45 protein-coding genes and 1 tRNA gene (1 of these 46 only partly in view) are annotated in these 57671 nt (G+C 72.6%); 13 read left to right on the forward strand and 33 right to left on the reverse strand.

Features of this window, described 5'->3' with window-relative positions; genetic code table 11:
• Nucleotides 1–15 precede the first annotated feature (15 nt).
• The 7 genes from NYZ98_RS16950 to pgsA all read right to left on the reverse strand — a co-directional run bounded on the left by NYZ98_RS16950 (nt 16) and on the right by pgsA (nt 7270).
• Nucleotides 16–1512, reverse strand: coding sequence for an alkaline phosphatase D family protein (locus NYZ98_RS16950; protein ID WP_262843749.1), 1497 nt, complete (start codon nt 1510–1512; stop codon nt 16–18).
• 167 nt (nt 1513–1679) lie between these two features.
• On the reverse strand, nt 1680–2591 hold the full coding sequence (gene pdxS / locus NYZ98_RS16955) for a pyridoxal 5'-phosphate synthase lyase subunit PdxS (protein WP_316249575.1): 912 nt from the start codon (nt 2589–2591) through the stop codon (nt 1680–1682).
• A gap of 160 nt (nt 2592–2751) precedes the next feature.
• On the reverse strand, nt 2752–3765 hold the full coding sequence (locus NYZ98_RS16960) for a DUF3048 domain-containing protein (protein WP_262843750.1): 1014 nt from the start codon (nt 3763–3765) through the stop codon (nt 2752–2754).
• Nucleotides 3766–3979: 214 nt separating this feature from the next.
• The gene (locus tag NYZ98_RS16965) at nt 3980–4525 is read right to left on the reverse strand and encodes a LemA family protein (protein ID WP_262843751.1); all 546 of its coding nucleotides are present in this window, start codon (nt 4523–4525) and stop codon (nt 3980–3982) included.
• Nucleotides 4522–5700, reverse strand: a complete 1179-nt coding sequence (locus tag NYZ98_RS16970; RefSeq protein WP_262843752.1) for a glycosyltransferase family 4 protein — start codon at nt 5698–5700, stop codon at nt 4522–4524. The genes NYZ98_RS16965 and NYZ98_RS16970 overlap by 4 nt, the downstream gene beginning before the upstream one ends.
• 7 nt (nt 5701–5707) lie before the next feature.
• Complete coding sequence (locus tag NYZ98_RS16975) at nt 5708–6562, reverse strand: phosphatidylinositol mannoside acyltransferase (protein WP_380706318.1); 855 nt, start codon at nt 6560–6562, stop codon at nt 5708–5710.
• A gap of 108 nt (nt 6563–6670) precedes the next feature.
• Nucleotides 6671–7270: a phosphatidylinositol phosphate synthase gene (gene pgsA, locus NYZ98_RS16980; protein WP_262843754.1), complete on the reverse strand. Its 600-nt coding sequence runs from the start codon at nt 7268–7270 to the stop codon at nt 6671–6673.
• A 305-nt stretch (nt 7271–7575) separates the two neighbouring features.
• Between pgsA and NYZ98_RS16985 the strand changes: the two genes are divergently transcribed.
• From NYZ98_RS16985 to NYZ98_RS16995, 3 genes are all read left to right on the forward strand, one after another.
• Nucleotides 7576–9735, forward strand: a complete 2160-nt coding sequence (locus tag NYZ98_RS16985; RefSeq protein WP_262843755.1) for an elongation factor G-like protein EF-G2 — start codon at nt 7576–7578, stop codon at nt 9733–9735.
• A 264-nt stretch (nt 9736–9999) separates the two neighbouring features.
• Nucleotides 10000–11583, forward strand: coding sequence for a glycoside hydrolase family 10 protein (locus NYZ98_RS16990; protein WP_262843756.1), 1584 nt, complete (start codon nt 10000–10002; stop codon nt 11581–11583).
• 268 nt (nt 11584–11851) lie between these two features.
• Entirely contained in the window at nt 11852–13981 is a 2130-nt protein-coding gene (locus NYZ98_RS16995; protein ID WP_262843757.1) for a hypothetical protein, read from the forward strand.
• A 43-nt stretch (nt 13982–14024) separates the two neighbouring features.
• On the opposite strand, the gene NYZ98_RS17000 is transcribed toward NYZ98_RS16995, so the two are convergent.
• The gene (locus NYZ98_RS17000; RefSeq protein ID WP_262843758.1) at nt 14025–14573 is read right to left on the reverse strand and encodes an HIT family protein; all 549 of its coding nucleotides are present in this window, start codon (nt 14571–14573) and stop codon (nt 14025–14027) included.
• Between the two features lie 200 nt (nt 14574–14773).
• Here NYZ98_RS17000 and NYZ98_RS17005 point away from each other — a divergent pair, with 200 nt between their 5' ends.
• Nucleotides 14774–15358, forward strand: coding sequence for an Asp23/Gls24 family envelope stress response protein (locus NYZ98_RS17005; RefSeq protein WP_262843759.1), 585 nt, complete (start codon nt 14774–14776; stop codon nt 15356–15358).
• 191 nt (nt 15359–15549) lie between these two features.
• On the opposite strand, the gene thrS is transcribed toward NYZ98_RS17005, so the two are convergent.
• Nucleotides 15550–17517 carry a threonine--tRNA ligase gene (gene thrS / locus NYZ98_RS17010; RefSeq protein WP_262843760.1) on the reverse strand — a complete coding sequence of 656 codons (1968 nt, stop codon included), beginning with the start codon at nt 17515–17517 and terminating at the stop codon, nt 15550–15552.
• Between the two features lie 83 nt (nt 17518–17600).
• Nucleotides 17601–18215, reverse strand: a complete 615-nt coding sequence (locus NYZ98_RS17015) for a glycoside hydrolase family 25 protein (RefSeq protein WP_262843761.1) — start codon at nt 18213–18215, stop codon at nt 17601–17603.
• A 142-nt stretch (nt 18216–18357) separates the two neighbouring features.
• Between NYZ98_RS17015 and NYZ98_RS17020 the strand changes: the two genes are divergently transcribed.
• Both NYZ98_RS17020 and NYZ98_RS17025 read left to right on the forward strand, forming a co-directional pair.
• Nucleotides 18358–19962 (forward strand): bis-aminopropyl spermidine synthase family protein, encoded by a 1605-nt coding sequence (locus NYZ98_RS17020; protein WP_262843762.1) that lies wholly within the window; start codon nt 18358–18360, stop codon nt 19960–19962.
• A 140-nt stretch (nt 19963–20102) separates the two neighbouring features.
• Nucleotides 20103–20744 carry a response regulator gene (locus NYZ98_RS17025; RefSeq protein WP_262843763.1) on the forward strand — a complete coding sequence of 214 codons (642 nt, stop codon included), beginning with the start codon at nt 20103–20105 and terminating at the stop codon, nt 20742–20744.
• On the opposite strand, the gene NYZ98_RS17030 is transcribed toward NYZ98_RS17025, so the two are convergent.
• The 7 genes from NYZ98_RS17030 to NYZ98_RS17060 form a co-directional block, all read right to left on the reverse strand.
• Nucleotides 20722–22449: a sensor histidine kinase gene (locus NYZ98_RS17030; RefSeq protein WP_262843764.1), complete on the reverse strand. Its 1728-nt coding sequence runs from the start codon at nt 22447–22449 to the stop codon at nt 20722–20724. The genes NYZ98_RS17025 and NYZ98_RS17030 overlap by 23 nt on opposite strands.
• Before the next feature lie 111 nt (nt 22450–22560).
• The gene (locus NYZ98_RS17035) at nt 22561–23412 is read right to left on the reverse strand and encodes a universal stress protein (RefSeq protein WP_262843765.1); all 852 of its coding nucleotides are present in this window, start codon (nt 23410–23412) and stop codon (nt 22561–22563) included.
• Nucleotides 23400–24095, reverse strand: coding sequence for a CBS domain-containing protein (locus NYZ98_RS17040; RefSeq protein ID WP_262843766.1), 696 nt, complete (start codon nt 24093–24095; stop codon nt 23400–23402). The genes NYZ98_RS17035 and NYZ98_RS17040 overlap by 13 nt, the downstream gene beginning before the upstream one ends.
• Nucleotides 24096–24304: 209 nt before the next feature.
• Complete coding sequence (locus NYZ98_RS17045) at nt 24305–26317, reverse strand: outer membrane protein assembly factor BamB family protein (protein WP_262843767.1); 2013 nt, start codon at nt 26315–26317, stop codon at nt 24305–24307.
• Between the two features lie 76 nt (nt 26318–26393).
• Nucleotides 26394–27569, reverse strand: a complete 1176-nt coding sequence (locus tag NYZ98_RS17050; protein ID WP_262843768.1) for a zinc-dependent alcohol dehydrogenase — start codon at nt 27567–27569, stop codon at nt 26394–26396.
• Nucleotides 27566–28039: a hypothetical protein gene (locus NYZ98_RS17055; RefSeq protein WP_262843769.1), complete on the reverse strand. Its 474-nt coding sequence runs from the start codon at nt 28037–28039 to the stop codon at nt 27566–27568. The genes NYZ98_RS17050 and NYZ98_RS17055 overlap by 4 nt, the downstream gene beginning before the upstream one ends.
• 117 nt (nt 28040–28156) lie before the next feature.
• Nucleotides 28157–30766, reverse strand: coding sequence for a CHAT domain-containing protein (locus NYZ98_RS17060; protein ID WP_262843770.1), 2610 nt, complete (start codon nt 30764–30766; stop codon nt 28157–28159).
• Between the two features lie 147 nt (nt 30767–30913).
• On the opposite strand from NYZ98_RS17060, the gene NYZ98_RS17065 reads away from it, so the two are divergent.
• From NYZ98_RS17065 to NYZ98_RS17075, 3 genes are all read left to right on the forward strand, one after another.
• Nucleotides 30914–32524 carry a S8/S53 family peptidase gene (locus tag NYZ98_RS17065; RefSeq protein WP_262843771.1) on the forward strand — a complete coding sequence of 537 codons (1611 nt, stop codon included), beginning with the start codon at nt 30914–30916 and terminating at the stop codon, nt 32522–32524.
• Nucleotides 32525–32621: 97 nt separating this feature from the next.
• Nucleotides 32622–33197, forward strand: coding sequence for an RNA polymerase sigma factor (locus NYZ98_RS17070; protein WP_262843772.1), 576 nt, complete (start codon nt 32622–32624; stop codon nt 33195–33197).
• Nucleotides 33194–33769 (forward strand): hypothetical protein, encoded by a 576-nt coding sequence (locus NYZ98_RS17075; protein ID WP_262843773.1) that lies wholly within the window; start codon nt 33194–33196, stop codon nt 33767–33769. Before NYZ98_RS17070 ends, NYZ98_RS17075 begins: the two co-directional genes overlap by 4 nt.
• Before the next feature lie 983 nt (nt 33770–34752).
• Here the strand turns inward: NYZ98_RS17075 and NYZ98_RS17080 are convergent.
• Nucleotides 34753–35085 carry a histone-like nucleoid-structuring protein Lsr2 gene (locus NYZ98_RS17080; RefSeq protein ID WP_262843774.1) on the reverse strand — a complete coding sequence of 111 codons (333 nt, stop codon included), beginning with the start codon at nt 35083–35085 and terminating at the stop codon, nt 34753–34755.
• A gap of 347 nt (nt 35086–35432) precedes the next feature.
• Here NYZ98_RS17080 and NYZ98_RS17085 point away from each other — a divergent pair, with 347 nt between their 5' ends.
• A complete protein-coding gene (locus tag NYZ98_RS17085) occupies nt 35433–36296 on the forward strand; it encodes an NAD(+)/NADH kinase (protein ID WP_262843775.1) in 864 nt (287 codons plus the stop codon).
• Here NYZ98_RS17085 and NYZ98_RS17090 read toward each other — a convergent pair.
• The 11 genes from NYZ98_RS17090 to NYZ98_RS17140 all read right to left on the reverse strand — a co-directional run bounded on the left by NYZ98_RS17090 (nt 36293) and on the right by NYZ98_RS17140 (nt 51904).
• Nucleotides 36293–37627 (reverse strand): MFS transporter, encoded by a 1335-nt coding sequence (locus NYZ98_RS17090; protein WP_262843776.1) that lies wholly within the window; start codon nt 37625–37627, stop codon nt 36293–36295. The genes NYZ98_RS17085 and NYZ98_RS17090 overlap by 4 nt on opposite strands.
• A 239-nt stretch (nt 37628–37866) precedes the next feature.
• The gene (locus NYZ98_RS17095; RefSeq protein ID WP_262843777.1) at nt 37867–38835 is read right to left on the reverse strand and encodes an alpha/beta hydrolase; all 969 of its coding nucleotides are present in this window, start codon (nt 38833–38835) and stop codon (nt 37867–37869) included.
• A gap of 103 nt (nt 38836–38938) precedes the next feature.
• On the reverse strand, nt 38939–39616 hold the full coding sequence (locus NYZ98_RS17100; RefSeq protein ID WP_262843778.1) for a DUF3618 domain-containing protein: 678 nt from the start codon (nt 39614–39616) through the stop codon (nt 38939–38941).
• Complete coding sequence (locus tag NYZ98_RS17105; protein ID WP_262843779.1) at nt 39613–40038, reverse strand: phage holin family protein; 426 nt, start codon at nt 40036–40038, stop codon at nt 39613–39615. The genes NYZ98_RS17100 and NYZ98_RS17105 overlap by 4 nt, the downstream gene beginning before the upstream one ends.
• A 114-nt stretch (nt 40039–40152) precedes the next feature.
• On the reverse strand, nt 40153–40575 hold the full coding sequence (locus NYZ98_RS17110) for an SPW repeat protein (protein ID WP_262843780.1): 423 nt from the start codon (nt 40573–40575) through the stop codon (nt 40153–40155).
• A gap of 198 nt (nt 40576–40773) precedes the next feature.
• Nucleotides 40774–43722 (reverse strand): carbohydrate-binding protein, encoded by a 2949-nt coding sequence (locus NYZ98_RS17115; protein WP_262843781.1) that lies wholly within the window; start codon nt 43720–43722, stop codon nt 40774–40776.
• 37 nt (nt 43723–43759) lie between these two features.
• The gene (locus NYZ98_RS17120) at nt 43760–45514 is read right to left on the reverse strand and encodes a ThuA domain-containing protein (RefSeq protein ID WP_262843782.1); all 1755 of its coding nucleotides are present in this window, start codon (nt 45512–45514) and stop codon (nt 43760–43762) included.
• A gap of 564 nt (nt 45515–46078) precedes the next feature.
• Nucleotides 46079–48745 (reverse strand): alanine--tRNA ligase, encoded by a 2667-nt coding sequence (alaS, locus tag NYZ98_RS17125; protein ID WP_262843783.1) that lies wholly within the window; start codon nt 48743–48745, stop codon nt 46079–46081.
• Nucleotides 48746–49067: 322 nt separating this feature from the next.
• Nucleotides 49068–49427 (reverse strand): PRC-barrel domain containing protein, encoded by a 360-nt coding sequence (locus NYZ98_RS17130; RefSeq protein WP_262843784.1) that lies wholly within the window; start codon nt 49425–49427, stop codon nt 49068–49070.
• Between the two features lie 130 nt (nt 49428–49557).
• Nucleotides 49558–50901: a sensor histidine kinase gene (locus NYZ98_RS17135; protein ID WP_262843785.1), complete on the reverse strand. Its 1344-nt coding sequence runs from the start codon at nt 50899–50901 to the stop codon at nt 49558–49560.
• Between the two features lie 76 nt (nt 50902–50977).
• Nucleotides 50978–51904: a helix-turn-helix transcriptional regulator gene (locus NYZ98_RS17140; RefSeq protein WP_262843786.1), complete on the reverse strand. Its 927-nt coding sequence runs from the start codon at nt 51902–51904 to the stop codon at nt 50978–50980.
• A 190-nt stretch (nt 51905–52094) separates the two neighbouring features.
• Here NYZ98_RS17140 and NYZ98_RS17145 point away from each other — a divergent pair, with 190 nt between their 5' ends.
• Nucleotides 52095–52358: an SHOCT domain-containing protein gene (locus NYZ98_RS17145; protein WP_262843787.1), complete on the forward strand. Its 264-nt coding sequence runs from the start codon at nt 52095–52097 to the stop codon at nt 52356–52358.
• 468 nt (nt 52359–52826) lie between these two features.
• On the opposite strand, the gene NYZ98_RS17150 is transcribed toward NYZ98_RS17145, so the two are convergent.
• A tRNA-Val gene (locus NYZ98_RS17150) sits at nt 52827–52898 on the reverse strand.
• 447 nt (nt 52899–53345) lie between these two features.
• On the opposite strand from NYZ98_RS17150, the gene NYZ98_RS17155 reads away from it, so the two are divergent.
• Nucleotides 53346–53759, forward strand: a complete 414-nt coding sequence (locus NYZ98_RS17155; protein ID WP_262843788.1) for an SsgA family sporulation/cell division regulator — start codon at nt 53346–53348, stop codon at nt 53757–53759.
• Nucleotides 53760–53942: 183 nt separating this feature from the next.
• On the opposite strand, the gene NYZ98_RS17160 is transcribed toward NYZ98_RS17155, so the two are convergent.
• Nucleotides 53943–54566 (reverse strand): DUF305 domain-containing protein, encoded by a 624-nt coding sequence (locus tag NYZ98_RS17160; protein WP_262843789.1) that lies wholly within the window; start codon nt 54564–54566, stop codon nt 53943–53945.
• A 100-nt stretch (nt 54567–54666) separates the two neighbouring features.
• Here NYZ98_RS17160 and NYZ98_RS17165 point away from each other — a divergent pair, with 100 nt between their 5' ends.
• Entirely contained in the window at nt 54667–56082 is a 1416-nt protein-coding gene (locus tag NYZ98_RS17165) for an LVIVD repeat-containing protein (protein WP_262843790.1), read from the forward strand.
• A 104-nt stretch (nt 56083–56186) separates the two neighbouring features.
• On the opposite strand, the gene NYZ98_RS17170 is transcribed toward NYZ98_RS17165, so the two are convergent.
• The gene (locus NYZ98_RS17170; protein ID WP_262843791.1) at nt 56187–57017 is read right to left on the reverse strand and encodes an aminotransferase class IV; all 831 of its coding nucleotides are present in this window, start codon (nt 57015–57017) and stop codon (nt 56187–56189) included.
• A 61-nt stretch (nt 57018–57078) separates the two neighbouring features.
• Nucleotides 57079–57671 carry the 3' portion of a chorismate-binding protein gene (locus NYZ98_RS17175; RefSeq protein WP_262843799.1) on the reverse strand. 355 nt of this gene lie beyond the right edge of the window, so 593 of the gene's 948 nt are visible here — the last part of the coding sequence; the start codon falls outside the window, past its right edge — the gene reads right to left on this strand; its stop codon occupies nt 57079–57081.

Consider the following 57671-nt stretch of genomic DNA (forward strand, 5'->3'; position numbering starts at 1 on the left):
TGCGGACGGCGCCGGTCAGGTCTTGCGGAGCAGGCCGGGGAGGCGGTCGGCGACGACGAAGGTGGCCGCGGTCAGCACGGGGGCGCCCGGCGTGCTGACGTAGTGCAGGATCTTGAAGCTGGCGGTGAGCGAGGTGGGCTCCACCTTGATCATGAGGTAGCCGCGGCGCCTCAGGTGGAAGCGCAGGTGGGGGTTCTTGGCGATGAGGGAGTCCCTGGCCCGGTCGGCGTCGTGCCCGTTGCCGCCGCTGGAGACCGAGGTGACGGCGAACTCGGTGCCCACCAGGCGCGCGGAGGCGTCGTCGTAGTCCAGGGCGAGGTCGCCGGCCCAGTGGGAGTGCACGTCGCCGGTGAGCACGATGGTGTTGCGCACCCCCGCCTCGACCCAGCCGCGGGTGACCCTGGTCCGCGAGCCGGAGTAGCCGTCCCAGGCGTCCTGCCTGACGACGTTCTCGCCGGGGTGCTTGTCGCGGCGGCCGAAGAAGACCTGCTGGCCGATGATGTCCCACATCGCCTTGGACTCGCGGAACCCGGCCAGCAGCCACCGCTCCTGCTCGGCGCCGGTGATCGACCGGGCCGGGTCCAGGGACTCGGGGCACGCGGAGAAGCCGGCGCCGCAGGTCGCCTGGTCGCGGTACTGCCGGGTGTCCAGCAGGTGCAGGGTCGCGAGGCTCCCCCACCGCAGGCGCCGGAAGAGCCGGATGGCCGGGCCGTTGGGCACGGCGGTACGGCGCAGCGGCATGTGCTCGTAGTAGGCGCGGAACGCGGCCTCGCGCCGGGGGGCGGGCAGCAGGCCCATCCAGTTGTTGCGCACCTCATGGTCGTCCATGATCGGCACCCAGGGCGCGATCGCGTGGGCCGCCCGCAGGTCCGGGTCGGTCTTGTAGAGCGCGTGCCTGCGCCGGTAGCCGGTGAGCGTCGTGGCCTCGGGTCCTTCGTGCTCGCGCACGTTGCCGCCGGGGCACTGCCGCTCGCCCTTGCCGTACTCGTAGATGTAGTCGCCCAGGTGCAGGATCAGGTCGGGGCGTTCCTCGGCCATCCGGGTGTAGGCGGTGAAGTAGCCGTGCTGGTAGTTGGCGCACGAGGTCACGGCGAGGGTGAGCGCCCTGGCCAGGGTGCCGGGCGCGGGGGCGGTCAGCGCCCGCCCGATCGGCGAGACGTACGGGCCGGCCTTGAAGCGGTACCAGTACTCGCGGCCGGGGTCGAGGCCGGCGACCTCGGCGTGCACGCTGTGCGCCCAGTCGCGCACGGCCTCCTCGGTGCCCCGGCGCACGATCTTCGCGCAGGCGGCGTCGGTGGCGATCTCCCAGTAGACGGGCACGGGCGCGGGCGGCATGCCCCCGAAACCGTCCTCGGCGAGGGGCACGGGGGCCAGGCGGGTCCACATGACGAAGCCGTCGGGGGCGGGGTCCCCGCAGGCGACGCCCAGGGTGAAGGGGTCGCCGAAGGGGACACGCAGGGGTGGCACCCCCGATGCCAGCCCCATCACGAGGAACGATCGCCTGTCGAGCACAAGACGATCATCAACTATCCACAGCAAACACCGGGTATAAGGACACCCAGGTCAGAGGGGATATTTCCGGACGATCAGCACCAGGTCCTCCCGATACGCACGGATCGCGGCACCGGGCGGGCGTCCGGACGGCGCCGGGAACGGCACCCGTACGGCACCGCGCCGGGCTACCAGCCCCGGTTGGCCAGGCGCTCGGAGTCGGGCAGGGTGGCGACGTTGATGCCGACCATGGCCTCGCCCAGGCCGCGCGACACCTTGGCGATCACGTCGGGGTCGTCGTAGAAGGTGGTGGCCTTCACGATCGCGGCCGCGCGCTTGGCCGGGTCGCCGGACTTGAAGATGCCGGAGCCGACGAACACGCCCTCGGCGCCGAGCTGCATCATCATCGCGGCGTCGGCCGGGGTGGCGATGCCGCCGGCGGTGAACAGCACGACGGGCAGCTTCCCGGTCTTGGCGATCTCGGCGACCAGCTCGTAGGGGGCCTGCAGCTCCTTGGCGGCGGCGTACAGCTCGGCCTCGTCGAGGGAGGCCAGGCGCTTGATGTCGCCGCGGATCCGCCGCATGTGGCGGGTGGCCTCCACGACGTTGCCGGTGCCGGCCTCGCCCTTGGAGCGGATCATCGCGGCGCCTTCGGTGATGCGGCGCAGGGCCTCGCCGAGGTTGGTCGCCCCGCAGACGAAGGGCACCGTGAAGGCCCATTTGTCGATGTGGTTGGCCTCGTCGGCGGGGGTGAGCACCTCGGACTCGTCGACGTAGTCGACGCCGATGGCCTGGAGCACCTGCGCCTCGACGAGGTGGCCGATGCGGGCCTTGGCCATCACCGGGATCGACACGCCGGCGATGATCCCGTCGATCATGTCGGGGTCGCTCATGCGCGACACGCCGCCCTCGGCGCGGATGTCGGCGGGCACCCGCTCCAGGGCCATGACGGCGACCGCGCCGGCGTCCTCAGCGATCTTGGCCTGCTCGGGGGTGACGACGTCCATGATGACGCCGCCCTTGAGCATCTCGGCCATGCCGCGCTTCACTCGGGCGGTGCCGGTGACGGCGGTGTCGGTGATTTCGGGGGTGCTGGACACGGTCTTTCCTCACGGCGCGACGATGGGTTCGCGTCCCATGTTAGGCGCTGATCAGCATGCCCCGACGGTCCGGATCGTCACATGTTCCCGGGATCTTTGGACATGTTGTACCACCGGAACTCCGGACATGTCCCGCCATCGGCCTCGGAGCCGGGCCCGCTCAGGGCTGGACGGGCTTGGGAGCGGCGAGCACGATCCACACCTGGCCCCTGCTGAAGGTCATCGGCTCGCCGCCGGCGGTGGTGAACTTCGTCCCCGCCTTCTCCGACGGGCGCGACCACTTGGCCTGGTAGGCCCGCCCGTCGCGCAGGACGACGGCCTTGCCCGTGCCGGTGGTCTGGATCAGCGGGGTGTAGCTGCCGGTGAAGTCGTGGAACTCCGAGCGGGTGGTCTTGGCGTACTGGACCACGATGGTGGGGGCGCCGAGCTGGCCGCCCTCGGCCGCCATGTCCTTGGCGCCGTCCTGGGCGATGAGCCAGCGCTTCTGGTCGGCGGACCAGGTGAAGCTGAAACGGGCCGCCGGATATTTTACGTTAAAAGTCTTTTTAACCGTCCCACCTGCGGGAGCGTCCCCGAAGGTGAAACCGATGTCCTTGGCCTTGCTCGCCCTGGACGCCCCGCCCAGCAGTTTGCGGGTGTCGGCGAACAGGTTGTAGGGGGCGACCCGGCCCGGCTGGCGGAAATAGGCGCTCGGCCGCGCGCTGTCGGACACGTCGTACAGCGGCGCCTCCCTGACCAGCGGGACCATCTTGGACTGCACGCCCGAGTACGCCAGGGCGGGCCGGCCGAACATCGGCAGCAGGTGCAGGTCGGAGATGCGGGCGCTGCGCACCGGGCCCACCTTCTCGGGGATCTTGGAGGAGAAGACCGCCATCAGGCGGGTCAGCCCGCCCTCGACCTGCTCGACGAACACCAGGTCGGCGCTGCGCAGCCCGAGCTGCGGCTTGCCCGACGAGGTGTTCTCGATCTTCACGGCGAGCACCGGCTTGCGGCTCGCCACCGGCTGCCCGGTGAAGGGATGCTCGGGCGGCGCCGAGGGGGTCGCGGCGGCCGTGACGACCGGGTCCACCCCCTGGGCCGCCGGCGCGGCCCCGCCGGAGGACGAGCACGCCACGGCGGGCGCCAGAACGGCGGCTCCGGCAACGGCGATGCCAATGACCCGTTTTACCCGCACAGCTCGGCTCCTCCCGATTTATCCTGAAATCGTGATGAGCTTACCGATGGTTGGCCAGCGCTTTCTGCTGGTCCGGCCTAAGTTCCATGGATTCACAGCAACCCGGGAATAAACGCAGGTCAAGATCCCGCACCCGCGCGAGCATCCTCGTCCGGGCGCCCGGCCCACCGCCGGAGACCTCCCCGGAACCGCAGGAATCGGGCCGAACCACCCCTCAGGACTGCTGGGCGAAGGACGCGGGCTCGTCGTCGTCGATCTCGAAGTACGACGGCACCTCGGTGTGCCCCGCGAGCCGCAGCGTGCGGGCCAGCCAGCGGCGCTGGGCCTGCCGGGTCACCCCCACCGCGTTGTTGTAGAAGCGCCGCGAGTAGATGACCTTCGTCACCGCCGTGTCCAGCTCGGCCACCAGGTCGGGCCCCGCCGGGGTCTCGGCCAGGCGTTCGCGGAACCGCTCCTGGTCCATCACCGCGCGAAGGGCCCGCGACAGGTCGCTCTCGGCGTGCTCGCGCTCCTCGGGTCCCGCCGTGCGGGCCTCGTGGGTGGCCGCGGCCAGCAGCAGGCTGGTGGCCGGGTCCAGCGCGCGGGAGGCGGCCAGCTCCATGCACACCGCCGCCCGGCGGACCAGCGCCGCGTCCAGCGCGGCCCGCGCGGTCTCCAGGCGGATGTGCAGGCGGTCCAGCCGCCCCGCCCGCCAGGAGATGTAGACGGCGGCCAGCACGACCAGCACGCCCACCACCAGGATGACCGTGGTCGCCGTCACCGGGCCTCTCCCCCGGTGGCGCGCGCGCCCTCGGGCACCCGGGTCGCCTGCTCCTCCTCCACGCCGCCGGCCGCGACCGCCGTCACCGTCTCGTACACCCGCACGACGTCACGCGCCACCGTCGACCAGTCGTACTTGCGGACGGCCAGGCGCGCCTCGGCCGACAGCGTGGCCCTGCGCGCGGGGTCGTCGATGAGGGCGGCGGCCTCACGGGCGAGCGAGGCCGCGTCGCCCGTCACGAACAGCGCGCCCGCCTTGCCCTCGCCCAGCACCTTGTTGAACGCCGGGATGTCGCTGGCCAGCACCGGGGCGCCGGCGGCCATCGCCTCGGCGAGCACGATGCCGAAGCTCTCCCCGTGGGTGTTCGGGGCGCAGAACACGTCCACGGAGTGGTAGGCGCGGGCCTTGTCCTGCTCGCTGACCATGCCGAGGATGCCGACGCGGTCGCGCAGGGCGGCGGGGACCTTGGCGAGCACGTCGCCCGCGTCGCCGGGCCCGGCGATGAGCAGCCGCAGGCCGGGCCGGTCGGGGGCGATGCGCGTGAACGCGTCCAGCAGGATCGGCAGGCCCTTGCGCGGCTCGTCCATGCGCCCGAGGAACCCGATCACGCCCCCGTCGGGACCCCAGCCGGGCAGCGGCTCGGCGTCGGCGTACCGGCCGACCGTGACGCCGTTGGGGATCAGGACCGCGTCGCCGCCCATGTGCTCCACCAGCGTCTTGCGCGCCGCGTCGGACACGGCGATGCGGCCGGAGATCTTCTCCAGCGCGGTGTGCAGCACCGGCGCCGACACCGACATGGCACGCGAGCGCTGGAAGGAGGCGTGGAAGGTCGCCACGATCGGGCCCCTGGCCGCCCAGCAGGCCAGCAGGCCGACCGAGGGCACAGCCGGCTCGTGCACGTGCAGGACGTCGAACCGGCCCTCCCGCAGCCACTTGCGCACGCGGTTGGCCGACAGGAACCCGAACGCCAGCCGCGCCACCGAGCCGTTGAACGGCACCGGGACCGCGCGGCCGGCCGAGGTCACGTAGAAGGGCAGGGGCGCGTCGTCGGCGGCCGGGGCGATCACCGACACGTGGTGGCCGTCGGCGATGAGCGCCTCGGCCAGGTCGCGGACGTGCGCCATCACCCCGCCGGGGACGTCCCAGGTGTAGGGGCAGACCATACCGACCCTCATGGCGCCCTCACCGTGGCTCCAGGTCGTCCAGCCACAGGCGCTGCAGCATGTGCCAGTCCTCGGGGTGCTCGGCGATGCCCTCCTGGAAGACGCGCGCCATGCTCTGGGTCATGACGGCGGCCTTCTCCTTGCGGGTGCCCTCGGCGGGGACGGGGATCTCCTCGTGGATGCGCACCCCCCAGCCGTCGCCCTCGAACCACAAGGTCGCGGGGTGCAGCGCCGCGCCGGTCTGGATGGCGAGCATCGCGGGGCCGGCGACCATGCGCGTGCGGCCGTCGAAGAAGTCGACCTCGATGCCCGACTCGGTCAGGTCGCGCTCGGCGGGCAGGCAGATCGGGTGGCCGGCGCGCAGCCGCTGGGCCAGGGTGCCGAAGGCGTGGGCCGTGCCGCCCCCCTTGGCGGTGAGCGGCAGCACCTCCATGCCGAGGCTCTGGCGGAACGCGACGAAGCGGTCGTACAGCGACTCGGGCTTGAGCCGCTCCATGACGGTGGTGAACGGGTATCCCCGGTGGATCATCCAGGCGCCGGCCAGGTCCCAGTTGCCCATGTGCGGCAGGGCCAGCACGATGCCCCTGCCGCTGTCGACGGTGGAGAAGATCCTGTCGCCGTCGATGTCGTGCGTGCCGGTGAGGATGCGCTCCTTGCCGATCACCGGCAGGCGCAGCGCCTCCATCCAGTAGCGGAAGTACGAGCGCATGCCCGCCCGGCTGAGGTCGCGGATCGAGGGGTCGGTGACGTCCTTGCCCGTCACGCGGGCGAGATTGGACTCCAGGCGGCGCACGAGCTTGCCGTGCCGCCACCACAGCAGGTCGGCGATGCGTCGGAAGGCCCACACGGCCACCGGCTCGGGAATTCTGGGCACGAGCACCCAGCCGAGGTGGAAAGCCCAGGCAACGAGCCGATCAATCAACGCGAGGTTCACCCCCTGAGATCGATGAGAGGACCTGTCCCGACAAACCAGGTCACATGTTTATGTTGGCACCGTCTGCCGGTAAACGTGGACGATCCGCTGCCCGGCGGTGAAGGCGCTCGCGGCGGCCAGCAGCCACAGCCCCACCGCCAGGATGTACGGCACGCCGAGCCCGCCGAGGCCGGCCGCGACGAGCACCACCAGCAGCCGCTCCGACCGCTCGGCCAGCCCGACGTCGCACGTGAGCCCGAGCCCCTCGGCCCGCGCCTTGGCGTAGGACACCACGGCCCCGGCGACCAGGCAGAACAGCGCCACGGCGGCCAGGACCGTCTCGCCGGTCGACATGAACCACAAGATCAGCCCGGAGAAGATCGCCGCGTCGCCGACGCGGTCGAGGGTGGAGTCCAGGAACGCCCCCCACGTGCTGCCGCCGCCGAGCATCCTGGCCAGGACGCCGTCGAGCAGGTCCGACAGCACGAAAACGGTGATCACCACCGAGCCCAGGAACAACTGCCCGCGCGGGTAGAACACGAGCGCCCCAGCGGCGACGCCGAGCGTGCCGAGGACGGTGATGACGTTCGGGCTGATCCCCCGGCGGGCCAGCGCGCGGCCCAGCGGGGTGAGCACACGGGTGACGGCGGGACGCAGGAGCTTCAACATCGCGCTCCGATCGTAGGCCACGCGGACCCCCTGCTTCGAACGGACTCCCCAAGGCGCGCCACCAGGCACGGGCCGGGTGCGACCAAGGACCGAACGGGGAAGGAAGAGGACGAGAGGGGAACGGACCACGAACGGCCGGACAAGTCCCGGCGTCATTTCGCAAGCACTTTTGCCAGTTCCCTCTTGTGATCCGCGCCACAGAGGTAAATGGTGAATGCACCGCGCTCTCTCGGGCGGCGGGCGCGGCGGCGGACGATGTGGCCGCGTGCGGCGGCCGCATCCCACGGCGAAACGCGGGAGGCGACGTGCCGGACAGAACGACGGGCGGACCATCAGGAGCCGCGGGCAGGGCACCCTCGGCCGACCGGCCGGATGCGGTGCGCAATGTCGCGCTGGTCGGCCATTCCGGATCGGGGAAGACCACGCTGGTGGAGGCCCTGCTGGCCACCACGGGCACCATCCAGCGCACGGGCCGGGTGGAGGACGGCACCACCGTCAGCGACTTCGACGAGGTCGAGGTGCGCCAGCAGCGCTCGGTCAACCTCTCCGTCGCGCCGGTGACCTTCAACGGCATCAAGATCAACCTGATCGACACCCCGGGCTACGCCGACTTCGTCGGCGACCTGCGCGCGGGCCTGCGCGCCTCCGACGCGGCCCTGTTCGTGGTCTCGGCCGCGGAGGGCGTGGACGGGCTGACGCGCATGCTGTGGGACGAGTGCGCCTCGGTCGGCATGCCCAGGGCCGTGGTGATCACCAAGATCGACCACCAGCGGGCCGACTTCGACGACGTGGTGGCCACCTGCCAGGACGTCTTCGGCGACGGAGTGGCCCCGCTGTACCTGCCGGTCGTGACCAACGGCCACGTCAACGGCCTGATCGGGCTGCTCTCGCAGAAGTTCTTCAACTACGCCACCGGCACCCGCACCGAGAACGCCCCCGGCGCGGGCTACCAGGACCAGATCGAGGCCTACCGGGGCACGCTCATCGAGGGGATCATCCAGGAGAGCGAGGACGAGTCCCTCATGGACCGGTACCTCTCCGGCGAGGACATCGACACCAAGGTGCTGATCGACGACCTGGAGAAGGCCGTGGCCCGGGGCGGCTTCTACCCGGTGCTCGCCACCTGCTCGACCCCCGGGAACGGCCCGGTCGTCGGCATGCGGGAGCTGCTGGAGGTGATCACCGCCGGCTTCCCCTCCCCCATGGAGCACCCGCTCCCGGAGATCACCTCGATCACCGGCCGGCCGGTGCCCGCCCTCACCTGCGACCCCGAGGGACCGCTGGTCGCCGAGATCGTCAAGACCACCAGCGACCCGTACGTCGGGCGCATCAGCCTGGTCCGGGTCTTCTCCGGCACGCTCCGCCCCGACATGGTGGTGCACGTCTCGGGCCACGGCCTGGCCGAGCGCGGCCACGAGGACCATGACCTGGACGAGCGCGTCGGCGCCCTGTCCTCGCCCCTCGGCAAGCTCCAGCGCACCACCACCAAGTGCGTGGCCGGCGACATCTGCGCGGTGGCCAAGCTCAGCCGGGCCGAGACGGGCGACACCCTGTCCGACAAGGACGAGCCGCTGCTGGTGACCTCCTGGACGATGCCCGAGCCGCTGCTGCCGGTCGCCATCCGGGCCAGGTCCAAGGCCGACGAGGACAAGCTGTCGCAGGCGCTCGGGCGCCTGGTCGCCGAGGACCCGACGCTGCGCCTGGAGAACAACCCCGAGACCCGCCAGCTCGTGCTGTGGTGCATGGGCGAGGCCCACGCCGACGTGCTCCTCGACCACCTGGCCAAGCGGCACGGCGTCGAGGTCGAGCGGGTGGACCTGCGGGTGCCGCTGCGCGAGACCTTCGGTGGCAAGGCCCAGGGGATGGGACGCAACGTCAAGCAGACCGGCGGGCACGGGCAGTACGCCGTGTGCCACGTCGAGATCGAGCCGCTGGAGTCGGGCGGCGGCTTCCAGTTCGTCGACAAGATCGTCGGCGGCGTGGTGCCCCGCCAGTTCATCCCCTCGGTGGAGAAGGGCGTGCGGGCCCAGATGGAGCGGGGCGTGCTCGCCGGCTACCCCGTCGTGGACATCCGGGTGACCCTGTACGACGGCAAGGCGCACTCGGTCGACTCCTCCGACATGGCGTTCCAGATCGCCGGGCAGCTCGCGCTGAAGGAGGCGGCGGCCAAGGTGCCCGCGTTGCTGCTCGAACCGGTGGACGAGGTCTCGGTGCTCGTCGAGGACGAGCACGTCGGGGCGGTGATGTCGGACCTGTCGTCGCGGCGCGGGCGGGTCCTCGGCACCGAGCCGGTGGGCCTCGGCCGCACCCTGGTGCGGGCCGAGGTGCCCGAGCTGGAGATCACGCGGTACTCCATCGACCTGCGGTCCATGTCGCACGGCACCGGCACCTTCCAGCGGGGCTTCCTGCGGTACGAGCCCCTGCCGGCCCACCTGGCCGACAAGCTCAGGGCGGCCTCGGAGTAGGCGCGGGACGGGCGGCCGGGCGCGTCCGGGGTAAGGCGATTGTCACCCCCGGGAGCGGCCCGGTCCGCCCGGCCCGGCGCCGCGGGGCCGCCGGGGCCGAGGACTCCCAGGTGCCCCCGCGAAAAGCCCGCCCCCGCCGGGGCGGAGATCGTCCCCCCGCGCGGTCCCTGGTCTCCCTCCAGCCCCAGAGGTCACGTTCGCATCACGATACGATTTCTTTTATCAGGCCTTAGCACTTCATTGCCGATGCCAGACTGCTGTCCCATGCGAAACGGACATCGGCCCCTGATCGCCGCGACCACCGTCGCGGCGCTCACCACCGGCGTCGCCTACCTTTTCGGACCGGGCGCCCCACCGGCGGACAGCGAGACCAAGCGCGCGGCCCCCGCCGCCGCGCGGCCCGCCGCCGACGGGGCCTGCAAGGTGAGCGCGGCCTACCCCAAACGGCAGTTGCGGGGTGTGTGGATCGCCACCGTGCACAACGTGGACTGGCCGTCCAAGACGGGGCTCGACCCGGCCCGCCAGCAGGCAGAGTACGTCCGGATCCTCGACAACGCGGTCAAGCGCAACTTCAACGCGGTCTTCGTCCAGGTACGTCCCGCCTCCGACGCGATCTACAAGTCGGCCTACGAGCCCTGGTCGCAGTGGCTGACCGGCACCGCGGGCAAGGACCCCGGCTGGGAGCCGCTGCCCTTCCTGATCGCCGAGGCCCACAAGCGCGGCCTGGAGTTCCACGCGTGGTTCAACCCCTACCGCGCCGCCGACAAGGACAACGTCGCCAAGCTCCCGGCGAACCACCCCGCGCGCCTGCACCCCGCCTGGGTCGTCAAGCACGAGGGCCGGCTCTACTACAACCCCGGGCTGCCGGAGGTGCGCGCCCACACCGTGCAGGTCATCCAGGACGTGGTGACCCGCTACGACGTCGACGGCGTCCACTTCGACGACTACTTCTACCCCTACCCGGGCAACGGGACCACGTTCGCCGACGCCGCCGCCTTTACAAAGTACGGCAAGGGGAAGTCGCTCGCCGCCTGGCGGCGCGACAACGTGAACAAGCTCGTCGCCGAGGTCGGGCAGGCCGTCCACGCCGCCAAGCCGTACGTCAAGTTCGGGATCAGCCCGTTCGGCATCTGGCGCAACAAGTCCAACGACCCGACCGGGTCGGACACCAAGGGCCTGTCGTCCTACGACGCGATCTACTCCGACGCCCGCGCGTGGATCAAGGCCGGCTCGGTGGACTACATCATGCCGCAGCTCTACTGGCCGCGCGGGTTCGCCGCCGCCGACTACGCCAAGCTGGTGCCGTGGTGGGCCGCCGAGGTCAGGGGCACCGGGGTCCACCTGTACATCGGCCAGGCGCTCTACCGGGTCGGCGCCACCGACGTCGCCGCCTGGACCAAGGCCGGCGAGCTGCCCGCCCACCTGACCCTCAACCGCAAGTACCCCGAGGTGCAGGGGGACGTCTACTTCAGCGCGGCCCAGATGGCCAAGAACCCCCTCGGCGTGCTGGACAGGATCGCCAAGGACCACTACTCCCGGCCCGCGCTGCCGCCGCTGATGAAGGCGCGCGGCGGCGGCCCCCCTGCCGCGCCGGCGGCGGTGCGGAACTCCGGCGGGACGCTGGCGTGGCGGTCCTCCCCCGGCGCGAGCGCCTACGCGGTGTACCGGGTGGCGGGCGCAGGACCGGACGCCTGCTCGACCGCCGACGCCCGCAACCTGCTGGCCGTCGTCCCCGCGACCGGCGCGGCGCAGCAGGCGTACGCGGCCTCGGCCGGCGGCGCCTACCTGGTGAGCGCCCTGGACCGGCTCGGCAACGAGAGCGCGCCGGTCACGGCCACCTTGCCCTGATCCGCCCGGTCACGCCCACTCTGCCCTGATCCGCCCCTCCGAGGCCGCGACCGGCCCGATGCGGCCTGATCCGGCCCGCACGCGCGGGCCGGAACCCGGGCGGAGCACTGTGGATCTTGGCTAAAGTGCGTGGTGGACGCGGGAACTCGCGGCCGGCCCCCGGCGGCGGGTACGCTCCGGGCGGCGCCAGGGGCGGTTCGCCGGCCCGGCCGCCGCGGCTCCCGTGCGGTGCCGAGGTTCCACCGGCGGACGGTCAGGGAGGTCAGTGGTGAGGCGGGCGCTGGGCGCGTTGGCCGTGATCGTGCTGGGGCTGGTCCTGGCCCCCGCCGCCGCGTGGGCGGACGACCGCGGACGGGTGGCCCTGATCGGCGTGCCCGGGCTCCACTGGCACGACGTGAACGCCGCCGACACCCCCAACCTGTGGCGGCTGGCGGGGCAGAGCGCGCTCGGCTCGATGTCGGTGCGCTCGGTCGGCCGGATCACCTGCCCCTACGACGGGTGGCTGACCGTCTCCGCGGGGGTCCGGTCCTCGGTCGGCTCGCGCTGCGGCCCCCCGCCCTCGGTGGAACGCCAGGGCGCCGGGGCGGTCGTGCCCGGCTTCGACTGGCTGTGGACCGAGCGCGAGGTCCCGTACGCGGGCACGCTCGGCGCCGCCGCGCACGCCGCCGGCCGGTGCACCTCGGCGGTCGGCCCCGGCGCGGCGCTCGCGCTCGCCGACCGGGCCGGGCGCGTGGACCGCTACGCCGCCTCGCCCGGCGAGGTCACCGACTGGTCCGGGTGCGACGTGACCGCCGTGGACGTCGACGACCTGATCACCCCCTACTTCGACGGCGAGCTGCTGACGGAGGTGCCCGAGAAGCTCTCCGCCGCCGACCGCAGGGCCGCGCTCAGGGCCGCCGACGCCAAGGCCGGCACCGTGCTCGGCCACCTGCCGCCCGGCACCACGGTCCTGCTCGCCGGGCTGGCCGACCACGGCTCGGAACCGCACCTGCGGGTCGCGATGTGGCGCGCGGACGGCGCCCAGGGCCGGTTCGCGGGCGCGATGTCGACCCACCGCGACGACATGGTCATCCTGCCCGACGTCACGGCCACGATGCTCAAGGCCGCCGGGGTCGCCGTGCCCGCGACCGTCATCGGGTCCCCGTGGACCGCCGGCCGCGCGACCGGCCTCGACGACGGCGCGGCGGCGCTCCGGCGGGCCGACGTCGCCGGGCAGACCATCCGCCAGGTGGGCGGGGTGTTCTTCACCACCCTGGCCGCGCTGCAGGTGCTCTTCTACCTGGCCGCGTTCCTGCTGCTGCGCCGCCGCCGCGGCCTCGGCGCGGTACGGGTGGCCGCGCTGGCGCTGGCCTCGCTGCCGGTGTCGACCTATCTGGTCAACCTCACCCCGTGGGACCGGGCCGCCGTGCCGGCCCTCGCGCTGCTGGCCGGGATCGTGGCCTGCGCGGCGGCGCTGACCGGGCTGGCCCTGGCCGCCCCGTCCGCGTGGGCGCGCGTCCGGGGCCGCGAGCGCGCCGGCGACGTGCTCGGGCCGCCCTCGGTCGTGGCGGCCGTCACCGCCGCCGTCCTGGTCGCCGACCTGCTGACCGGGACCACGCTGCAGCTCGACAGCGTCATGGGCTACACCGGCGTCGTCGGCGCCCGCTACTACGGCCTGGGGAACATCCCCTTCGCGCTGCTGGCCACGGCCGTGCTGCTGGTGACGACGGCGGTCGCCGACGGGCTGGTGCGTACGGGCCACCGCCGGGCGGCCGTCACCCTGGTGGCCGGGCTGGGCGGCTTCGCGATGCTCCTCGACGGCTGGCCCGGGGTCGGCAGCGACTTCGGCGGGGTGATCGCGTTCGTGCCGGGCATCGCGGTGACGGCCCTGCTGGTGGCGGGCAGGCGGGTCTCGATACTCAAGCTCGGGGCGTTCTGCGCGGCGGGCGGGGTGCTCGTCATGGGCATCGCCTACCTCGACCACCTGCGCCCCCCGGCCTCGCAGACCCACCTCGGGCGGTTCGCCGGCCAGGTGGCCGACGGGACGTTCCTGCCGGTCATCCTGCGCAAGCTCGGCGCCATGCTCAGCACGCTGCTGTCGCCGAACCTCATGCCGATCGTGATCGCGGCGTTCGCGTTCCTGATCTTCGCGCTGTTCCGCCCGGGGGCCGCCAGCGCCGGGGTGCTGCCGGTGGCGTTCGAACGGGCGCCGATGCTGCGCGCCGGGCTCATCGGGGCCCTGGTCAGCGGGGTGGTCGGCATGCTGGTCAACGACTCGGGCGCGGCCGTGCTGTCCATGGCGCTCGCGCTGGCCGTGCCGCTGGTGCTGTCGGCGGGGATCCGCGCCCTCGCCGACCCCGCGCCGCCGGAGCAGCCCGCCCCCGTGCTGCGCCCCCTGGGCGCGCAGGGCGGGGCGTAGCCCCCGGCGGCGGGCGGGGGCTCGGTAAGGGCCCCGGCGCCGGTCAGGAGTGGGCGGGCCAGGAGTCGGCGAGGATGTCCCGGGTGTCCTGCAGGAGCTGCGGGAGCACCTTGGTGTGGCCCACCACCGGCATGAAGTTGGTGTCGCCGCCCCAGCGGGGCACGACGTGCTGGTGCAGGTGGCCGGCGATCCCGGCGCCGGCGACGTGGCCGAGGTTCATGCCGACGTTGAAGCCCTGCGCCCCGCTGGCCTTGCGCAGCGAGGACATCGCGCGCTTGGTGAAGTCGGCCAGCTCCCCGGTCTCCCCCTCGTCCAGGTCCACGTAGTCGGCCACGTGGCGGTACGGGCAGACCATCATGTGGCCGGAGTTGTAGGGGTAGAGGTTGAGCACGGCGAACACGTAGGACCCCCGCGCGACGACCAGGCCGTCATGGTCGCTCATCGTGGGGATCTCGCAGAAGGGGCAGCCGTCGCCGGGCCCCGTCCCGGTCGGCTTGTTCTCCCCTTTGATGTAGGCCATGCGGTGCGGGGTCCACAGACGCTCGAAGTTGTCGGGCTCTCCCGCACCGGGCTGCGCATTCGGCTCCTGCATGCCTTGCAGCATAGGACGCCGGGACCGGGCCGCACCTGCCGGGCGCGTCCTAACAGGCGTCCTGACGGGTCGGGACGAGCCAGAGTGTTTCCGCCGAATGCCCCACGGGTCGCCTACCGGACCGGTAAGACAGGAAAGTGCCGTCCGGACACCGCCCCCGCTCCCGACACCGGCATCGGGGCCGAACCCGAGGAGCTTCGATGACCGACACCTCCACCGAGGAGCCGACCCCGGCGAGCGACCACCCCGGCCAGGACCAGTACGCGGAGTCCCCGAGGGCGTTCCCGGACGAGGGGTCCGCCGATCCGTTCGGCGAGCCCCTCGCCCCCGAGCCGGGCGGCGCGTCGGCCGGCCTCGGCCGCGCGGCCGCCGACCCCGGCTTCTCTACCGGCGTACGGGGGCGCATCAAGGTCGCCGACGAGGTCGTGGAGAAGGTCGCCGCGCTCGCCGCGCTGGAGATCACCGGCGTCGCCGACCTGGGCGGCGACTTCGAGCGGGCGCTGGAGTCCGTCCGCGACCGCATCGGCGTGGGGTCCAAGCGCGCGGGCCAGGGCGTCAGCGCGCGCATCGACGACGAGCAGGCCACCGTCGCCGTCGACGTCACCATCGTCATCGAGTACGGCCACATCGTCATGGAGGTGGCCGGCGACGTGAAGGCCAACGTGGCGCGCACGGTCAGCCACATGCTCGGGATGCGGGTCGTCGAGGTCAACGTGACCGTGGACGACGTCAGGATCGCCGGGGACGACCGGTCCGCCGAGGCGGGCGGCGAGCACGCCGCGTAACGCGGGACCGCCCCCACGGCGGTGGATCCTCACGCGGGCAGGTCCTCACGCGGGCGCAGGTCCTCGCACGGGCAGGTCCTGACGCGGGCGCAGGTCCTCGCACGGGCAGGTCCTGACGCGGGCGCAGGTCCTCGCACGCGGCCCCGGCCGGCCGCCGGTCTGGCGGCCCGCCGGGTGCGCGGGAGCGGAGGTCAGACCTGGACGCGGCGCTCGACGGCGTCGAGGATCTCGGCGACCGCCTCGTCCACCGGGACGCCGTTCTTCTGCTCGCCGTTGCGGTAGCGGAAGGACACCGCGCCACCGGCCATGTCCTCGTCGCCGGCCAGCAGCATGAAGGGCACCTTGGACTTCTGCGCGTTGCGGATCTTCTTCTGCATGCGGTCGGAGGACGCGTCGACCTCCACGCGGACGCCCTTGGCGCGCAGCCGCTCGGCCACCTCCCCGAGGTAGCCGGCGTGCGCCTCGGCGATCGGGATGCCGATCACCTGGACGGGCGCCAGCCACGGGGGGAACGCGCCGGCGTAGTGCTCGACCAGGACGCCGAAGAACCGCTCGATCGTCCCGAACAGGGCGCGGTGGATCATGACCGGCCGCTGGCGCGACCCGTCGGCCCCCTGGAACTCCAGCTCGAAGCGCTCGGGGAGGTTCAGGTCGACCTGGATGGTGGAGAGCTGCCAGGAGCGGCCGATGGCGTCCCTGGCCTGCACCGAGATCTTCGGCCCGTAGAAGGCCGCGCCGCCCTCGTCCAGGACCAGCTCCAGGCTCTCGGCCCCGGCCGCGGCGCGCAGCGCCTCGGTGGCCTCCTCCCAGACCTCGTCGGTGCCGATGGACTTCTCCGGGTCGCGGGTGGACAGCTCCAGGTAGAACTCGTCCAGGCCGTAGTCGCGCAGCAGGCCGAGCACGAACCGCAGCAGGCTCTTCAGCTCGTCCTGCATCTGCTCGCGGGTGCAGTAGATGTGCGCGTCGTCCTGCGTCATGCCGCGCACGCGGGTGAGGCCGTGCACGACCCCGGACTTCTCGTAGCGGTACACGGCGCCGAACTCGAACAGGCGCAGCGGCAGCTCGCGGTAGGACCGCCCGCGCGCCCTGAAGATCAGGTTGTGCATCGGGCAGTTCATCGGCTTGAGGTAGTAGCGCGCGCCCTCCAGCTCCATGGGCGGGAACATGCCGTCGGCGTACCAGTCGAGGTGGCCGGAGACCTGGTAGAGGTGCTCCTTGGTGATGTGCGGGGTGTTGACGAAGGAGTAGCCGGCCTCCTCGTGGCGGCGCCGGGAGTAGTCCTCCATGATGCGGCGGGTCACCCCGCCCTTGGGGTGGAAGACCGCCAGGCCCGAGCCGAGCTCGGGCGGGAAGGAGAACAGGTCGAGCTCGGCGCCCAGCTTGCGGTGGTCGCGCTTCTCGGCCTCCTCCAGCATGCGCAGGTACTCGTCCTGCCGGTCGCGGGACTCCCACGCGGTGCCGTAGATGCGCTGGAGCTGGGGGTTCTTCTCGCTGCCCCGCCAGTAGGCGCCGCCGGAGCGCATCAGCTTGAACGCCGGGATCACCCGCGTGGTCGGCAGGTGCGGGCCGCGGCACAGGTCCTTCCAGCACGGCTCGCCGGACTTGGGGTCGAGGTTGTCGTAGATGGTGAGCTGGTCCCCGCCCACCTCGACGTTCTCCTCGTCGGCGGCGCCGCCCTTGAGCCCGATCAGCTCCAGCTTGTACGGCTCGGCGGCCAGCTCCTCGCGGGCGGCCTCGTCGGAGACGGCGCGCCTGGCGAAGGTCTGCCCCTGCTTGACGATCTCGCGCATGCGCTTCTCGACGCGCTTGAGGTCGTCGGGGGTGAAGGGGTGCTCGACGTCGAAGTCGTAGTAGAAGCCGTTCTCCACCGGCGGGCCGATGCCGAGCCTGGCGCCGGGGAAGAGCTCCTGGACGGCCTGGGCCATCACGTGGGCGGTGGAGTGGCGCAGGATGGACCGGCCGGTCTCGCTGCCGATCTCGACGGGCTCGACCACGTCGCCGTCGGCGACCTCGGTGGCGAGGTCGCGCGGCTCGCCGTTGACCAGCGCGGCGATCACCGTGCGGCCGTCGGCCTCCAGCGCCTCACCGGCCGTCGTGCCGCCCGCCACCACACGCTCGGCTCCGGCGAGGGTGATGCGTATTTCGAGGGCGGCAGACACGGTTTCTCCTGGAATGTCGTAGGTCGACGTCACATTTATGGTGCCCGATGCTACCGGGAACCGCTCCCGGTTATCGCCGCCGTCTAGGCCCTGCGGTCGCGCGGCAGCGCCTGCAACCCGAGGGCGGTGAGCTGTGCCCGGGTGCCCCGGAAGACGTTGCGGTCGACCGGGCCGTGGGCGTACTGGTGGATGGCCCACCGGTCCCACGGCGGCGGAACGGCCGGATGCCCCTTGGGGTGGCTCGGCGCGGCGATCCACAAAGGATAGTCCTCAAGGCCGTGGCAGTACCCCTTCTTGGCGAACGACAGGAAGGTGTAGACCAGCGGGCGCACGCCGGTGACGCGGGTCACCACGTGGCACCAGCGCCGGGCGAACGCGGCGACCTCGCGGGGCGGCAGGTGCCCGGAGTGCTCCAGGTCCAGCGCGATCAGGTCGCCCCGCCGCAGGCCGCCCGCCGCGTCGACCACGTCGAGGAAGTGGCGCACCTGGTCGTCGGGGTCCCCCTTGGGGTGCCCGAAGTGGTAGGCCCCGCAGACCAGCCAGTTCTCCCGCATCCCCATCCAGTTGCGGGCGAACCACTTGTCGGTGAACCCCGTCCCCTCGGTGGCCTTGGCGAAGCCGAAGTCGACGCCCCGCCCGGCGTACCCCGGCCAGTCGACGGACCCCTGCCAGTTGGACACATCCACCCCGTGCAACATGACGCCTTCCCACACTCCCCCGTGACCTCGCCCCGGGGATTGTAGTCATCCATCACCGTCCGCAACCGCCCGGACACGCCCGAGAAGGGCGGCGGAAACCGGGCCCATGATCGGGTGGCCGGGCCGCCGGTAGGGTTGCGGGATGGAGCCCGACGGAGTGAGCAGGCTGCTGGACGAGGCCGGCGTGGACGCCAGGAGGTTACGCGCGGCGCTGACACTGCTGTGCGACGGGGCCTGGTGGACCCTGGCCGACCTGGTCCGTGAGACGGCGACCTCGCGGCGCGGCGTCGAGGCGCTGCTGCGGGAGGCCGGGCCTGAGCGGTCCGGCGACCGGTTCCGTCTCACGCCCGAGCGGGCCGGCGCCCTGCGCGACCTCCTCGACGACCCCGGGGACCTGCCCGCCGACCCGGTCGCGCATCTGCTGCCGCGGCACGCCGGGGTGGTCGCGGCCATGGAGAAGCTGGTCGCGGGGGGGCCGAGCGGGCGGTACGCGCTCGACCACGTCGCCGCGACGCCCGAGACGGTGGTGCGCAGGGCGCTGCTGCTCGGCGCCCGGTTCTGGCTGCCCGGCTCGCGGCTGCTGTGCGTGGGCGACCACGACCTGACCTCGCTCGCGGTGGCGATGATCCATCCCGGCGTCCAGGTCACCGTGGCCGACATCGACGAGCGCGTCCTGGCCTACATCGACGGCCAGGCCGAGCGCCTGGGCCTTTCCGTGCGCACCCGCTGGGCCGACCTGCGGCTCGGCCTGCCGCCTTCGGCCCGCGACCAGGCCGATCTGGCGATCACCGACCCGCCCTACACCCCCGAGGGCGTCGGCCTGTTCGTGGCCAGGGCCGTGGAGGGGCTGCGCGACCCCGAGCGGGGACGGGTGCTGCTGGCGTACGGGGCGAGCGAACGCACCCCCATGCTCGCCCTCAAGGTGCAGAGCACCCTGCACGACCTGAACCTCGCCCTTGAAGCCATGTATCCCGACTTCAACCGCTATTTCGGCGCGGAGGCCATCGGTTCGGCCGCCGACCTCTACGTGCTGCGCCCCACCACCAAGACCCGCCCCGCCGTCGCGTCCCGGGCCGACCGGTACGGCACCGCCATCTACACCCAGGGCCCCCAGTCGGTCGAGTCCGCGCCCGCGGGCCCGGCGGCCGGCCTCGGCCCGGGGTTCGAGCCGGAGGTGCTGGTCGGCGACTGGCCGAAGGAGGTGTTCCCCCGGGTGCCGAGGGCGAGGCTGTCCACGTGGCTCGCCAAGCCGTACGCCGCCTCCCCCGCGACGGTGGCGATCGCCGTACCGGCCGGGTCGGAGGCGGCGCTGCCCCGGCTGCTGCTCGCCACCCGCGCCCGCCACGTCCGGGTCCTGCTGTCCGGGCCCGCCTCAGGGACGGCCGCCCTGTACGCGCCGCTCGCCCCTCTGTACGCGTTCACCGCGACGGGCACGGTGCTCGACGCGGTGCGGCTGCCGGTCGCGGACGGGGAGGCCGGCCGCCTGCTGCGCGGCATCCTGGACAACGCGCACGGCAAGCTCGCCAACACCTGGCGGGAGGGCCTGACCCGGGCGCACGGTCACCTGACCAAGAGGGAGGCGCGGGCGGTCGTCGACCGCGTGGCGCCCTGGGCCGGCGAGGTCACCCTCGCCGAGCTTCCCGGCCACCGCCTGCGCGACCTGGCCGAGGCGGTGGCCGCCTCGCTGCGCCTCGCCGCCGAGGACAGGGCCGGCCGGCCGCCGACGGCCGACGGCTCCGACGGCTGACGACCGGCGACCGGCGCCGAGCGGCCGGCGACCGGCGACCGGCGACCGGGTGGCTGACGGCTGACGGCCGACGGCGCGACACGCGCCGGTCGGGGGCCGTGGTCCCCTCCGGCGGGGCCTTCGGCGGTTAGCGTCCGATCATGATTCGCGTTTTCCTCGTGGACGACCACGAGGTGGTGCGGCGGGGCGTGGCCTCCCTGCTCTCCGCCGAGGACGACATAGAGATCGTCGGCGAGGCGGGCACCGCCGAGCAGGCCGTGGCCCGCATCCCGGCCCTGCGGCCCGACGTCGCGGTGCTCGACGTCCGCCTGCCCGACGGCAACGGGGTGGAGGTGTGCCGCGAGGTCCGTTCCCGCACGCCGGGCCTGTCGTGTCTCATGCTGACCTCGTTCGCCGACGACGACGCCCTCTTCGACGCCGTCATGGCGGGCGCGGCCGGGTACGTGCTGAAGCAGATCCACGGCTCTGACCTGGTCGGGGCCGTGCGCACGGTCGCCGAGGGCGAGTCGCTGCTCGACCCCCAGACCACCGCGTCGATGCTGCGGCGGCTGCGCGACGAGGCGACCAGGAAGGACCCGCTGGCCGCGCTCACCGGCCAGGAGCGGCACATCCTGGAGCTGATCGGCGAGGGCATGACCAACCGGCAGATCGGCGAGAACCTGTTCCTGGCCGAGAAGACCGTGAAGAACTACGTGTCGAACCTGCTCGCCAAGCTGGACATGCGCCGCCGCACGCAGGCCGCCGCCCTGGCCGCGCAGCTCAAGGCCGGCCGCCGCCACTGACCGCCTGGTCCAGCGGGACGCGCCAGGTCACGCGGGTGCCGCCGGTGGGGGCGTTCTCGGCGGTGAAGGTGCCGCCGAGGCGCAATGCCCGGTCGGCGAGGTTGCGCAGGCCGCTGCGGCGCCCGTCCGGCGGGAGGCCGGCGCCGTCGTCCTCGACGGCGAGCGTGAGCCAGCCGTCCGCGGCCTCCACCATGACGCCGGCCTTGGAGGCACGGGCGTGCCGCACCACGTTGGACAGGGTCTCCCGCAGCACGGCCAGCAGGTTCTCGGCGGGCTCGGGCGGCACCCCGTTGTCCAGCGGCCCCTCCATCCGCAGTCCTGGCATGAAGCCGAGGTGCCCGCGCGCGCCCTCCACCAGTCCGGTGATCTGCCCGCGCAGGCCGGGCGCGGTGCCGTCCCTCGGGGCCTGGAGCGCGAAGATGGTGGACCGGATCTGCCTGATGGTGCCGTCCAGCTCGTCGACGGCGTGCCGCAGCCGCGAGGACGCCTCCGGATGGTCGACCAGGCGGACCGCGCTCATGAGCGTCAGCGCGACCGCGAAGAGGCGCTGGACCACGACGTCGTGCAGGTCCTTGGCGATGCGGTCGCGGTCCTCCAGCAGGCCGAGCCGCTCGGCGTCCTCGCGGGCCTCGGCCAGCTCCAGCGCGATGGAGGCCTGGCCGGCGAAGGAGTGCAGCATGCGCACGTGGGACCGGCTGAACGGGATGCGTCCCGAGCGCTTCCCGAGGGCCAGCACGCCGCGCACGGCCCCGGCCGCGCCCAGCGGCACCGCCACGGCGGGCCCGACCTCCAGCTCGTCGGAGATCACCGCGGGGATCTCGGTCCCGGCCAGGTCGGTGACCGCGACGGGCTCCCCGCCGGTGAACGCGCGCCCCGACAGCGAGCCGGCGACGACCACCTCCACCGCGCCGACCTGGTCGGCCGCCACCCCGTCGGCGATCGTCACCCGCAGCTTCTCGCCGCCGTCGGAGGGCAGCAGCACCACCGCGACGTCGGCCTCGGCCATCTCGCGGGCCCGCCGGGCCATCAGCGTCAGCACCTCGTGGGACCCGGCGCCCGACAGCAGGCTGGTGGTCACGTCCGAGGACGCCTGGAGCCACGCCTCGCGCCTGCGGGTCTCCTCGTACATCCGGGCGTTCTCGATGGCGACGCCCGCGGCCGTGGCCAGGGCCACGACGATGGCCTCGTCGTCCTCCTCGAAGTCGCCGCCGCCGCGCTTCTCGGTCAGGTAGAGGTTGCCGAAGACCTCGTCGCGCACGCGGATCGGCACGCCGAGGAACGAGCCCATCGGCGGGTGGCCGGGCGGGAACCCGTACGACTCGGGGTGCTCGGCGATGCGGTGGAGGCGCAGCGCGCGCGGCTCCTTGATGAGCAGGCCGAGGAGGCCGAGCCCGTGCGGCCAGTGCTCGATCCTGGCGATCTCCTCCTCCGACAGCCCGACGGGGACGAACCGGATGAGCGTGTTCCCCTCGCCGATCAGGCCGACGGCGCCGTAGGTGGCGTCCACCAGCGTCGTCGCGGTCTCCACGATGCGGCGCAGCACGGTCTCCAGGTCCAGGTCGCTGCCCACCGAGACGACCGCGTCGAGCAGGGCGTGCACCCGGTCGCGGGTCGACAGCACGGTCTCCAGCCGGGCCCGCAGTTCCGACAGCAGCTCGTCGAGCCGCATGTGCGGCATGAGCGAGCGCGCTTGGACGTCCGCCATACAGGGAGTGTGCCACCGCGCGGCGCATCTGAATCTTGCCGAACCCGCAGGTCACGACATTTACGCAAAGGTCGTGCAGTCCTTGACCAATCGCCGACCGGGACCGCCCGTTCAGCGCGCGGCGGGCGGGTCGCGCGGGCGGACGATCGCGACGGGGCAGTGGGCGCGGCGCAGGACGCCGTGGCTGACCGAGCCGAGGACGGCGGAACTGAACGCGCCGCGCGCCCGGGACCCGACCACGACGAGGTCGGCGCTGCGTGAGGCGTCCGCCAGGGCGCGGACCGGGTTGCCGCGCACCGCCCAGCCGACCATCCGCACATCGGGGTACCGCTCCCGCCAGGGTTCCAGGCGCCGCTGGACCTCGCGCGACTCCGCCGGCCCGTCCCGCCCGCGCCGTGCGAACGCGCGCCCGCGCCAGGCGTGCAGGACGCGGACCCTGGCGCCCCTGGCCCCGGCCTCCTGCAGGGCGTAGTCCAGGGCGGCCAGCGACGGTTCCGACCCGTCGAAGCCGACCACGATCTCGCCGTGGCGGGTCGGGGCGAACCGGCGCACCACGACCACCGGGCCGGTGGCGTGCCCGGCGACCGCCCGGCCGACCGAGCCGAGCAGCATGCCGGTGAGGCCGCTCGCCCCCCTGCTCCCGAGGATCAGCGCGTCGGCGTCCTCGGACTCCGCGGTCAGCCTCTCCGACACCGCCCCGGTGACCAGCGCGGCGCTCGTCTCGACCGCCGGGGCGTACCCGTGCACGAAGTCCACGGCCCTGGCCAGCACGCCGCGCCAGTACGCAGGGAGCGAGCCGAGGGAGCCGGGCACCGCCTTGAGCGGGAAGTCGTAGGACCAGGGCTCCCACACGTGGACGATGCGCAGCCGCGCGCCCCTGCTCAGGGCGTCGTCGGCGGCCCATTCCACGGCGGCGGCCGCCGACGGGGAGCCGTCGACCCCGACGACGATCAGACCGGCCATGGCCCGCCTCCCCGCCACGACAGGAACAGCGGCGGCACGGTGGCCATGTCGTCGGTCTCGTAGCCGAGCTGGTCGTCGACCTGGATGACCCCGTCGATCGCCAGCACCCCCTCCACCACCTTCACGACCTGCGAGCGCAGCGGGACCTTCCCCTGGAGCGACACCATCCCGTGGTCGACCGTGATCGACAGGGCCTCCGGGTCGACGGTGGCGCGCCACACGGCGTCCTCGACGTCGGCCCGCACGTCCGAGGGCGGGCGCATGAAGATCTTGAGAAGGTCGGACTGGTGGACCGTGCCGACGATCTTCCCGCCCGCGTCGATCACGGGGAGCTGCCGTACGTGGTGGTCGTGCATGATCCGGGCCGCCTCCCTGACCGGGGTCGCCTCGGTCACGGTGATCGCGGGCGTGGTCATGACCTGGCCCGCCGTGCCGCCCTCGGCCTTGGCGCGTTCCCTGCGCCGGCGGGCGCCCTCGAACACCCCACCGTCGCCCGGGGCGGTGATCTCCTTGAGCAGCAGATCGTGCGCGGACACCACGCCCACCGGGCGCCGGTCGGGGTCGATGACCGCGACGGCGCCGACCTTGAAGCGGCGCATCGTCTCGACCAGGTCGGCGAAGGAGGTGTCGAGCTGGACCGCGATGGCCACCTTGCCCATGACCTCCCCGACATTCATCACCATGGCCGCCTCCCTGGTTCCGCCCTGCTTCGAGCATCCCTCGCGGCACGGCCACCCCGTCAGCGGCGAAAGTCCCCGGCGGCGGGGACCTTCGCCTCCGGAGGTCCCCGGACGGCGTCGCGGCCGTCCGGGGAGGTCGGGCCCGCCGTCCGAGGAGGTCGGGCCCGCCGTCCGAGGAGGTCGGGCCCGCCGTCCGGAGCGTCCGGGCGGGGTCAGCGGAGCAGGGCGGCGCCGATCTTGGTGTCGGTGTTGCTCACCAGGAACAGGGCCTTGCCGCTGTAGCGGTAGAGGCAGTTCGTCGGGGTGTAGATCAGCTCCCGGTCGTAGGCCGGGCCCATGGCGCCGCCGCTCCCGTCGGCGAGCTGGAACCGGAACGGCTGCGGGGGCTCCTCGTAGGTCCCGGTCCGCATCGCGATCACCGAACCGCCATCGGCCACGGCCGGGACGATCGTGCTCTTCTTCCCGATGTCCTTGGTCCAGCGCGGCCGGCCGGTGGCCAGGTCGAACGCGACCAGGGAGTTGGAGTCACGAAGGTCGGTGACCCTGGCGGCCTTGGTGGAGGCCACCAGCGTGCCCATGGCCACCACGGCGTGGTAGCGGGGCCGCGCCCCGGCGCTCAGCCCGATGGCCTGCATGTCCAGGGTGCCGTAGGACCCCTTCTCGGCGATGGTGGCGGTGGTCCGGCCGTCGTCCCCGACGACCAGGTACCGCCCGCCGCCGCCGTACACCGGCAGGGCGACGACCAGCGGGTCGGCGGCCACCAGCCACTTGCCGATGCCGGTGTCGTCGCCGGTGTCGGCGGCCGACAGGTCGCTGCGCCAGCGCTGCCGCCCGGTGGCCGGGTCGAACGCCAGCAGGGCGACGGGGTTGGCCCGGTCGCAGGAGGCGAGCGTGACCGCGCCCGCCTTGCCCACCAGCACGTCCCTGAAGATGCAGGAGGTCTCGCCCCCCTTGGCCTTCAGCTCCTTGGCCTCCCAGAGCCTGGCGCCGTCGGTGATCGAGAGCCCGACCGCGCTCCAGTAGGAGACCGCGAACACGGCGCCGTCGGAGATGGCCAGCGGCATGGTGTCCGGCGGTGTGGCGCCGATCCGCTTCAGGGTCGTGGCGGAGTAGGTGTCGGTCAGCTCGGTCTGCCAGCGGGCCTTGCCCGTGGCGAGGTCGACCAGCATGACGCCCAGGCAGTGGACGTTGGTGAGGGTCTTGCTGTAGCGGGAGGCGAACTCGGTGCCGTACGCCACCGCGACGGCGCCGCCGGCGGCCTCCTGGCTCACCCCGCAGAACTTCGCGCCCTGCGGGGGCCGCAGCTCCCACAGGGCCTTGCCGGACACGGAGTCGCGCGCGTACATCGACGCGTTGTCGGCCCGGACGAACGCGCCGGGCGTGACCCAGGAGCCGAGCACGCCGGAGAGGTTCACCCGATTGGCCACCGGGACGGCCGCGACCCGCCACCCGACCTGGCCGGTCAGCTCCCCCGTGGACGAGGCCACGCCGCCGTCCCCGCCCGTGCCTCCGGTGCCGCCGGACGTGCCCGCGTCGGTGCCGCCGTCCTTCAGCAGGCGGAGCCCCAGGAAGGCCGCGACGACCACGACGACCAGGACCACGGCACCGCCCACGAGCAGCCACGCCGTCCGCCCGCCCTTGGCCGGCGGCGGCCCGTACGGCGGCGGGCCCCCGTACCCCTGCGGCGCGCCGTACCCGGGAGGCGTCCCCTGCGGCGCCCCGTACTGCCCCTGAGGCCCGTACGGCGCCTGCGGGCCGGCGTACGGGGCCTGCGGGTTGACGTAAGCGCCCTGCGGGTTGGCGTACGGACCTTGCGGGTTCGCGTAGGGCTGATCTTGCGGGTACCCGTGCGGGCCCTGCGGGTTGACGTAAGGCTGATCTTGCGGGTTCCCGTACCGCCCCTGTGGCGGCGCCTGGTTGCCGTACGGGCCCTGCGGCGGGGCCGGGTATCCGCCCTGCGGACCGTAGGGCCCCTGAGGCGGCGGAGCCTGCCCGTACGGACCCTGCGGGTGGCCCCCCTGAGGCCCGTACGGGCCCTGCGGGGGAGCCGGGTTTCCCTCCGGGTACGGGTACGGCCCCTGGGCCGTGGGTCCGTACGGATCCGGAGGCGAGGCCGGGCTCCCGGGCGGGCCGTAGGACCCCGGCGGCGGGACGGGCCGGTCCTGCGGCCCGCCCGCCTGGCCGGGCGGCGGGTACTGCGGTTCGTGACTATCCCCGTGACTCACACGGTGAATGATATTGAGTGGAATCCTCCCTGTCCGGCGTGCCGGAGAATGCCCGTTCCGGTGCGCCGGGTACGGGTCAGGCCCACGGGCGGAAGACGGGCCGCACGCAGCCGTCCCTCTTGGAGCGGAACATGTCGTACCCCCTCGGGGCCTCGTCGAGGCTCATCGTGTGGGTCGCGAGGTGGGCCGCCCGGAGTTCGCCCTTGGACATGAGGTCCAGCAGCTTGGGAATGTAGCGCTGCCCGTGCTGCTGGCCGCCCCTGAGCGTCAGCCCCTTGTTCATCAGCGCGCCCAGCGGGAACCGGTCGACCGCCCCGGCGAAGAAGCCGAGCACGAACACCGACCCGCCCGTGCGGCAGGCATGGATGGCCTCCCGCACGGCGACCGGCCGGTCCTTGTCCATGTGGAGGCGCCGCCTGGCCTGGCCGTACATCCCCATCGGCCCCGGGCCTTCCGCCTCCAGGCCGACGGCCTCGATGCAGACGTCGGGCCCCCTGCCGCCGGTGCGCTCGCGCAGTTCGGCGACGACGTCGGTACGGGTGTAGTCGATCGTCTCGGCCCCGATGTACCGCTCGGTCATCGTCAGCCGCTCGGGGTGGCGGTCGATGGCGATCACCCGTTCGGCGCCGAGCAGGCAGGCGGCCCGCGCCGCCATCTGGCCGACCGCGCCGCACCCCCAGACCGCGACCACGTCCCCGGGACGCACCCCGCCCATGTCGGCGCCCATCCAGCCGCTCGGCGCCGCGTCCGAGGCGAACAGGGCGTCCAGGTCGTCGACCCCGTCGGGGACCGAGAACGCCCCGTAGTCGATGTACGGGACGCGGACGTACTCGGCGTGGCTGCCCCGGAAGCCGCCCATGGCGTGGGAGTGCCCGAACATCCCCGCCGTGGCGCCGCCCCAGATCATCTCGGTCATCTCCGGCTTGGGGTTGCTGTTCTCGCACTGGGACCACATGTCGTGCTCGCAGTGCCAGCACCGGCCGCAGCCGACGACCGAGCAGACCACCACCCGGTCGCCCACCTTGTGCCTGCGCACCTCGGTGCCGGCCTCGACGATCTCGCCGAGGAACTCGTGGCCGAGGACGTCGCCCGGGCGCATGGCCGGGATGTGGCCGTCCAGGAGGTGCAGGTCCGACCCGCACGGGGTGGTCATCCGCACCTTGACGATCGCGTCCTGGTCGTTGAGCATCCGGGGATCGGGCACGCGGCGCACCATCAGGTCGTTCACGCCCTGCCAGGTGAGCGCCTTCACGGCCGTACCCCCCCGCCCGCGCGGTGCGACGCCAGGTCGGCGAGCGTCCCGCCGGGGACGGGCCGGGTCATGGTGACCTCGTCGCCGCGCAGCACCTCCCCGGTCTCGATCAGGCACTTGGACTCCCGCAGCGCCCGCCGCACCATCTGGCGGGGGTCCTCACCGCCGAGGCGGGCCATCACCTCGTTCATCCCGCCGGCCATCGGCGCGACCGGCCGGGCGCCGAGCTCGGTGCCGCGGTCGCCGGGGGCCTCGCGGACCTGCACCTCGATCGTCTCGCCGAGCCGTGCCAGCGGCTCGGGCAGCCGCCCGTCGGGGACCACCTCCTCCGGCCTGCGGTTGATGGTGACCATCAGCCACCGGCCGGCCTCCCGTTCGGTCCTGACCTTGGTCTGGCGTGACGACAGCCACCGCATGACCCCCACGCCGGCGCCACCCAGCATCGTGGCCCCCAGAACAGCACGTTTCATGCCCTCTCCCCCTTTATGGACCGCTGCTCGAATGGCTACCCATCCGCACCCACGGTCACCTCGGGCCGGGCGGCACTTGAGCAGGAGTTGACGGGGGCCTGACCCCCGCCGATCGGCTCAGGCGGCGCCGATGGCGGAGAAAGACCATCCCGTGGCCTGGGACAGGGGGTCGGGCGGCAACGCGCGCCGTGCGTCGCGCAGGGCCTCGGCCATTCCCAGCCCGGCGCGCAGCCCCTCGTGCAGGGACACCATCAGCGGCACCGCCGCCGCGTCGTCGACCGGGACGACGCTCGCGACGATGCCCGCCGTGCCGAGGGGCAGCAGCGCCGCCGCCAGGCCGAGCAGCTCGTCGGCCCCCACGGGCTCCATGACGCCGGAGTCGCAGCTCGGCAGCACGATGCGGTACGGGGCGCGGCTCAGCCGTTCCACGTCGTGGACGGTGAGCTGGCCGTCGTCCATGCGCAGCGAGGAGAACATGGGGCTGTCGGCGCGGAAGGTCCCGTGCGCGGCGATGTGCGCGAGCAGGCTGCCGTCGATGGCCTTCAGCACGGCCGAGACGGTGGCGGTGCCGTCCTCAAGGACGGCCGCCTCGGGGTACCGCCGCGCCAGGAGCGGCACCTCGGCGCCGCCGGTCGAAAGTCCGGGGCCGCGCACCAGCACGACCCCGGCCTCGCGCGGCGGCGGCAGGTCGCCGGCGCGCAGCCAGGCGCCGGCGGACGGCGAGACGCCGAGCACGCGGTCGCGCAGGCCGGGCAGGGCCGGCCACGGCACCCCGTGCAGCCGTCCCGGCGGGACCATGACCACCGGGCCGTCACCGAGATGGCGCAGGGCGGGCCCGAGCAGCATGTCCTGGAGGCGGTGCGCGCCGGTCGCGAGGAGCCGGAACCGTTCCTCGGCCCCGTCGCCGCCCCGCCGCGCCGCGCCGTACGCGAGCCGCCGCAGGCCCGCGCGGACGTGGTCGATCTCGGCCGCCGCCTGGGCGGCACGGCCCGCCCGGAACCTGCGCACCCTCCCCCCGCCGCAGACCAGGACGTGGATGTCGCCGCCGATGCCGGCGATCTCGACCAGCCGGGCGTCGCCGAGGCGGTCCAGCAGGACCCGGGGGTCGAACGGGCGCCCGCCTGCCGTTCCGGCGCTGCCGGTACGCAGGGCCCGCGCGCGGATCGCCCGCTCGAGCCGCCGCTGCTCGCGTTCCAGCGCGGGGGCCGGGGCCCCCTGCGACCGGGCCGCCTCGGCGCGCCCGGCGATCTCGCGGAAGGCGGTGGTGTCGCGCAGCAGCCCGTGGTCGTCGGGCGGGCGGGTGGGCGGCACGGCGAGCGCGGTCGCCCGCCACCGCTCGCTCCAGACCAGCATGCCCCGGGCGTCGCCCGCCGCGAGGCTCATCTGCTGGGCGAGCGCCGCCAGCTCGGCGCCCTGGGCCGTCGCGCGGGCCCGCAGCTCCGAGGCGCCGAGGACCATGCGGTGCTCGTCGAGCACGTCGAGCCCACGGCGGCAGGCGTGCAGCACTCCCCTGGCGCGCCCGGCGGCCATCGCGCGCAGCGCCTGCGCCAGCCACCCGTCGGCGCGGGCGAGCGCCGGGCCGCGGTGGCGCCCGAGCGCGGCGGCGGCGAGGTGGGCGTCGGCGTCCGCCGCCCAGCCGAGCGTGAGGGCGACGCGCCCCGCGAGCAGGGACGCCTGCACGGTGTCGGGGGATCGGAGTTCGGAAAGGCGGGTGGCGACCGCGGCGATGTCGCGCACCAGGCGCCCGGAGATGCGGCCGGTGGCGACGCGCGACCGGAACAGCACCAGCCGCGCGTGCGCCTCCCCCCACTCGCGGCGCTGGCTCGCGAACAGGCGGATCGCGGCCCAGGCGCGGGTGACGGCGGTGTCGGGGTCGCCCGCGGCGATGGCGGCCTTGGCGGCGGCCAGCAGCAGCTCGGCCCTGGTGGTGCTCTGCCCCCGCATGCGCTCCAGGTGGGCCGTCGCGCCGTCGGCCTCCTGGAGCGCCTCCTCGGCGAGCCCGGCGGCCATGAGCACGTCGCACCGGTCGATGCTCAGGCCGAACGCCGGGGTGCCGAGGGCCTCGAACCGGCGGGCCGCCTCGTCCATGTGGCGCAGGGCGGTGGGCAGGTCGCCGGAGCGGAACGCCGCGCCGCCCCGGTTCCACACGGCCACGGCGCGGTCGTGGTCCTGGTGGGTGCGGTCCCACAGCCGCTCGGCGGCGACGAAGTCCCGGTCGGCCTGGTCGGTGGACCCGGACGCCAGGTGGACCAGGCCGCGCAGGGTCAGGGCCCGCGCGGTCCAGATCGTGTCGCCGGCCTCGCGCAGCACGGGGACGGCCCGCCGCAGGTCGTCGAGCGCCTCGCGGTGGCGTCCGAGCACCCACAGGACGCGGCCCCGCCGGAACAGCACCCGGGCGGCGGTGAGGCCCTCCCCCCGGGCCACGGCCGCGTCCAGGACGCGCAGGCCGCCGGCGGTGCGGCCCGTGTAGACGACCGCGACGCCCAGCGCGGCCAGGGCGTCGGCCTCGCGGCCGGCCGAGCCGGACCGGCGGGCGAGGGAGCGCGCCCGGCGAAGGTGGCCGACCGCGACGGTCAGGTCGCCGAAGTCGCGTTCCCAGATGCCGGTCACCTGGTGGGCGATGGAGGCGTCGTAGGCGGAGGGGGACGCGGCGAGCAAGGCGCGCGCCCCGGCCAGCGCCTCGCTCGGGCGCGCGAAGACCATGGGCAGCAGGTCCAGAGGATCCACCGCGCCTTCTCCGGCATGTGCGCTTCCCCCGGCCACGGATCGATGTTAGACGTGGGGGTTTCGGGGCGTCCACGGTGTATCAGCCGGACGTCATCCGGCTCTCATCCACGACGACCGCTGACACTGGCGCATGAAAAGGAGCCGATGATGGATCCCGACCGCTTCACCGAGCAGCTCGCCCAGATCTCCGAGGTGCTCGCGATTCCCCTGGTGGCCGGACACCGGGAGGACGGCGGCGCCTACATCTACGAACGCGACCACATCCTCGTGCGCCGCGAGGACATGCCCGACGTCTTCCCGGCGATCAACAGCGGCAGGCGCAACTCGATCCCCTTGCCGCACGAGAGCGAGATCAGGGCCGGTCTCTACCGGATCAACGTCGCCGATCCCGACCAGCTGTACGACCAGGACCCCGACGGGGGCGTGTCCAGGTCCCTGCAGGTGATCAAGGAGATTCAGGCGCGGAAAGGGGGCCCCAAGCTGGCCGGCCCCAACCACCTCATCGCCATCACCACCGGCGGGGTGAACTCCTGCCCATCGGACGAGCCCGCGAAGGCCGACGACGCGTTACATCCGGGGATCAGCGCGTCGTCCCTGTCCTCACCGAAGAGCCCGGTCTCCATGGTCGTGGTCGACACGGGCCTGCTGGTGAACCACAGGGACCTGTACCCCTGGATGACCAATGTCGTGCCGACTCCGGGCGAGCCCGTCAAGAAGAACCTCCCCCTGAGGCCGGACGACCCGCCGGGGATCGGGTTCACCCCGGCCGGACACCTTGGGGAACGCCTGTCGGACCCGGTGTACGACCCGCCCGCAGGCGACAAGGAGGTGGACGACCCGCGTGAGGACGTCGTCAGGGAGTACGTGGGGCACGGGACGTTCATCGCCGGGATCATCGCGGCCATCGCCCCGCACGCCGCGGTGCGCGTCTCCGGCAAGCTGAGGAAGGCGGGCGCGCTCGACGAGCACAAGTTCGGCCACGAGATCCTGGAGACCCTCGCCCCGGCGCCCGATGCCATCCAGCTCCTCCCGGCCTCAGGGGAGGCGGGGCACCGGTGGCCCGACATCATCAGCCTCTCCGCCGGGACCACCAGCGAGGACAGCACAGAGCTCCTGGGCCTGCGGGCGTTCATGGAGGAGCTGGCCCGCCATCCCGAGACCCTGCTGGTGGCGGCGGCGGGCAACAACGGGAGCGACGAGCCGTTCTGGCCCGCCGCGTTCGCGGGCGATCCCGCCCACCGCGACGCGGTGCTCTCGGTGGGGGCCCTGAGCATCGACGGCGTGACCGGCGCCTGCTTCTCCGACCACGGCGGCTGGGTGCGGGTGTACGCCCCCGGCGAGCGGCTGGTCGGGGCCTTCGTCGGCACGCCGGGCACGCCGAGGAAGTACCGGTACCAGCACTCGACCTTCGACCACTGCCGCTGGCTGGCGACCGACGAGCACCCCTACGCCTACGACTGCACCTGCGGCTTTCCCCCGCGCGTGGGAGCGGCCTCCACGAGCGTGGAGCGGGCCGACCTGGAGAGCTTCACGGGCAAGGCCGCGTGGAGCGGCACGTCCTTCTCCACGCCCATCGTCGCCGCCATGATCGCCAACGTGATGGCCGACAACCCCGGGCTCTCCTCCCGTAAGGCCGCCGCCCGGCTCCTGGCCGGCCCCGGCGTCCGGGAGGCGACGGTGCGCGGCCGCAAGGTCCCCGCCCTGTGGCCGCCCCAGTGGAAGGACAGGGCCGTGACCCCCTTCCCGCCGCGGCCCTGACCGCGCCGGCTCCCGCGATCCCATCGAGATGTGTGTCATGTCCGCCGGTGGCCTCACCCGTCGTACGATGATGATCCCCGCCCCGAGGGACGTCGCCGTGGACCGTGATTCGATCGCCAGCCTCTTCCTGGCCGCGGCGGAGGGCGACGCCGCGGCCTGGAAGGCGCTCGTCGAGGGGATGACCCCTCTGGTCTGGTCGGTCATCCGCGCCCACCGGCTGTCGGACGCCGACGGCGCCGAGGTGTTCCAGACGACCTGGCTGCGGCTGACGCAGCACCTCGGCCGCATCCGCGAGCCGGAGAAGGTCGGGTCCTGGCTCGCCAGCACGGCCAGGCACGAGTGCCTGAAGGTCATCCACGCGGCGCGCCGTGTCTCCCCCGTCGGCGACCTGGAGATCCTCGACCGGGGCTCCGGCGGGGACACCCCCGAGGACGAGCTGATCCGCTCGGAGGAGGCCGCCGCCGACTCCGAGCGGGTGCGGCAGCTCTGGCAGGCGTTCGAGGAGCTCGGCGAGACCTGCCGGCGGCTCCTGCGCGTGCTCATGGCCTCCCCCCGCCCCCACTACAGCGACGTGTCGTCCGCGCTCGGCATCCCGGTCGGGAGCATCGGGCCGACCCGGCAGCGCTGCCTGAGACGGCTGGGCGCGTTGCTGGCCGAGCGAGGTGTCCGGTGAACGGCCCCCCTCCCGATACGGACGGCCCCGGCGGGTTCCCCGCCGAACCGGACGGCCCAGGTTCGTTCCCCCTCGGGACGGACGGGCGCGGCCGGTTCCCCGGCGATCCGGACGATCCGGACGATCCCGCCGAGGACGACGCGGAGGCGGGCCTGGAGCAGGCCCTGCGGGACGCGGCGGCGCTGCTGGACCCGGTGCCCACCGAGCTGGTCCAGGCGGCGGTGGACGCCTACACGCTGCGCACGCTGGACGCCGAGCTGGCGGACCTGACCTTCGACTCGCTCGCCGAGCCCGTCCTCGTGCGCGGGGGGCGGCAGCCTCGCCTGGCCACCTTCCACGCCCCGGGGGTGACCATCGACGTGGAGATCACCGTCATGGGGGCGATCGGCCGGGTGCTCGGGCAGGTGATCCCCGCCCAGCCGGCCGAGATCGAGGTGCGCGGCCGGCGGCCGGCGGACGTGTCCGCCGACGCCATGGGCCGGTTCGTGTGCGACGAGGTGCCGCCCGGGCCGTTCAGCCTGCGCTGCCGCTTCCCCGCGGCCGTGGTGACCACCGAGTGGATCGTGATCTGACCCGGGCGCGACGGCCGGCCCGGACCCGGGCCGCTTTTCGAGCGTATCCACTCATGAGGGCCGGGAACGGCACCGGTCCTATGGGTTATAGGAGCAAGAAAGCTACGACATACCGCCATAGGTTGCTTACACAAGGTCACAATTGGGCCGCCCGGATTCCCCGCCGGCCCCGGCGCGGGCCGGCGAAAACCCGCACCCCCGGGCATTGACATATCGGGTGCGCGTGCAACGCACGGGATTGGGCGGGTGACGGCCCCGGCGAATCACCGGAGACGGGCGGCGGACTCCCCCGGCGCCCATGATTGTCGTCACCCGGTGAAATGGCCGGACAATCCACGCCGCCGGCGGCCTTTAGATTGCGAGGCGGCCGGGGCGGCGGGCCCTTCGGCCGAAGCCGGGGCACCGGCCGAACCCGGCGGTCTCCGGAGAGCGCACCCGCGTGAGGGCAGAGGATAATGGCGCAGGTTCGCGCGTCCGTCAAGTGGCGGGGACCGGCGACATAATTTTTCGGATTGCGGCCCGCGTCATCTTACGGTTTGGACGGCGGGACGATGTCGGCGCGCGCCGAGGCTCTTGTGAAGCGGCGGCCCGCGGGGTCCCGCATGGGTTATGCGGGGAAAGCCGTGCCCGGCGGCGGTGTGGTGACGGCCACGGTTTTCCCAGAGACTTCACAGGTTCCACGACCAACGCGCCTAACACCTCGGTCCGGTAACCAATGGGACTCATACCGACAAATTCCCTGAAGTCAGCACTACCTCGCCCGAAAGCCGGGCCATGCCACGTTCGCGCCCAGCGGTGACGACTCCGCAGGCCAGGCGCGTGACCCCGCGGACGGGAGGTGGTACCGCGCTCGAGCCGCCCGAGGTACTCGGCGGCCATTGCCCGGTGCGAGCACGGCCGCCACAAAGAGGACCTCGGTGACGATCCGGGCGGCGGATCACGTGCTCGTCGGGCGACTAATGCGGGCGCGACGGGTTAATCAATCACTGTGCGGCTTCGTACTGGGCCACGATGTGCGAGGCGATCCTGCCACGCTCGCTGACGTTCAGCCCGTGTGCCTTGGCCCAAGCCCGGATCTCGGAGCTTTTGTCGCGAGCGGGACGCTGGGGTGCGCCACGCTTGCGGCCCCGGGCCGGCGCGCCCTCGGCTCGACGGGCACTGGAGACGAAAGGCGAAAGGGCCTCACGCAGATTGGTGGCGTTTTTGTCGTTCAGATCGATCTCGTAGCTGGTGCCGTCAATCGCGAAGACCACGGTCTCTTTTGCTTCGCCGCCATCCAGGTCGTCGATGAGAAGCGTCTGGATCTGTGTCGCCATCTCCCACTCCTTTCACAGAGCATAGTTTGACACCTCAAGAATATACCCGGTTTCCGTCGCTTCCCACGCCGAGAACAGCGCGACGCATTGACATCCTGGTGCGTAAGTCAACCGTTTCAGGCGAACGTCCTCTTTATCGGAGCGCCGACCAGCCCATCACCTAACCACCGGGCGTACAACCGCGCCGAAACTGATGTCAGGTCCACATGCGCACGAGGGTGTACATATTGTCGACTACAGGTATTCCCGCCCGGAGAGCCGTCCTGGCCTCACAAAGCGGGCGAAGCCCCATCGGCCGGGGCGCGCTGCCGCGCCCGCCGCGGCCGGGGCGCCCGTACAGTTGCGCCATGGGCATGGTCAAGACGGTAGGGCTGGTGCTGCACCCCCAGCGTGACTCCAAGCAGGCGATCGACACGATCGTGGAGTGGGCCCGCACCCGGGGCGTGACGGTGCTCGGGCTGCCCGACGAGGTCGGCCGCATCGACTGCAGCGCCGTGGCGGTGGACTCCGCCGCCCTGGTCGACCGCTCCGACCTGCTGGTCAGCCTCGGCGGCGACGGCACGATGCTGCGGACCATGCGCCTGGTCACCGGGCGCTCCACGCCCGTGCTCGGCGTCAACCTCGGCAAGCTGGGCTTCCTCGCCGAGATCGACGTCGACGAGCTGCCTCCGGCGCTGTCGGCGATCGACAGCCACGAGTTCACCGTCGAGCCGCGCATGGCGGTGCGGGCGACGCTCCCCGGCGGCCCGACGGTCACCGCCTTCAACGACATCGCCCTGGTGCGTACCCCGGGCGACCGCCTGGCCGCGGTGGCGATCTCCGTGGGCGGCAACCCTTTCGTGCGGTACGCCTCCGACGCGGTGATCGTGGCGACCTCGACGGGTTCGACCGCCTACAACTTCTCCGTCGGGGGGCCGCTGGTCTCCCCGCTGGTCGAGGGGTTCCTCGTGGTGCCCGCGGCGGCGCACTCCTCGTTCAGCCGGGCGCTGGTGCTGTCGGCCGAGGAGGAGGTGACCCTGGAGCTGCTGCCCACCAGCGGGCGGCTCGCCGTCGAGGTGGACGGCACGATCGGCGGGCGCATGTCGCCCGGTGACCAGGTCAGGGTCACGGCCGTCCGCGCCGCCGGCCAGGTCGTGCGCCTGGGCGTGACGACGTTCTACGAGCGCGCCAGGCGCAAGCTGCGGGTCAGCGGCAGCGCCGAGGTCGACTAGGGCACCGGCCCCGGCGCGGCCCCGTAGGCCGCGTGGTCGCTGATGTCGATCTTCGAGCGGTCGGGCAGCAGCAGGGTGGCGGTGAAGCCGACGACCGCTCCGATCATCATGAAGATCGCGATGGCCTGCCACCCGTAGTCGTGCAGCAGCCAGGTCGCGATCAGCGGCGCCGGGCCGCCGGCGATCACCGAGGAGAGCTGGTACCCAAGGCCCGCGCCGCCGTACCGCAGGCCGGTCGGGAAGCTCTCGGCGATCAGGGCCGCCTGCGGGCCGTACTCCATGGAGTGCTGCACCTGCGCCAGGATGATCGTCACCAGCACCACGGCCGTGATGGCGGTGTTGAGCAGGATGAAGTACGGGAAGGCGATCACCGCGAGCAGCACCGCGCCAGCGGCGTACACCTTGCGGCGGCCGATCCGGTCGCTGAGGTGGCCGAACGCGGGGATGGCGGCCAGCTCGACCACGGCGGCGCAGGTCACCGCCGCCAGCACGAAGCTCCGCGACAGGCCGACCTCCTTGACCACGTAGGTCAGCGCGAAGGTGGTGAAGATGTAGAACGGGAGCTGCTCGGAGGCGCGCACCAGGGCGCTCAGCACGACCTCCTTCGGGTGCTTCCTGACCACCTCCACCACGGGCCGCCTGGCCACCTGGCGGCTTCTGAGGACCTCGGCGAACAGCGGGGTCTCCATCACCCGCAGCCGCACCCACAGGCCCACAGCGACCAGCACGACGCTCGCCAGGAACGGCACCCGCCAGCCCCACTCGACGAACGTGTCGCCGCCGGACGTCGCCAGCAGCGACATCATCCCGGTGCCGAGGATGAGGCCGATCGGCACGCCGGTCTGCGGCCAGCTCGCCATCAGCCCGCGCCTGCGCTGGTCGCCCCACTCCATGGACAGCAGCACCGACCCGCTCCACTCGCCGCCGACCGCGATGCCCTGAAGGATCCGCAGCAGGACGAGCAGGATGGGCGCGGCCACGCCGATGGACGCCGTGCCGGGGAGCACGCCGATGAGGGCGCTGGAGACGCCCATGAGCACGAGCGTGACGATGAGGGTGGCCTTGCGGCCGATGCGGTCCCCCCAGTGCCCGAAGATGGCGGCGCCCACGGGCCGCGCGGCGAAGCCCACGGCGTAGGTCGCGAAGGAGGAGAGGGTCCCGGCGTACTCGCTCGACTCGGGGAAGAAGACCTGGGGGAAGACGATCGCCGCCGCCGTCCCGTACAGGAAGAAGTCGTACCACTCGATGGCCGTGCCGACGACGCTCGCGAGGGCGGCCCTGCGGACCTGGGACCGCCGGTCCATTGTGGGGGGTTCGCTGTCGGAGAGCACTTCTCCTCCTGGCGATACGGGGATGGTGACTGCGATCTTCACTCCGGACGACCGGGGATTTCAAGAGGCCGATATGAGGAGTTTCACCATCACCGGATTCTCCCTGTGCGCGCGGACCGGCAAGCGGTCCGCGCGCGCGGGCGCCAGGGTCAGGGCGCGGGCGACCGGAGGATCGGGACGTGGGGGTTCGCGGGGCCGGAGCGCGGGCGCCGTGAGGTCGGAGCGTGGGTGCGGCGGGGTCAGGGCAGCAGCGCGCGGCGCAGGGCCGCCACCCGGCCGGCGGTCGCGCGGCGGCTGACCCCCGCGTCCGGGACCACCATGTCGAAGCCGTGGAAGGCGCCGGGGTAGAGGTGGAACTCGGTGGACACCCCCGCCTGGGCGAGCCGCCGCGCGTAGTCCAGGCACTCGTCGCGGAAGACCTCCAGCTCGCCGACGTCCACGAACGCGGGCGGCAGCCCCGACAGGTCGGCCGCCCTGGCGGGCGCCGCGTACTGCGACACCTCCTCGCCGCCCGCGGCCTCCCCGAGCAGCGCCCCCCACCCGAAGATGTTGGCGCCCCGGTTCCAGGTGATCGCCTCGGTGAACTCCCCGCTGGACGGGGTGGTGTTCCGGTCGTCGAGCATCGGATAGACCAGGAGCTGGTACGCGATGGCGGGGCCGCCGCGGTCGCGGGCCAGCAGGACGGTGCCGGCCGCGAGCCCGCCGCCCGCGCTCGCGCCGCCCACGGCGAGGCGGCCGGCGTCGACGCCCAGTTCCCCGGCGTTCTTGGCCGTCCAGACCAGGCCCGCGTAGCAGTCCTCCACGGGCGCCGGGTGGGGGTGCTCGGGCGCGAGGCGGTAGTCGACCGACACCACCACGCACCCCACCTCCTCGGCGTACCGGGACATGGAGGCGTCGTCCATCTCCACCATCCCGATCACCATGCCGCCGCCGTGGATCCAGTACAGGCAGGGCAGCGGCCCCTCCGCCGCCTCGGGGCGGTACACGCGGACCCGGATGTCGGGATCGCCGTCCGGTCCCGGCACCCACCGGTCCTCGGCCACCACTCCGGGGCGGACCGCGGACGGCATGGCCGCGAACGCCTCGGCCATCGCACGGCGCAGGCCCGCCAGCTCGCCCGGGGGCATGCGGGCCAGGTCGGTGGGCGGCAGGAAGGCGTGCTCCAGCCCGGCGGCGAGTTCGGCGTCGAGGTTTCGGTGAAGCGGCATGATGTCGGTCCCCTCGTGGGCGTGGGCGGGCCGGTGACGGCGCCCGGCCGCCGGCTCGGGACCGTGACCGCCCGGTGCGGGCCCTCGCCCGCGCCGGTCGCCGTCAGTGGCGGCGGCGAGGGCGCCGTTCCATCATGTTCAGCACTCCCGCTCCCGCCATCATCGCCCCGCCCGCGGCGATGATCAATTCCGGGCGGCGCCGGGCGTGCGCCGACATCCGCTCCGCCGCGCCCCGGATCCGCTCAGGGACGGCCCGCCGTTCCATGCCCATGGGGCCGGGGCCCATGCCGGACGAGCCCGTGCGCGTGACGGGCGGACCCGCGTCCATGCGCCCCGGGCGTGCGGCGGCGCCGCGGAGCCGGCCGGCCATAGCGGCGGCCTTGCCCCGGGCGGCGAGCCCGGTCCTGGCCATCCGCCGCCGCGCCCGCGCCTTCACGTCGGCCTTCTGCGCCAGCGCCTCGACCGTGAGGCCGAGGTCCTCCCGGGTCTGGACGATCTCGCCGCGCAGCCGGTCCTCCTCCGAGAGCCTCGGCCGCCTGTGGTGCCGCTCGGGCGGGGCCTCCGGCGCCTCCTGGAGGTCCGGTTCCGACAGCCCCGCCAGAGGATCTCCCCGGCCGTGACTGACGACGGGCTTGACGAACGGCTTGTGCGGCGCGGTGACCTGCGGGACGTTCAGCGAGGGGCCGATGGACTCGGGTGTGGCCGTGCCCGGCTCCTGCCGGCGCAGGCCCACCTCGCCCGCGGTGGGGCGGGGCTCGGGTGTGGGATCGGTTTCCGTCATCGGTGCGCACTCTCCTTGACTACGTCGACGTCGGCCCGCAGGCCGCGCATCGCCTCCTGAGGAAGGGGCGGGGTGGCCTTGGCCACCTGGCTCCGGCCGGCCAGGGCGAGCACGCCCGCGAGGACCAGGAGCGCGACGCCCACGACGGCGGCGGCGATCCAGGGCGAGAGCACGTGGGCGACCAGAAGGATCACCGCGGCGACCAGGGCGGCGCCCCCGTACAGTGCCACGACCCCGGCGCCGCCGAACAGTCCCGCGCCGAGCCCGGCGCGGCGGCCCTTGCGGGTGAGCTCCATGGTGGCCAGGCGGATCTCGTCCCGTACCAGCCGGGACACCTCCTCGGACAGGTGCTTGATCAGCTCGGAGGTCGAGAGGGAGGAGTACGGGTTGGTCATGGCCCGCGATTCCTTCAGTGTGGTCATGGCGTCTTCCCTTCCTTTCCGCGGCGCACCGCCGGCGCGCGCCCCGCGTGAGCCGCTGAGGCGCGCAGCGGGTGCGGCGCGGGCAGGGCGCCACACCCGGAGATCGCTGGGCCACTACTTCATAGGCATCTTCCGGCTGCCCACGGCCATCGCGCCCAGCCCGAGCAGCAGGATGACGATGCCGGTGACGACGTTGTTCCAGATCGATCCGGTCGTGTGCGATCGAATGATCCACGGTGACAGGATCGTCCAGACGCCCAGGATCGGGGCGATCCACGTGAGGCCGTACGTGCGGCCGAACGCGGACGCGAACCCGAGGGCGAGCGCGGCCAGTGCCAGGCCGGTGACCATGTTGCTCACCGACAGCCGGGACAGGCGGTCGAATCCCACCACCCATGGAGAGATCGCGAGGTAGAGCCCCGCGAGAAGGGTCAGTCCATCGATCACCTGCGCCGCCATGCTGGAACTCGCCCGCTCGTACTGGGCTCGCATCGCGACGATGTCAGGATGCGCTTCCAGACCGGTCGGTCTAGTCATGACCTCACCCGCCTTCCGAATCATGACGCAGAACGGATCAATGACGCCATACCCCTGCAAATCGCCCGGTCACGGTGACCAGGGCAAACGTTTCGGCTGGGGATGGCCGATCATTCCATTCCGGGCACGCCTCCGGCCGGGACGGCGCCCGCCCGGCAGGCGGGGCCGCCCCGGCCGGAGTGCCGGCGGGGCCCTCGGTCAGGTCCCGTAGACGCTGAGGTCCCACAGCGAGTAGCCGTACGCGGTCAGCCCCCGCTGGGTGCCGTACACGCGCACGTACCGCCCGGTGCCGGACACGGTGAGGTCGTCGACCCCTCCGTCGCCGCCGGCCGTGGCGTAGACGCTGGTCCACGTCGCGTTGTCCGGCGAGGTCTGGACCTGGTACGCCCGCCCGTAGGCGGCCTCCCAGTTCAGCCTGACCCGGTTGATCGGGTGCGACGCCCCGAGGTCCACGGTGATCCACTGCGGGTCGGCGTACAGGCTCCCCCAGCGGGTCGCCGCGTCGCCGTCCACCGCGTTCGCCCCGACCAGGACGCCGCCGGTCTCCACGCTGGACACCGTGACCGGCCGTCCCCGCGCCAGGTCGCTCGACCCGGCGGGCGGCGTGCCGACCCCGGCGCCGCCGAAGGTGTAGCCGTCGACGTCGTACAGCGCGCCGGTGCCGCCGGTGAACACCAGGTACAGATCGTGCGTCCCGTCGTCCGGCCTGGTGACCGGGGCCGTGAGCTCGACGTAGTTGTCCCACCCGCCGGTGCCGGCGACCGCGACGCGCGCGACCTCGGGGCCGGTCGGTGAGTCGAAGCGGAACGACAGCGTCCCGCCCGCGCTGGCGGAGGACACGCGCGCCTTGACCGAGGTGATCCCCTTCAGGCTGACCGCGTGGTGCCTCACCCACTCGCCGCTCTGGATGTCACCGAGCCTCTTGCCGCCCTCGGCCGCGGCCTGGTCGATCACCTTCGGGCCGTTGAGCTGGGCGTAGTGCTCGGCCTGCCACTGCTTGGGCCACAGGGTGATCTCCCTCTCACCGGTGAGCGGGACCGTGCCGGTCGCCCCCCTGTCGGTGTAGGAGGAGCGCAGGACGAAGAACTGCGTCGCGTCGAGCCCGGCGTGGATCGGACCGGTGTTGACGGTGAAGCCGCAGCCGGTGCCCTGGCCCTCCTCGTGGGCGTGCTCCTGGTGCCCGAGCGCGGCCCTGATGACGACGCTGGCGCACGGGACGGTGCCGTCCTGGGGGTCGGTCGCGCCCGCGGTGGAGGTCAGGTCGTCGCCCCAGCTGTAGGTGCCCCCGGCGGGCAGGCCCGACAGGGTGACCACCGGGCGGTTGTTGCCCACCACGATGGGGAGCAGCACCGTGCCGCTGTGGCCGTTGCCGTCGCTCACGGTGAGCCGCGCCCGCTTGTCCCCGTTGGTGGTGTAGGTGAAGGACGGGTTGGCCGCCGTGGAGTCGGTGGTCCCGTTGTTGTCGAAGTCCCAGGCGTAGGTGATCGGGTCGCCGTCGGGGTCGGAGCTGCCGGCGCTGGAGAAGGCGACGGTGAGCGGCGTCAGCCCGTTGTCCTTGTCGGACCTGGCCACCGCGATCGGCGACCGCCCGCCCTGCACATAGTTGATCTTGTACAGGCCGGCGTCGGCGGCGCCGGAGAAGTAGCCGCTGCCGTACTCCAGCAGGTACAGCGAGCCGTCGGGGCCGAACTCCATGTCGATCGGGTGCACGAGGTTCATGCCCGCGAGCACCGGCTCGATGACCGAGGGGGCGCCGGTGACGGGGTCGCCGTTGCCGAACTGCACCTCCTTGATCCAGTTACGGCAGTACTCGGAGATGAGCCACTTGCCGTCGTAGTAGGCGGGCCACTTGTTCGGCGAGGCGAGGCTCGCGTTGTAGTGGTAGACCTCGGTGTGGTTGGGCGAGCCGCAGCCGCCCGGGTTGTCCAGGGCCGGCCACTCCTTGCTGCCGCCGTGCTGCTCCCACACCAGTGCCGGCTTGGTCGGGGGAAGCTGCTGCAGCCCGGTGTTGCGCGGCGAGTTGTTCACCGGCCCGGTCGTGCCCCCGCAGGGGAACCAGCCGCGCGGCGCGTTCGCCGCGAAGTCCCAGTCGTTGTAGGCGACGTTCGGGCCGGCGCAGTACGGCCAGCCGTAGTTGCCCGGTCCGGTGGCGCGGTTGAACTCGTCGTAGGCGGCGGGCCCCCGGTTGGCGATGGTGGCCCCGGCGTCCGCGCCGACCTCGCCCCAGTACAGGGTGTTGCCTGCCTGCTTGTCGACCCAGACGCGGTACGGGTTGCGGTTGCCCATGATGTAGATCTCGGGGCGGGTCGAGGCCGTGCCCTGCGGGAACAGGTTGCCCGCCGGGATGGTGTAGGTGCCGTCGCCCTCCGGGTGGATCCGGTTGATCTTGCCGCGGAGGTCGTTGGTGTTGCCCGCGGTGCGCCCCGCGTCGTACTGGGGGTTGCGGCCGGTCCGCTCGTCGATGGGCGCCATGCCGGCGGAGTCGCCGCCGGAGTTGGTGTTGTCGCCCACCGCGAAGTACAGGTTGCCGTTGGAGTCCCAGGTCATCGACCCGGCCGAGTGGCAGCACAGGTCACGTTCGGTCGGCCACTGGATGATCATGTCCTCGGAGGCGGGGTCCAGGACGTTGGTGGAGGTGTTGAGCGTGAACCGCGAGATCCGGTTGACCAGCGGCGTCGCCACCGGCGAGTAGAACAGGAACACCCAGTGGTTGGTGGCGAACTGCGGGTGCAGGGTGATGCCGATGAGCCCGTCCTCGAACCGGGCGTCGAGCTGGAGCGTCAGCGCGACCGTGGTCGCCCGGGTGGCCGGGTTGTACAGCCGCACCTGGCCGCCGCCCGAGCTGGAACCCCGGTTGATGTACAGGACCTTGCCGTCGGGAAGCACCGACAGCTCGATGGGCTCGCCCATCGACAGCCCGCCGTCCAGCTTCACCTTCTCGAAACCGCTGGTCGGCGGCGGGGCGAGCAGGGCGGACGCGGAAGCGGGGACGGCGGCGGGCGGCAGGGCGGGGGTCGCCGCGGAGGCGGGCGGCAGGGCGGGGGTCGCCGCGGGGGCGGCGGCGAAGGACGCGGACGGGGTCGCGACGGCGGCGAGGGCCACCACGACCGCGCCGGCGAGCACGCGAAGGCGTGCCGAAACGGACACGAAGACTCCAGGGGGGTGTGATGGGGTGGAGTTCGGCTCAGGTGCCGTAGACGTTCAGGTCCCAGAGGGAGTAGCCCCACTGGGTGGCCCGCTGGGTGCCGTAGACGCGCACGTAGCGGCCTGACCCGGTGAGCGTCACGTCGTCGATGCCGCCGTCCCCGGTGGTCGTGGAGTAGATCGTCGTCCAGGTGGAGTTGTCGGGCGAGGTCTGGATCTGGTAGGCGCGCCCGTAGGCGGTCTCCCAGTTCAGCCTGACCCGGTTCAGGGTGCGCGTCGCGCCGAGGTCGACGCTGATCCACTGGGGGTCGGTGTAGGCGCTGCCCCAGCGGGTGGTCAGGTTGCCGTCGACGGCGCCGGCGCCGGCGTGCGGGCTGCCGGGCTCGACGCTGGAGACGGTGACCGGCCTGCCGCGCGCCAGGTCGGAGACCGTGGTGCCGTCCTGCTTGATCCGGATGTTGCGGTAGTTGATGTCCGCGCCGTCGCCGTCGTTCTGCACGCCGATGTAGCCGGTGGAGATGGCCCGCGTGCTCGTGTAGTCGTTGATCTTGACGCCGTTGAGGAAGATCTCGACGTGCCGGCCGTGCAGGGCGACCTCGTAGGTGTTCCAGGAGCCCGGCGGCTTCAGCGCCGCGGCGCGCAGGGTGAGGTCGGGGGCCTTGAAGCTGTAGACGCTTCCCGTCGTGCGGGTGACGTCGGCGTCGGTGGCGTCGATCTGGATCTCGTGGCCCGCGTCGACCGGCTTCCACGGGTCGCCCTGCGGGTCGGGGAACCCGATGAACACCCCGCCGTTGTCGTCGCCGGGCATCATCCAGTCGAGCTTCAGGGAGTAGTCGGCGAAGGTGCTGACCGGGTACCACAGCAGGCCCATGCCGCCGAAGGAGGTCAGCGTGCCGTCGGCCAGGGTGAAGCCGCCCGGCCCGGCCTGCCGCCAGTTGTTCAGCGTGGCCTGGGTGCCGTCGAACAGCGTGGTGTACCCGTTCTCCGGCCGGCAGTCGGCCGGCTTGGCGCCCGCGGCGATCTGGATGCCGCCGAGCAGCATGGTGGTGAAGGTGGGGTCGGCGTAGGACTCCTCGGTGTGCCCGAGGCCGGTGTACCAGGACCTGCCGCCGCCGTAGTTCTGGCACCAGGTGATGGGGTGGTCGCCCATGGTGCCGCCGGTGTAGGACGCCTCGTCCAGCCTGGCCAGCACCTTGACGTTGGCGCGCGGGTTGGTGCGGTAGTTGTACCACTCGTCGGTGCGGGTCCAGGCCTGCGGCAGGTGTGAGGTGGAGACGTTGGACCTGTCCTCCACGCGCACCGTCGCCTGCTGGGTCGCCGGGTGGGAGCTGAACCACGCGCCGACCAGGCCGCCGTACCAGGGCCAGTCGTATTCGGTGTCGGCCGCCGCGTGCACGCCGACGTACCCGCCGCCGGCCGCGATGTAGCCCTGGAACGCGGTCTGCTGCGCGGCGTTGAGCACGTCGCCGGTGGTGGAGAGCCAGACGACCGCCTGGTACTGGCGCAGGTTGTCGGTGGTGAACGCCGCCGCGTCCTCGGTGGCCACGACGGTGAACCCGTTGGCGGTGCCGAGCCGCTGGATGGCCGCGATCCCGTTGGGGATGGAACCGTGCCGGAAGGCGGCGGTCTTGGAGAACACGAGGATCTTGGTCAGCGGGGCCGCCGATGCCGCGACGGGGACGGACATGAGCGCCGCCAGGGAGAGGGCGAGCGCGAGGGCGGTTCCGAGCAGTTTCCGCAGGGTTCGCAGGGGGCGCCAGGTGAGGGAGGGAGGGACGGGGGGGTGGGCGTCCATGACGTATTCCTTCACGAAGGAGGAGCGCGCCGCCGCACCTGTTGGGGAGGGACCGGAAAGGCCTTCCACGTGACTTTCGCCGCTGTCGACGAAACTTTGACACGTTCGAACGGAAGCGTCAAGCTACGCGGAGGCGCAGGTACGGAACACGGGCGACGCATTCGGCCGCCCATACATCGGATCATTTAACAAATTGGATACATCCGATGTTCTTGAAGACGATCTCGCGAGCGAGCCAAGATCCATGGGGGTGGTCAATGCCCAGGTGGCGGGGGTTGCGGTGGTTCTGGGTGGGTTTGTGAACGTGAACAAGCCTCAGAAGTCACCTCTTGACGCCCTCAGACATCCAATGTTAACTGCGCCTGACAGTCCTGATACCGGAGTAGTGCGATGGTCGCGGTGCCGCGTGACCATCGCCCGCCCCGGCTCGGAACCGTCCTGCGGAGAGGGGCCCACGGGCCGACCACGTGACCGGTCGCCGATCACCGGTCACGCCGGCCAGGGCCCCTCCCCGCGCGGCATCCCCTTCCGTGCGACCGTAGGGGCGCCCGGAAGAGGGTGGCGTCAGCCGATCTCGGCGAGCCGCGTGCGCGCGGTGCCGGCGGCGACCGCCAGCGCGTCGCCCAGGCGCTCGGGACGCCTGCCGCCCGCGCTCGCGAGCGCCCCTTCGCCGCCCGCGCCACCGCCCACCGCCTCGGCCGCGCCGGCCAGGACGTCGCGGGCCCGCAGCCCCGCGCCCGCCAGCGACGGGCTGAGCGCGGCCACCAGCATCGCCTTGCCGCCGACGTCCGCGCCGAGGACGACCACGCACCGCTCGCCGCCCCGGCGCCGGGCGACCTCGGCGGCCAGCGGGCGCATCTCCTCGCCCGACACCTCCTCCAGCCGCTCGGCGAGCAGCCACCCGCCCTCGACCGGCCGCACGCGCCCGGCCAGCAGGTCCGCCGTGGCGGCGAGCTCGGCCGCCCGTAGCCCTTCGAGCCGCCGCCGCGCCTCGGCCAGGGCCGAGAGGCGCTGCCGCAGCCGGTCGGGGGCCTGGCCGGGAGGGGTGCCGAGCAGCGCCGCGAGCTCGGTGAGCAGCTCGTGCTCGTGGTCGTGGTGGCGCAGCGCGTCGGCGCCGGTGAGCGCCTCGACGCGGCGCAGGCTGGCGCCGATCGACGACTCGCCGATGATGTGCACCGGGCCCGCCTGCGAACCGTGGCCGACGTGCGTGCCGCCGCACAGCTCGCGGGAGAAGTCGCCGATGTCGACAATGCGCACGCGGTCGCCGTACTTCTCGCCGAACAGCGCCGTCGCGCCCGCCGCCTCCGCCTCGGCCCGGCTCGCCTCCCACACCCGCACGCCGGGATCGTCGAGCAGGTGGTCGTTCACCAGCGCCTGCACGGCGGCGAGCCGCGCGGGGCCGACGGCGGCGAAGTGCGCGAAGTCGAACCGCAGCCGGCCGGGCTCGACCCGCGAGCCCTGCTGGACCGCGTGGTCGCCCAGCACGCGGCGCAGCATCGCGTGCAGCACGTGGGTGGCCGAGTGGGAGCGCGCGATGGCCGCCCGCCTCCCCGCGTCCACCGCCGCCACCGCCTCCTGGCCCGCGACGACCTCGCCCTCGGTCACGCGGGCGAGGTGGACGTGCAGGCCGTCGACGCCGGGACGGGTGTCCAGCACCTGGAGGACGCCGCCGGTCCCGGTCCGTACCGTGCCGGTGTCGCCGACCTGGCCGCCCGCCTCGGCGTAGAACGGGCTGCGGTCCAGGACGACCTCGACCTCCTGCCCCTCGGCCGCACCGCCCACCGGCCCTCCCCCGGAAAGGAGCGCGAGGATCCGGGTCTCGGCGGTCGTGCGGTCGTGGCCGACGAAGCGGGTGAGCCCGTGCCGGGCGGCGATCCGGTGGTAGACGTCCCGCCGGGTCACCGCGTCGCCCTTCTTGTCGCGGCCCGCCCGCTCGCCGTGGCGCCGCTGGTCCTCCAGCAGTTCGGCGAAGGCCTCCTGGTCCACGGTGAGCCCCGCCGCGCGCGCCGCGTCGAGGGTCAGGTCGACGGGGAAGCCGTAGGTGTCGTGCAGCTCGAAGGCCGTGCGCCCCGTCAGGCCCGCCGAACCGGTCTCTCGGGCGCGGCCGATCGCGCCCGCGAGGATCCGCGCGCCCTGCCGCAGCGTCCGGCCGAACCCGTTCTCCTCGGCGGTGACCACCTGGCCCACCAGCGAGCGGTGCCGCTCCAGCTCGGGCCACGCCGGGCCCAGGGTGTCGATGACGCCGCCGGCCAGCGCGGGCAGGACGGGGCCCTCGACGCCGAGCAGGCGCGCGTGCCGGACGGCGCGGCGCATGAGCCGGCGCAGGACGTACCCCCTGCCGTCCTTGGCGGGCAGCACCCCGTCGGCGACCAGGAACACCGCCGCGCGGACGTGGTCGGCGACGATCCGGAAGGAGGCCGACGTCTCGCTGCCGTCCCGGCCGGGGTACTCGCGCCCGGCGAGCTCCCGCAGCAGGCCGAACGACGGGGCGAGCAGGTCCGTCTCGCAGACCGTCTCGACGTCCTGCAGGATCGCGGCGAGCCGGTCCAGGCCGAGCCCGGTGTCGATGCCCTTGACCGGCAGCTCCCCGAGGACGGGGAAACCGGACTTGCCGGTGCCCGCGCCGCGCAGGTTCTGCAGGAAGACCAGGTTCCAGATCTCCAGGTACCGCTCGCCGTCGGCCGCCGGGCCGCCCTCGCGGCCGAAGGACGGGCCACGGTCGTAGTGCAGCTCGGAGGAGGGGCCGCACGGGCCGGGGACGCCCATGGACCAGAAGTTGTCCGCCATGCCGAGCCGCTGGATACGCGAGGACGGGACGCCGACGCGCCGCCAGATGCGCTCGGCCTCGTCGTCGCCGGTGTAGACGGTCACCCACAGGCGGCCGGGGTCCAGGCCGAAATGCCGGGTGAGCAGCTCCCAGGACCAGGCGATCGCGTCCTGCTTGAAGTAGTCGCCGAAGGAGAAGTTGCCGAGCATCTCGAAGAACGTCGCGTGCCGGGCCGTGCGGCCGACGTTCTCGATGTCGGAGGTGCGCGCGCACTTCTGCAGCGAGGTGACGCGCGGGTGGGCGGGCACGCTCTCGCCGAGGAAGTACGGCTTGAACTGGATCATCCCCGCGCCGGTGAGCAGGAGCGTCGGATCGGAGGGGATGAGCGGGCTTCCGGGCACCACGGCGTGGTCCCTGGCGGTGAAGAAGTCGCGGAAGGTCGAGCGGATCTCAGTCGAGCGCATGGAAAGGCCTCACGAGGTCGATGGGAAGTCGGCGCGCGCCGCCGAGCCGGGCCGAGAACGAATGCTCGTCCCCCAGCTCGGCGCGGGTAGCTCGCCGCCCCACCTCGTGGCAGGCCATGATTCCGACCGGTTCCTTCTCGTCGCCCTGAGCGCGCCGGCCACGGCGGCCGGTGCGAACGTCTGTGCGCAGCAGGCTAACCCGGCCGGGCCCGCGGCATCAACGCGGTATCGCGGGGTCCGCTCGTGGAGGGGAGACCCTCCAGGGCCCGGCACGACGATGGGCCGCCCGCGCGTGCGGGCGGCCCATCCACGCGGAGCCGGTTCACATGGTCTTGGGGAGCTTCCCGTAGTACCCCGCGAGCCTGGCCCGGTAGCCGGGGTCCTTGTAAGCCTTCTGGTCGAACTCGGGGGCGTTCTTGATCTCCTGCTTGGTCCTGGCGACGTAGATCCTGCGGTCCGGCATGCTGATCTGGGTGACGACGAGCGCGGGGAGGACGACCTTCTTGCCGAAGATCCACGCCCCGGTGTCGACGACGATGTAGCTCTCGCCCACCGCGTCACTGGCCTCGTCCACCGAACCGATCTTGCCGTCGACGGCCTCCACCTCGAAGCCGACGATGTCCATCGTCTGATCGCTTCCGTACACGTCCGGGCGATATGTCCACAGGTTGTCGTTGATCATGCTTGGCTCCCCTGTTCGCTGGTCCGCCGCGTGCCGCCCGATCTCCGTTTTGTGGGCGTACACGGCATCCGCTCCGCAGTAATCTCGGTACCCGAGGGCGCGGACGGCCACCTCAGCGCCAGGTAAAGCCTTACCGATCGGCCTTGCCGGACGTCACCCCGCCGACCCGATCGCCGATCCGTTCGCCCAGCGACACCAGACGCAGCACGAAGCGCGCGCCGCGGGGAGAGTCCTCGACCCGCAGCGTCCCGTGGTGCGCCTCGGCGATCTCGCGGGAGATGGCCAGGCCGAGCCCGCTGCCGCCGGGGTCGCGCCTGCGCCCGTCCTCGAGCCGGGTGAACCGGGTGAAGACGCGCTCGCGGTCCTGCGGCGCGATGCCGGCCCCGTCGTCGGTCACGGCCACGACGGCCTGGCCGGCCACCGACTCCACGGTGACCTCGACACGGCTCTCGGCGTGCCGCTGCGCGTTGCTCAGCAGGTTCTCCAGGATCCGGATGATCTGAATGCGGAAACCGCTTACCCGAACCTCGCCGGACACGTGGACCCGTACGGGAACGCCCTCGGTCCTGCTCGCCGCCGTCTCGGCGACCAGGGAGCACAGGTCGACCGGCTCGGCCGGCATCTGCTCGGGGGCGTGCAGCCGGGCCAGCACCAGCAGGTCGCCGACGACCGCCTCCAGCCGGTCGGTGGTCGACAGCGCCGACCGTATGGCCTCGTAGGGGTCCACGTCGCCGGGGTTCATCAGCGCCTCCTCCAGGCGCACGCGCAGTCCCGCCAGCGGGTTGCGTATCTCGTGGGAGGCGTCGGAGGCGAACCTCCGCTGCTGCCTGACCGCCGCCTCCAGCCGGGTGAGGGTCTGGTTGGCGGCGTGGGCGAGCAGCGCGATCTCGTCGCGTCCCGGCGGCAGCGGCACCCGCAGGCTCAGGTCGGAGCCGGTGATCTCCGACATCCGCTTGCTGATCACCTCCACCGGGTGCAGCGTCCGGCCCACCATGCTCCACGTCATCCAGCCCACCAGGGCCAGGATCGGGAGCGTCCCCGTCGCGATGACGATGTCCAGCGCGCGGGTCGCCAGAATGGACGGCTCCGGGATGCCGGCGTAGACCACCGCGGAGTCGGCGGCGGGCGTGACCCGGATGGCCATGATGATGGCGCACCCCTGACCCGGGGTGCAGTCGGTGAGGTTCTTGAACCGGTCGTAGGGGGGAGGGCGGACGGAGGTCAGCGGCGGCCGCCCGGCCGCGCGCCTGCTGGCCTCAAGGACCCTGCCCTTGGCGTCCACCACCTGGATCAGGTTGACCCGGCTGGAGGTGGGGATGGTCTGCGGGATCGTGCCGTTCCGCGCCGCGGCGCTCCACTGGCTGGCCACCCGCTTGGTGTCGTCGAAGGCGTCGACCTCGATCTTGTACCGGATCACCGCGTCCAGGCTCGCGCCCACGGTGACCAGGAAGACGAACGACAAAATGACCGCCATCAACGTATAGCGCGCCCGTATCGAACTCAGGCGCGGCACCCGGCTCACCCTGCCTTCGTCCCGGAAAGATCGCCGCTCACCATCGGGTGGGCCATGACACCGGTGGAGAGGCCGCGCGGACGCGCGGGCCGAGAGCGGGCAGGGAACGCGGGATGCTCCGTGACGCTGCCGGCCCCGCGTCCAGGGTCGCGTCCTCGGAGAACAGGGACAGGGTCCGCTCGGACGGGCTGCCCGGTTCCGCGTGGAGCAGGAAGAGCTGCTGGCCGGGGGCCGCCGCGACGGTGAACGCCTCGCAGGTCACCGTCAGCTCGCCCACCTCGGGGTGCCGGAGCCGCTTGACATCGTTCGCGAGGGCCCGCACGTCGTGCCGGGCCCAGATGCGGCGGAATTCGTCGCTGGCGGAGGAGAGCTCCTCGACCAGCTCGGGCAGGAAAGGGTCGTCGGGGTCGGTGCCGGCGGCGGCGCGGAGCCAGGCGGCCTTCTCGTACGCGGTCTTCTCCCATTCGGCGAAGTACCACTGAGCGTCGGGGTTGAGGAAGATCAGCCGGATCAGGTTGTCGCTGTGCTCCAGGCCCGCGGTGAGGGCCCTCGCGGGCCGGTTGCAGGCCAGGACGTCCAGCCATCGGCCCAGCACGAACGCCGGGGCGTGGTCCCAGCTCTCCATCATGCGCGCCAGGGACGGGTGCGCCGGCTCGATACGGCTGGCCGGGCGGCGGCGGCGGCGCGTCCACGGATAGGCCAGCGCGTGAAGGTGGTCGGTGCCGTCCTCGCCCAGGTCCAGTACGCGGGCCAGCGCGCCGAGCACCTGCTCGGAGGGGCGGCGCTCGCGGCCCTGCTCCAGCCGGATGTAGTAGTCGGTGCTGACCCCCGCCAGCATCGCCACCTCTTCACGGCGCAACCCCGGCGTCCTGCGGCGGCCCATTGAGCTCAGTCCCGCGTCCTCGAGGGTGGTGGTCTCGCGCCGGGCCCGAAGGAAGTCTCCGAGAAGTCGGTCACTGTCCATTTCACCACGTTATGACATAAATCGGACATGAGGGGGGTTGTCTCGCACCCAGTCTAGATACTCCCAGGTAAAGCGCGTCCTGGCAGGTCAAGGGCTGTTTGACCCATTGTGGACCCATGACCTCCCATGTCACAGATCGAGATGCCACAACCGCCCATCCCACCCCCCGTCCCCGGAAAGGAGCACGCTGATGTACATGTTCGGCCTCGCGATGAACGGGTGGGAAGCCCTTCTGCTCACCCTCAGCTGCGTCCTGGTCTGGGCGACCATCATCGGCGGCGTCCGGAGCGTGCTCCAGGAGGCGCACTCCACCTCCGCCCGTGCGGGCACCAGCCCCGAGGAGGACCTGCTCTTCGAGCGGTTCGCCCACGGCGAGATCGGCGACGACGAGTACCGCTACCACCGCGAGGCGCTCCGGGGCACGCCCCACGCCTGCGAGCAGCCCTGCCGGTGAGCCCGCGCCCGCTGAAAGGGCGCGGCACGGCCCGCGGACTCCGGACGACCACGACGATCATGTGGACGGACCCCGCGGCGGACCCCGGGTAAAGATTCCCTCTCCTAGAACTCGATAACGCCAGTCTCCGGCCGACGCAAAGGCAGGACCAGGTCGGCGGACCCGGCCCGGACCGGCCGGGAGACGAACTCGCGATTCATGGTGACGCTCAGCCGAGCCGGCACCACCACAGCGCATCGGCGCCGCAGGGACGCATGGGAGGCGTCCGGCGGCGCCGCTTCCGCGTCACGGCCCGGACCCTGTCGTCACGGCCCGGACCCTGTCGTCACGGCCCGGACCCTGTCGTCACGGGCCGGACCCTGTCGTCACGGGCCGGACCTTGTCGTCACGGGCGGACCGGCCCCTGTCGCCTGGGGGCCCCGTCAAAAAAGGCCGCTTCCGGTGTTCGGAAGCGGCCTGTGGCCTGTGTGGGCGATACTGGGATCGAACCAGTGACTTCTTCGGTGTGAACGAAGCGCTCTCCCGCTGAGCTAATCGCCCTGCAGTGCCGGGGATCCCCACTGGGAAGACCTTGCCGACGGGGAAAACCATACCTCACTCCGAGGCGTGCTGGCGAAGCGGAAGGAGAACACGATCACGAAAGGTTCTCAGGAGTCCGGCGGCGTGGCGCCCTGTTGTCATAGCATCGTCATGCCCCATACTCATCCGAATCGCACCACTTATGATCTTTACCCCGAGACACCCGTAGATGCCCCGAAGGACGGCCGGAACGACACGCAAAACCCTTGCAAACAGGCGCCTCTAAGCGATGTTTGACCAGGTAGAGGCATAAATGTCGCGCTGTGATATGCGTTACAGAAGGGCTCAGGAGCGGAATCTCTCCTGGAGGTTCCTTCGTTCCGCAGACATGGCTCCGAGCGAAGTCCTTCAGAGCACCGCAACCCAGGCCCCGAGCAGGGGACCCACCGACGAAAGGTTTGGCTGACGATGAACGCCACCGTCTCTGCCGAGCTGGGCCTTCGACTTGTGGTCCCCGACCGTACCACCGTCCCCCTTCTCGCCGGCCTGAGCTATACGGCCGACGACCCGTACGCCATCCGGATGGCCTTCCACGTGGGGAACGACGAACCGGTCGAGTGGATCTTCGCCCGCGAGCTGCTGACCGTCGGCATCGTCAGGCGGGTGGGAGACGGTGACGTGCAGGTGTGGCCGGCGCGCGCCGACGGCGAGCGCACGCTGAACATCAGCCTCACCTCGCCCTTCGGGCAGGCCCTCTTCGAGGTCCCGCTGCCGCCGCTGACCGAGTTCCTGCACCGCACCTACGACCTGGTGGCCGCCGGCCGTGAGACCGACTTCATGGACCTGGACGAAGAGCTGTCGAACATGCTCTGGAGCTCCTGACCTCGCAGCAGGCCGGACCCCGCTCCGGCCCTCACGACCCTCCGGCCGCGCCGATCCGACCGATTCGGCGACGTCCGAACCGTCGCGTCCGTGCCCATGCCGTCGCGATCCGCGTAGACCCGCGTAGACCCGCGTAGACCCGCCCGCCCTGACCGGCCGTGACCCGGCCGTCCGCCTGGGCCGTCACCTCATGAGCTTCCGCATCCTGCCGATCTCCACACCCTGGCCGGACGCGACGTCCTGGGCCATCTTCCTGATCGTCTGGTCGGTGCCGCCCGACAGCTCCTCCCCCGCCATCCGCACCGCGCCCTCGTGATGCCTGGTCATCAGCCGCAGCAGCAGCGCGTCGAAGGCGGCTCCCCGGGCCGAGCGCAGCCGGTTCATCTCCTCGACGCTCGCCATGCCGTATCCGTCCCCCGAGGTGTGCTCGGGATGGCCCGCGGGGGCCTCGCGGCCGAGGGCGCGCAGCCAGGAGGACATCACCCCGATCTCCGGCAACTGCCCGGCCGCGATGCGCTCGCAGAGGCGCAGGACCCCCGGGTCGCCGGCCCGCGAGGGTGCCAGCCCGGCCATCTCCAGGGCCTGCCGGTGGTGCGGGATCATCCGCTGGGCGAACAGGACGTCGGCGGCCGAGGGCCGCGACTCCGACCGCCCGACCCGCTCCCCCGGCTTGGCGGTGCGCCCCGGCTCCCCCGGCGCGCCCGGGACGATCACGGGGGCGCCGGTCCCGGCCAGCATCGGTGAGCCTTGCTCGGGTTCACCGCTCGTGCAGCCCGCGAGGGCGAAGGCGAGCCCGGATCCCAGCACAACCGTTACGAAAAGCTCACACGTGCGGCGCCGGATCAACATAGCTTCCATACTGGGGCACATTCCAAAAATCGGTCGGGCAACGGGGGGCATTGTGGGCGTGCGGCGGATCGGCGCGATCGCGTCTGTGGCGGGGGCGGTCCTGCTTCTCGGGGCCTGCGCCGGCGGTCCCGCGCCCTCCGGCCCGGTGGCCACCACCGGTTCGGCGTCCACCGGCACCACCCCCGGGCCGTCGGCCTCGGAGGACGGGTACGCCCACAGCCCGAACGCCCGGCGGGTGGCGAACGTCCCGCTGTCGGCGCCGTTCGACGGCGAGGAGGCGTGGGGCACCGACCTCGCCTTCCAGGGCGACTTCGCCTTCTCGGGCAACTACGAGGGCTTCACGATCCACGACATCAGCGACCCGGCCAAGCCGAAGGTCGTCACGCGGGTGGTCTGCCCGGGCGGCCAGAACGACATCTCCGTCAGCGGGAACCTGCTGTTCCTGTCCGTCGACGAGCCGCGCGACGACGACACCTGCGAGAGCGGCCATGGCGACGAGAACGAGGGCTGGGAGGGGATCCGGATCTTCGACATCTCCGACAAGACCCACCCCCGGTACATCCGGTCGCTGGCCACCTCCTGCGGCTCGCACACCCACACGCTGGTGCCGGGCAAGGACGCCGCGAACGTGTACCTGTACGTCTCCTCGTTCGGGCCCTTCCCGGATTCGGTGAACTGCAAGCCGCCCCACGACTCCATCGCGATCGTCGAGGTGCCGGTGACCGACCCGGCCAAGGCCAGGATCGTCGCCCAGCCGGTGCTGTTCACCGACGGGAACGACGAGTCGAAGCCCGGCGCGACCAGCGGATGTCACGACATCACGGTGTACCCGGAGAAGGACCTGGCCGCCGGCGCCTGCCTCGGCAACGGCATCCTGATGGACATCTCCGACCGGACCGCGCCCAAGGTGCTCCAGGAGATCACCGACACCGAGAACTTCTCCATCTGGCACTCGGCGACGTTCAGCAACGACGCCAGCCAGGTGATCTTCTCCGACGAGCTCGGCGGCGGGGTCTCCCCGACGTGCGACGCCAAGACCGGGCCGACCCGGGGCGCCGACGCGGTGTACGACATCTCCTCCGACGGCAAGCTCAAGCGGCGGGGCTACTTCAAGATCCCGCGCTACCAGACCGCCGCGGAGAACTGCGTCGCGCACAACGGGTCGCTGCTCCCGGTCCCCAATAAGACGATCATGGTCCAGGCGTGGTACCAGGGCGGCGTGTCGGTGATCGACTTCACCGACGCCGACCACCCGAAGGAGCTGGCGTACGTCGACCCGGGGCCGCTGAGCACCACCGGCGAGCCGAAGCTGGGCGGCTCCTGGTCGGCGTACTACTACAACGGGTACATCTACTCCAGCGACATCATCAAGGGCCTGGACGTCATCGCGCTCGACGACCCGCTCACCGACCCCGCCAAGTCGGTCAAGCTGGACGAGCTCAACGCCCAGACCCAGGTGTCCTACCCCGAGTGATCACCGAGGCCGGCGCCGGTCCGGGTGATCACGGGGTCGTGTCAGCCGGGTGATCGCAGGGCCACGCCGGCCGGGTGATCACGGGGCCGCGCGCCGGACGGTGATCACGGGTCGACGTCGGCCGCGCTGCGCTCCGCGAACACGCGCATCGCCTTGGCGGTGACCGGGCCGGGCGCGGCGGCGATCACCGTGTCGTCCACGAGCCTGATCGGCTGGACGTCGCGGGTCGTGGAGGTCAGGAACGCCTCGTCCGCCTCGTACAGCGCCGACATCGGCACGTCCGCCTCCTCGCCGCCGTGCCATTCGAGCACCAGCGCCCGCGTCACCCCGGCCAGGCAGCCGGAGGCGATCGTGGGCGTGATCAGGTGGCCGTCCCTGACGATGAAGATGTTGCTGCCCGTGCCCTCGCAGAGGTCGCCGGCGAGGTTGCCGAAGATGGCCTCCTGGCCGCCGCGCTCCTTGGCGTAGGCCAGCGCCTTGGCGTTGTCACCGTAGGAGGTGCTCTTGACGCCCGCGAGCGCCCCGCGCTCGTTGCGCGGCCAGGGGACCACGGTGACGCCGGCCGTCTCGGGGAACGGCGCCTGCGCGCCGACGATCACGACGGCGTTGGTGCCCTGGTTGCCCCGGTCGGAGCCGAGAGGGCCGTTGCCGCTGGTGTAGGTGACGCGGATGCGGCCGAGCGGCCACGGCGGCGCCGCCGCCAGGCACGCCCGGATGCCTTCGGCGATGGCGTCCACGCCCGGCACCGGCAGGCCGAGGCGTTCGGCGGAGAGCTTGAGCCGGTCCAGGTGCCGGGTGAGGGCGAACGCCTCCCCGTTCACGCACTTGATCGTCTCGAACACGCCGTCCCCGACCATCAGCCCGTGGTCGAAGACGGAGACGCTGGCCTCCGCAGGATCGAGCAGCTCGCCGTTGACCCAGACCGGAACGTTCATCTATGTGATCTCCATTCTTCAGAGGTACCACGGGGGTGCCGCCGGGTCCGCCTGACGGCCGTCAGGCCCGGCCCGAGGCGAGCGCGACGAGCCGGGACGCCTTCAACTCGGTCTCGCGCCACTCGCGCCGCGGATCGGAGCCCCAGGTGATGCCGGCGCCCGTGCCGAAGCGGATGAGGTCACGCTCGATCCAGAACGTGCGGATGCCCACGGCCAGTGCGGCCTCGCGCCTGCCGGCGTCGACCCAGCCCACTGCCCCACAGTACGGCCCCCGTGGCTCAGGTTCGAGTTCATCGATGATACGAAGTGCCGAGGACTTGGGTGCCCCGGTCACCGAGCCCGGGGGGAACGTGGCCGCGAACAGCTCGGCCCAGCCCCGCCCCTCCTCCAGCCTGGCACGCACCGTCGAGACCAGGTGGACCAGGCCCGGATGCTCCTCCACCACGCACAGCGCGGGCACCGTGACCGAGCCCACCTCCGCGACCCGGCCGAGGTCGTTACGGACCAGGTCGACGATCATCACGTTCTCGGCGTGGTCCTTGTCGAGCAGGTCGTCCGCGGTCTCCCCGGTCCCCTTGATCGGCCGCGACTCCACGACGTCGCCCGCGCGCGACAGGTAGAGCTCCGGCGAGGCCGACACGACCGTCAGCCCCG

Origin of the sequence: Sphaerisporangium corydalis, from assembly GCF_025506355.1 — a bacterium.
Lineage (GTDB): Bacteria > Actinomycetota > Actinomycetes > Streptosporangiales > Streptosporangiaceae > Sphaerisporangium > Sphaerisporangium corydalis.

Coding starts and splice junctions, on each gene's coding strand:
- NYZ98_RS16970 (WP_262843752.1), bottom strand. CDS start 5,700: ATGAGGGTCGGTATGGTCTGCCCCTACACCTGGGACGTCCCCGGCGGG.
- pgsA (WP_262843754.1), bottom strand. CDS start 7,270: ATGTTGAAGCTCCTGCGTCCCGCCGTCACCCGTGTGCTCACCCCGCTG.
- NYZ98_RS16990 (WP_262843756.1), top strand. CDS start 10,000: ATGCGAAACGGACATCGGCCCCTGATCGCCGCGACCACCGTCGCGGCG.
- NYZ98_RS17000 (WP_262843758.1), bottom strand. CDS start 14,573: ATGCAGGAGCCGAATGCGCAGCCCGGTGCGGGAGAGCCCGACAACTTC.
- NYZ98_RS17005 (WP_262843759.1), top strand. CDS start 14,774: ATGACCGACACCTCCACCGAGGAGCCGACCCCGGCGAGCGACCACCCC.
- NYZ98_RS17015 (WP_262843761.1), bottom strand. CDS start 18,215: ATGTTGCACGGGGTGGATGTGTCCAACTGGCAGGGGTCCGTCGACTGG.
- NYZ98_RS17020 (WP_262843762.1), top strand. CDS start 18,358: ATGGAGCCCGACGGAGTGAGCAGGCTGCTGGACGAGGCCGGCGTGGAC.
- NYZ98_RS17025 (WP_262843763.1), top strand. CDS start 20,103: ATGATTCGCGTTTTCCTCGTGGACGACCACGAGGTGGTGCGGCGGGGC.
- NYZ98_RS17030 (WP_262843764.1), bottom strand. CDS start 22,449: ATGGCGGACGTCCAAGCGCGCTCGCTCATGCCGCACATGCGGCTCGAC.
- NYZ98_RS17035 (WP_262843765.1), bottom strand. CDS start 23,412: ATGGCCGGTCTGATCGTCGTCGGGGTCGACGGCTCCCCGTCGGCGGCC.
- NYZ98_RS17040 (WP_262843766.1), bottom strand. CDS start 24,095: ATGGTGATGAATGTCGGGGAGGTCATGGGCAAGGTGGCCATCGCGGTC.
- NYZ98_RS17055 (WP_262843769.1), bottom strand. CDS start 28,039: ATGAAACGTGCTGTTCTGGGGGCCACGATGCTGGGTGGCGCCGGCGTG.
- NYZ98_RS17065 (WP_262843771.1), top strand. CDS start 30,914: ATGGATCCCGACCGCTTCACCGAGCAGCTCGCCCAGATCTCCGAGGTG.
- NYZ98_RS17080 (WP_262843774.1), bottom strand. CDS start 35,085: ATGGCGACACAGATCCAGACGCTTCTCATCGACGACCTGGATGGCGGC.
- NYZ98_RS17085 (WP_262843775.1), top strand. CDS start 35,433: ATGGGCATGGTCAAGACGGTAGGGCTGGTGCTGCACCCCCAGCGTGAC.
- NYZ98_RS17095 (WP_262843777.1), bottom strand. CDS start 38,835: ATGCCGCTTCACCGAAACCTCGACGCCGAACTCGCCGCCGGGCTGGAG.
- NYZ98_RS17100 (WP_262843778.1), bottom strand. CDS start 39,616: ATGACGGAAACCGATCCCACACCCGAGCCCCGCCCCACCGCGGGCGAG.
- NYZ98_RS17105 (WP_262843779.1), bottom strand. CDS start 40,038: ATGACCACACTGAAGGAATCGCGGGCCATGACCAACCCGTACTCCTCC.
- NYZ98_RS17110 (WP_262843780.1), bottom strand. CDS start 40,575: ATGACTAGACCGACCGGTCTGGAAGCGCATCCTGACATCGTCGCGATG.
- NYZ98_RS17120 (WP_262843782.1), bottom strand. CDS start 45,514: ATGGACGCCCACCCCCCCGTCCCTCCCTCCCTCACCTGGCGCCCCCTG.
- alaS (WP_262843783.1), bottom strand. CDS start 48,745: ATGCGCTCGACTGAGATCCGCTCGACCTTCCGCGACTTCTTCACCGCC.
- NYZ98_RS17130 (WP_262843784.1), bottom strand. CDS start 49,427: ATGATCAACGACAACCTGTGGACATATCGCCCGGACGTGTACGGAAGC.
- NYZ98_RS17135 (WP_262843785.1), bottom strand. CDS start 50,901: ATGGCGGTCATTTTGTCGTTCGTCTTCCTGGTCACCGTGGGCGCGAGC.
- NYZ98_RS17140 (WP_262843786.1), bottom strand. CDS start 51,904: ATGGACAGTGACCGACTTCTCGGAGACTTCCTTCGGGCCCGGCGCGAG.
- NYZ98_RS17145 (WP_262843787.1), top strand. CDS start 52,095: ATGTACATGTTCGGCCTCGCGATGAACGGGTGGGAAGCCCTTCTGCTC.
- NYZ98_RS17155 (WP_262843788.1), top strand. CDS start 53,346: ATGAACGCCACCGTCTCTGCCGAGCTGGGCCTTCGACTTGTGGTCCCC.
- NYZ98_RS17170 (WP_262843791.1), bottom strand. CDS start 57,017: ATGAACGTTCCGGTCTGGGTCAACGGCGAGCTGCTCGATCCTGCGGAG.